Here is a 56066-nt window from a genome sequence, read left to right on the forward strand (position 1 = left end):
TGCCAGCCGCGACCCTCGCGCCTACCGCGTCCCGGCTCCAGGGACGCCCTTCCTTTCGGGCCTCAGCGTGGCAGTGGTCGGCAGCGACGTTCTTCGACGCGAGGCCGCAGGCTACCTGGATGCGCTGCCCGGGGCATGGCAGGCCGTCCAGGTGCATGAACTGGCCGAATGGGCAGAGAAGGTCCGCGCCCGTTCCGGCGAGCCCGTGCTGCTGGCTCTGTACGAAACGCCGGCCCACACGGAGCTGTTGTCGATCAACGATGCGTGTGAAGAACAGCGCATCCCGTGGTTGTCCTTCAGGTTCGAGCTCGGTCACGGGCTGCTGGGGCCGGGTATCTGGCCGGGACAAGGTCCTGATGTGCGGGATCTGATCGACCGGCGGCGGGCGGCGGCCGTGTACGAGGATGCGTTCGAGGCCATCGCGGCTCACCGGGAGTCAGCTCTTCCGCAGCTCACGCGGAGTGAGCTGCACTGGATGCTCTCCATGGTCGTTGCACGACTGGAACGCTGGACGGCTGGCTCCATGCGACAAGACCTGTATGAGAGTGAGCTGGAGATGAACCCTCTCTATCTCACCACCGAGCATCACCCGGTCATTCGGATGCCGCACCGCAAATACACGCATACCGAATACCTGCCACCGCGAAAGCCTCTCGTGGACCGGCACACCGGAATCATTACCCGCGTGAAATTCCGAGACAGCCGGCACCACTTTCCCGGCAAGCTTCATTCCTGCGCGGTTGATGTTGCAGACATGAGGAGAGTTCTCCGCTGGGCCAATGATCGGCAGGCGTTCGGCACCTCTTGGGAAACCGCAGCCCACGCCCGCACATCCGCCATCGGCGAGGCGGTTGAACGATACTGCGGAAACTGGATAAAACCCGGAACTGACATCCAATATGGATCTTATGCAGCACTCAGGAAGAAAGGGCTTAACCTGCTCCACCCTAAGTCTCTGGTACTGTACTCGCCGCGCCAGTACTCGACCAAAGGGTTTCCTTTCACGGAATTCACGGAGCAGTCCGAGTGCGCGTGGGTCAAAGGATTCTCACATACAGCGCAGCGCGACATCTGGGTGCCAGCCTTCAGTGTCTACGTGATGTGGCACGAGTACCCGGAGAGGCGAGAAGCGCTGTTCGGCTACCCGAATCTGGCAGGTATCGCCGCGGGAGACTCATACGACTACGCACTCACGTCCGGTCTCGAGGAAATCGTCGAGCGCGATGCCTCGATGGTGTGGTGGGCGAACGCCCAACCATTGAACCGGCTGCCCTACCTCCACGAGCTCCGCGAACTGATTCAGGATCAGGCGCACGACCTGTCCCCGACCTTCGTCAACATCGACAACGAGTTCGACGTCCCAGTGGTCGCTGCGCTGCTGACGAGCGAGAGGACTGGCGCCCTCACGATCGGCTTCGCCGCCCGGGAGTCCGGGATCGCCGCGGCGGAGAAGGCGCTGGCTGAGGCGTGCACGCTGCAGGGCAACAGCGAGTACCTCCTCTCGCAGGAAGCAACGGACAAGCTCTCAAAGCTCGGCCTGCAAAATACCCGCAACCTGAAACCGCACCGTGAAGACCGGCTCTACATGGACTCGTACCGCCCGGACTTCCACGATGTCGTCGACCTGCAGTGCCAGGGACAGATCAACCTCGATCCGCGGGCACGGGAGCGCATGGCTCCGTGGACGGCCGACCTGCCCGAGGGCAAGTGGGAGGCGGTGCCTTCCCTTCCCCGGCGCTCCTTCGACCTTTACCACGAGCGTCTGGCCCGTGAGGGCTTTGAAGTCATCAGCGTTGACCTGACGACGAACGACGTGGCGGCCTCCGGGTTTCATGTCGCCAGGGTCATCGTGCCCGGGCTGGTCCCCAACTTCCCTGCCGCTTTCCCCTTCTTCGGTAACGACCGCATTCGCAACGCGGCCGTGAAGCTGGGCTGGCGGGACCAGCCTCTGGACGAATCGGACCTCAACGTCTTCCCCCTGCCGCACGTGTAAGGAGCCGCGCCCATGAGTCACGTGGCTGGGCGGACCGACGTTCGATTCAGAGCGGTCGCCGACAGCGTCGTAGATACCCGGCTACCCAACGGGATCAGGGTCGGCATCGTGCAAGATCCCTTGCGGAGCTGCGCTTCCCTGTGCATCACTCATGGTGGGGGGCACCGCGCTGAGCCATGGGACAAGCCCGGCATCGCACACCTCGTCGAGCACCTGGCGCTCGACGTCTCGGACTCATCGCCAACCGGGCATCTGCATCGCGTGCAGGCACTGGGCGGCGTCGTCAACGCCTACACCGGACGCGACTACACGCAGTTCTTCTCGTCGTTCCCCATTCACGCCTTACCGGCCATATGCGATGCGGAGGCCGCCCGGCTTGCTGATCCGACGACCACTCCCGCCAATACAGAGCGGCAGCTGCGGATCATCCGTCAGGAGGTCCTGTCTCGCTTGCGTGGCAACGGTGGCTTCCCGGACATCTACATGCCGGCCGAGCTGTACGCGAACCCGGCGAATGCGCACTCCGGCTTCCTGGACAACCAGGACCTCCAGGAAGTGGCCAACGAGGAACTGACCTCGTACCTGAGGGCAACAACCGCACCGAAGAACACGACGGTCACTCTCGTCACCCCTCAGCGAATTGAGCAGGCGCTCGCCTGTCTCGAAGCCTTCGGGGCCATAGTCGAGCGCTCTCCACTCCGTCTGCCGCGCCTGCAAGAGCCCGGCCAGGGAACCGCACGCACCACCGGGGTGACAAGGGACGGTGTAACCGCCGTGGAAGCCGCGTTCGGATTCCGGCTCGTCAGCCCCGGCAAAGCTCCTGCGCGCTTCCTCTCACACGTCGTCCTGGCGGATATGTTGATCTCGCTCCTAGTCCAGGACGCAAGTCTCGGGCTGCGCCGCAATGACATCCGCACCAGTCTGACCGGACTCAACGCCTTCTCGGAGCGAACCCCGGTGACGTCCTGGTTGAGCGTCCGCCTCCGACATCCAGATCATCGGCAGCGCTGCTCAGCAGTACTCGAAGGCATCCTGGCCGCAGTAGCCAACGACCCGGACCAGGCACTCTGGAGCCAAGCAAAACGAGACACGCTGTCTCTGCATCGCAGGGTCATCGATTCAGGGCTACGCCAGGCCCGCCTGCTGGGATGGCTGCTGACCCTGCACGACTGGCCGGATGGGTTCACTGCGCTGTCTCAGCTGATCAGCGAAGTCAGCCTCAAGGACATCGCCATTGCGGCAGAGGAACTCGCCGAGCAGCCCTTCACCCAACTCGTGCTGACGGGCCAGGATGCCAATGCTTGATCCGCGGGACTACACCTACCTCGTCAGCGAGATGACCGTCACCGAGAGCGACGGCCTCACGCTGGTGACGCTTCCCCGGCCTGTCGGCGACATGGCCTACTTCAGATGGCGGTGGGTCTGCCCGCCCATTGCCGACGTGCAGATCGCCAAGTCTGTGGAGTTGGCCCTGGACGAGGCAGTGCGTGGACGGATGGTGGGGGGCGACCCCAACGTGCCTACGGGGAAGGTCAAATTCCAGGTTCTGATTGACGCCGTCGTAGCCACCGGGCGGTGTGCCCCGGCCGGACTCGCCACGCTGCTGTCCGCGTTGGCTTCCTGCGTTGCCAGGACAATGATTCCCTCGCCCCCTGTCACGCCTCTCCTCGTAGCGCCGGCGGAACGGGCACGCCGACATGTCCAGGTACAAGCGGCGGGGCTGTTGTCGTGCCCTCCGACGCTCGCTGAAAGCCCTCCTGCCTGGCACGGGCAGGCTCTCAGTCCCAGCCGCTCGACCCTATGTATCGTCGGAGATTTCGGCTCGCAGGCGCTCCAAACCACCCTCTCGGTGCTGCAGGGGAGCCCACCTCAGCCGCCCACGGCCGAAGACCTTGTACCGCAGGAACCGCCCCAGCCGACCTTCACGGTGATTGAGGCAGCAGACAGCCGCGTTGCCGATGTGGTCATGGGGCAACGGGTCCCTCCCCGGGGCACTCCCCTGGGCGCAGCGGCCGACCTCGCGCTCACTGCACTCGCCGGTGCACATCGCTCAGACCTGAACGTGACACTGCGAGAGGACCACCGGCTCACCTATGGCGTCCAGTCCTCCGTGACCACCCTTGCCGGCACGTCCATGTACACCCTGCGGTACTCGGTGCCGACAGCACAGGCGCAACAGGCGCTGACGCTGACCCGAACGGCGATCGAGTCGCTCCGGAAGCACGGAGTGAGTCCGCAGAGACTGTCCGACCTCCAGACGCTTCGGACCGGAGCGCTCGTGGTGTCGCTCGATACCAGCGAGGGACTGTGTGCGTGCCTCGCGTCCCTTCATCTCCCAGGAAATCAAGGGGACTTGATCGAGTACCTCCGCAGCTACCAGAGTGTCACCACAGACGATCTTGCGGCCGCATTCGATGCCTCCTTCGATCCGGAGCGCATGCACGTGGCCGTAGCGACGTACCGACGCACCGCTCTCGACTGGAGAACGCATGGCTAATCTCATATCGGTGGCTTATCACTCCCGTGGTGGCAACACCCGCCGACTAGCGGAGGCCATTGGGGCTGGCGCCGCCGAGCAGGGAGCCCGAAGTCATCTGGTCGATGTTGAGCAGATCACCGACGAAGACTGGGCCATCCTTGCGCGCTCGGACGGAATCTTCTTCGGCTCACCCACCCACATCGGAGGGCCGTCCGCAACCTTCGTAGCCTTCGCCGAAGAAACCAGCCGATTCCAGCCGTCCGCAGCCTGGGCCGACAAACTGGCCGCCGGCTTCACGACGTCGGCGGCCATGGAGGGCGGCAAGCTGGGGGCACTCCAGTTCATGCTCGCCCTGGCCACCCAGCACGGCATGCTCTGGGTTGGTCAAGCACTGCGGGCCGGATGGAACACCAGTAAGGGCTCACCAGCAGACTTGAACCGCCTCGGCTACCGGCTCGGGTCGGTGGCCCAGTGCAACGTGGACGAGAAGCCAGCGAACATGGAGGAATCCGACCTGCTCACGGCGGCAGAGCACGGCCGGCGTATGGCACGCCTCGCTCAGAAGATCATCGGCGAGCCAACCCTTGCGGAGGGATCCCGGTGAACGTCCCCGCGCTCCTCAATCGCCTCGGCTTCCCGGACACCCGAAACCGCAAGCGGCTTGTGGTCATTGCTGTGGTGGACAGCCTCGGCACGGGCATGTTCCTGCCGCTCACGGTCGTGTATTTCGTCACCGTCGCTCACATGGGTATCTCCGAAGTCGGACTTGCACTCTCAATCGGTGCGGTCATCGCGCTCTTGGGCGGGCCGCAGACCGGGACCCTGATCGACAGATACGGGCCCGGAAAGATTGCAGTCCTCAGCTGCACACTCCGCGGTCTGGGCTTCGCCGCCTACATGGGCGTCGATGCGGTGTGGCAGCTGGTCATCGTTTCGGCAATCGTGCGGTGGGCCGACAATGCCTTCTGGCCGGCCAACAGCGCCATGGTCATCGCCCTGTGCGGCCGCGAGCAGCGAGCCCGCTGGTACACCCTCGGCAGGACCGTTCGCAGCATCGGCCTGGGCGTGGGCGCCGCTCTCTCCGGCGTCCTCGTCGCCTATGGCAGCAGCGGCGCCAGGGTCGTCGTGCTGGCGAACGCGGCCACCTTCTTCATCGTCACCGCGATCCTTGCGACCTGGCGAGAAGCCTTCACCACCGCAACAGCGACCGAACCGGCGAAGCCCGGCGCCGAGACGACGAAGCAGACGGGCATGCGTGCCCTGCTCGCCGATCGAGCGTTCCTCCTGGTGGTACTGGCCAACACCCTCTTCGCCGTGACCACCCTCTCCCTCGCCGTACTGCTGCCGCTATACGCCGAGAGCCGCACACCTGAGGACCACTGGCTGCCAGGCGTACTGTTCGCGCTTAACTCCGCCTTCCTGATCATCGGACAGCCCTTCATGGTGAGGTACATAGAAAGGACTGGGGAGGTGCGAGTCATGCACACCGCATCCCTCTTCTGGGCGCTGTCCTTCGCGGCCTTCCTCGGAGCCTCGACGCTGGATTCCTTCGCGCTGATCGCGGCGTTCTTTGTCGCAGTGGCACTCTTCAGCACCGCCGAGCTGATCCATGCCCCCACCGGTGTCATCATCGTCACCAACCTTGCCAAGCCCAGCCTGTTGGGCCGCTACCTGAGCATGAACCAGATGTCCTGGAGCGTGGCCAATGTGATCACTCCGGCCATGTTGACCGCGCTGTTCTCGATCGACGACCGCCTGCCCTGGTCCATCTTGATCATCTTCTGTGCGGCGTCATCAACCTTGCTGCTTGCTGCGTCGGGACCTGTCGCGGAGCGTAAGGCGGCGGCTGCGGACCCGTCCTTAGCGAAGGCGTAGTCCTCGCATGGCTTGCCCTGGCGCCTATCCGTCTCAGAGGTGCCCTGGATGCCCCACCCAGGGCACATCCAGGGCACATGAGCCTGGGAAACGGCGTTGACCCGTGAGAACTACCAGGAGGAGTTTCCCCAGGTCAACGCGCATTCCCCTGCGAAACCCCAGGTCAGCGCCCTCCCGCCCCCAATCGCTGCACGAGTGGCAGGACTTCAGCCACCGGTTGCATGAGGCGGGGCATCAGCCTTATTGCCTTGTTTGGCCGTGACCTGGGATTTCTTGCGGATCGGGCGGGGTCTTCGGGCCTCGCCCTTTTTGGTGCCGGAGGGGGCCGTCAGGCGGCCAGGGCACTCGCTCGCCAAGGTGGCCGGCGCGATCGCGTCCGCGGGCGGCAGCGGACATGGCTCACCGGGCGTGCACCAGGCCGATCGGATCGGGTAGCCGGTCTGGGCTTCGATCGCCTCGGTGTTCAGGAAGCCGAGGCCCTGTGCGGTGGCGACGACCCGACGTCCCAGTTCCGTTCCTGCGCGGTGGTGATCAGCTTGCCGACATCACCGGCGATGCCGCACGCGCAGACGACGACGTACAGGAAGGGCTTCTTGTCCGGTTCCTTGGTCGTGGGCTCGGTCACGCGTGGGCTCCAGGGTGGTGGGCTTCTCGTTGGGCGGCCAGCTGGTCGGCCAGTGCATCGGGTCCGATCTTGCTCAGGGCCCATAGGCTGCTGGATCGGCGGGCCCACTGCCAGAGCGGGTCATCCACAGGGGTGTGGAAGGGCAGCACGAGAATGCCGTGGGTGTCGAAGGGACGGGCGTCGAGGTAGCGCAGACCACCGGTGCCGCACAGATAGTGGGTGCTGTCGGTGGCTGCCGCGAGGTCGGCGAGGCGCTCGGAGCGGCCTTGCCGGGTCGGGATCGCAGTGCTGTCCTGCACCTTCCCCGACCAGCGGAGAGCGCTGAGCAAGGCGATTGTCGAAGCCCTCGCGACGTCTGCCACACGGTCCGAGTCGTCGAGCGCGTCCAGGACATCGGCCACCGCGCCCCAGTAGGGACTGCGGCCGTAGTACTGGCGGACGAGAAGTTGCACCGTCCGGCGCGAGCGACGCGGATCAACGAGCCGCGCCTGGCTGATCAGCGTCGGGCGCCCGTGGGGAAGGTGCGTCGGGAGCGTGAGCCACTGCTGTCGGGATGGATCGTCCGCGACCCCGAGGTCGTGGCTGCCCAGGCCGATCGCCGCCGAGCAGGGCCGCAGCTCGTGGCCCATCTGGTGGTAATTCCAGATCAGCGTCGCGTCGTGGAACTGCTCGTCGGTGATCTGGCGCTGCTGGTGCTCCGGCACTGGCACTCCCTCGCCCGCGAGGTCTACGAGCGCTTCCGTGACGCCTTCGTCGCCCGCACCAGGCTGCTGCGCATCGGGGACCGCTGGATGAGCGCACGGATGTCGGCCCCATGATCACCCAGGAGGCCGCGGCCGCCACGCGGGCCAAGGTCGACACGGCGGTGGCCGAGGGCGCGGTGCTGCTGTGCGGCAACCACTCCACCGGCGCCCTGTACGCGCCGACCGTCCTGGAAGACGTCCCGGCGACCTGCTCGATCTGGCAGGAGGAGGTGTTCGCCCCGGTCGTCGTGCTGCTGCCGTTCACGTCCTTCGACGACGGCATCGAGCAGGCCAACGCGATCGACTACAGCCTCCACACGGGCATCTCCACCTCGCGCCTGGACCGTGCCCTGAACGCGGCCCGGCTGCTCGAAGCAGGCGGAGTCATGATCAACGACTCGTCCGACTACCGCTTCGACGCCATGCCGTTCGGCGGGTTCAAGTACGGCAGCATGGGCCGCGAGGGCGTGCGCTTCACCTTCGAGGAGATGACCCAGCCCAAGGTCGTCTGCGTCAACCACATCACCAACGCGGTGCGTTGACCGCCTTCCGCCCCGAGCGAGACTCTCTGAGCGGCCGGGAGCAGGTCCTCGGGCTGCTCACTCCGCTGCCGCCGGCCCGTGTTCTCCTCGCGTGCGGTTGACCACCCTGGACAAGGTGAACGTGGTCCTGGCGGTAGACGAATCCAAGCGCGGATACGACGTCGCCGGTGTCACCGCCTGCGCGGACGATGGTGTAGTCGGCGATGTGTCCCTCGCGCTCAAGCCGTTCGATGCGCTGGCGCACGGCGTTGCAGGGACAGCAGCACTCTGGCGGCCAGTTCGGAGTGCGAGACGCGGCCGTTGCGGGTCAGCTCGGCGATGATCTTCTCGTCGATGGCGTCCACAGCGGACCGTCTCCTTCGCGAATCGTGCGAGGTTGCGAACCCTCACGGCAAGCGGGGGTGCCGCAGACCGTGAGGCGGCGCGGCGGCGACAGCCGACCACTCCGACGGCGGCCCAGCACCGCGCGCCACTTTATGCCGTTGTCGACCGGATGGCGGATATGCAGTGGGCATCTCACTGGACCGGGCCCGGCGGCCACAGACACGCCGCCGGCCCAGGCCCGCCCCGAAGATCCAAGGGTCAGGCTCACACAGGCACTGAAGTAGCGGTGTGATACCGTAACAACGGTTACGTAACAGCAGTTACGCGAAGGAGGGGTGCCGGATGCCACGGCAGGTCGACCACGAAGAGCGGCGGGAGGCGATCTCCCAGGCTGTGTGGCGGGTCGTCTCGAACAGTGGCCTGGAGGGGCTGACCCTGCGCGCGGTCGCGACCGCTGCGGGCTGCACCACGGGGATGGTCACCCACTACTTCGCCGGGAAGAAGGAACTGCTGGCCCACGCCCGCACCGAGATGCACCGCCGGATGGCGGCGCGGATCGAAACCCTTCCCACCGGCGAGAGTGCCCGGGACGCCCTGTACGTGGTGGCCGAGCAGGCCCTGCCGCTGGACGACGAGCGGCACCTGGAGGCCGTCGTCTGGTCCCAGTTCCTCCTCAGCACCCGCAACGACCCCGCCCTGCTCGCCGAGCACACCCGCAGCCACGCCTCCTGGATCGACCGCCTCACCGCCCTGGTGCAGGCCGCCTGCCCGGACCGCCCGGAACCAGCGGAGCTCGACACCCGGGTGCGCAGCCTCGTGGCGTGTCTCGACGGCCTCGCGCTGAACGCCGTGACCGACCCGGACGCCTATCCCCCCGCCCTCCAGCGACGCGTCCTGGAGACCCAGCTCGACTTGATCCTCGAAGGGAACCGCACACCGTGACCTCCCCCGACCCGATCATCACCGCCGTCGCGGCCGACGACCCGAGGATCCGACGGCTGGTGCGCGACCTCGACGCCGACCTCGCGGCCCGCTATCCCGACGAGTCCTGCACCGGCGGCGCCCACATCGACCCCGGCATCCGCTTCCTGCTCGCCGAAGTCGACGGCCGACCGGTCGGCTGCTGCGCCGTACAGCCCTTCCCGTCCCTGGACACGGCCGCCGAACTGAAGCGCATGTACGTCGCACCACAGGTCCGCGGCCGGGGAATCGCCGCTCGCCTCCTGGCCGAGGCCGAGCGCACTGCCACCGCCCTCGGCCACTCGGCGATACGCCTGGAGACGGCCGTCCACCAGCCCGAGGCCATCGCGCTGTACACCCGCGCCGGCTACACGCAGATCCCCAACTACCCGCCCTACCAGCACAAGACACTCAGCCGCTGCTACGCCAAGCCCCTGCCGCTGCCCGAGGCGGGGCCCGAGGACAGGGAAGAACTGGTGGCCTTCCTCACGGACCAGGGCCTCTCGCCCCAGGACGTCCTCGCGCCCGGCACCCGGTACTGGCTCACCAGGGACGCGGCCGGGCCGGCCATGGCCATGGGCCTGGAACGGCAGGGCCACCGCGTGCTGCTGCGCAGCGTCGCGGTCCGCCCCGATCTCCGGGGCTGCGGAGCTGCCCGGCGGCTGGTCGAAAGCGCCCTCGCGGAGGCCGCCGCGCAGGGCGGACGTACGGCGTACCTGTTCTCCACGGGCGCTGGGCCCTGGTGGGAGCGGCTCGGCTTTCGCTCCGTTCCCGTCGACGAAGCCGCCGAGGCCCTGTCCGACGCGCCACAGGTCCGCCAGTACCGGGAGACCGGAGAGCTGGCCGGGGAAGCCGCATGGCGGCGAGACCTCATCGACATCGGGACGGGTCACCTCCCACCCACGTACGCGGACCGCTCCACGGCCGACGCCCCGCACACAGTCGCGGCCAGCCGCAGATGAGAGAAACCGTTTCCGGGCTGCCGCGGCCTTTTTGGTGGTTGTGGACGAGCACTCTGATCATTCGCCTCGGCTCCTTCGTCGCCCCGTTCCTGGTCTTGTATCTGACCGCGGAACGCGGCTACACGGCGAGCTTCGCGGGTTTCGTCGCGGCGCTCTTCGGAGCAGGCGGCGCGGTGGCCTCGCTGGTGGCCGGAGTGCTGGCCGACCGAGTGGGGCGGCGTGCCACGCTGCTGATCACGCAGGTGGCGGCGGCCGGGCTGACCGCAGCCCTGGGCTTCGCGTCCACGCCCTTGCTGATCGCGGCGCTCGCGTGCGCGGCCGGCGCGGCGAGCAGCGCCTCCCGCCCCGTGGTGCAGACCGTCATGTCCGATGTGGTCTCCCCCAAGGACCGGGTACGGGCGTTCTCGCTGTACTACTGGGCCGTCAACATCGGCTTCGGCATCGCCGCGGCGAGTGCCGGATTCCTCTCCTCCTACGGATACCGGTGGCTGTTCCTCACCGAGGCGGCAGCGACGCTGCTCTCCGCGCTCGTGCTCGCCGCCAGGCTTCCGGAGACCAAGACCCGCTCGGTGGACGCCGGGGAAGAAGCCGTCGAGGAGAGAGGAACCGGATTCCGGACGGTGCTGCGGGACAGACCGTTCCTGGTGGCCGTCGGCCTGTCCTTCCTTCTGATCATGGTGTTCCAGCAGGCGGCTGTCGGACTGCCGGTGGCCATGGACGGCAGCGGTCTCACCCCGGCCCAGTACGGCCTGGTGATGAGCCTGAACGGCATCCTCATCGTCGTCCTGCAACTGCCGCTCGGCCGCCGACTCGAACGGCTGGAGCCGGGCCGTCCGCTCGTCATCGCCTCCTTGCTGTGCGCAGGCGGCTTCGGCCTCAACACGCTCGCCGGCGGCGCCGCCGTATACGCCGTCGCCGTGGTCGTGTGGACCCTCGGCGAAATCGTGCACTCACCGGTGAACATGGGCCTGATCGCACGGCTCTCCCCAAGCACCGCCCGAGGCCGCTACCAGGGCGTCCACGCACTGTCCTGGGCCACCGCAACCATGGCCGCGCCCCTGTGCGCCGGCGTCGTCATCGACCGCTTCGGCGCCGATGCCCTGTGGGCCGCCTGCACGGTTCTCGGATGCTGCGCCGCCGTCGGTTACTGGGCTCTGCTGCTGCGCAAGCAGGATCGCCGACGCACACCGACCACTGGTCACCACGGCCGTACGACCCGGCGGACCGCATGGCGAGCGCACCATGCTCCATCGCCGCACACCCAGCCCACGCCCAACACCTCGCCCTCGGAGAACTGACCCGATGAGCCGCAACCCGAACCCCGACGACCACTCGGCCGCACCGCGGGCGGACGACCCGGCACCGGGCGGCGCACGGGCGGGCCGCCGAAGATGGGTACGGCGCCTGAGGCGCGTGGCGCTGGGCCTTGTGGTGCCGGCGGTGGTGGTCGGGGCGGTCGGCGCGACGTACGAGGGGCTGGCCGAACGCGAGGACGAGCAGCGGTATCCGGCACCGGGGCGGCTGGTCGATGTCGGTGGGTACCGGCTCCACCTCCACTGCACAGGCACCGGCGGGCGCACCGTGGTGCTCGAAGCAGGCCTGGGAGAATCGTCGGCTGGGTGGGCGACCGTCCAGGAGCAGTTGTCCGACGGCGGGCGTGTCTGCAGCTACGACCGCGCGGGCTACGCGTGGAGCGAGCCCGGACCGAGCCCTCGTACAGCAGGCCGGGAAGCCGAGGAGTTGCACCGCCTGCTCGAGAGGGCCGGTGAGCCGGGGCCGTACGTCCTGGTCGCGCACTCCTACGGCGGACATGTCGTGCGGCTGTTCACCGACCGCTGGCCCCACCTCACCGCCGGGCTGGTGCTCCTGGACGTCAGCGACGAGAACGCCATCACCGCGCTGAAGACCGCCAAACCACTGCTCACCGCGCAGTTCACGCTCGAGAGCTGGGCAGCCCGTCTCGGCGCGGTGCGGCTGTTCGGGGGCGCTCTGATTCCTGACAACGCCCCGCCGCAGGCGCGCCGGGACAGGCCTGTTGTCTACGGGCCCGGTTCCCTGACTGCGGCCGGTGCCGAGGCTGCCGCCAGCGTGGACAGCGCCCGTGAGGTGCAGGCGACCGTCCGCCCCGGAGCCTGGGGCGACAAGCCGGTCCTGGTCATCGCCGCGGCCGGACAGCCGCCGGGAGCGATCGAGGCACAGCGTCGGCTCGCCGCCCTGTCAAGCCGCGGCCGGCTGCTCGTCGCCGACAGCACCGACCACTACGTCCATTACGCTCAACCAGATCTTGTTGTCCGCAGCGTGCGCCAGATCCGGGAGACAAGATGACAGGTGTACCGCCGGTTTCGGGCTTGGCGGTGGAGCAGAGCTGTCTCCTCACCGGCCGCCTGGGCGCCGCCCGCGCTCTGGGCCGACTGCTGGGTGTCCGCGGCACTGGAAGCGTCGGAGCCGGAGTCGGAACCGCCGCAGGCGACGAGCGCGAACATCAGCGCGGCGGCGGGAGCGGCCAGCACGGCACGACGAGGCAGAGCACGCATCGGGGTGTCTCCAAACACTGGGGAATCACTTGCGGGTTCGGAGGCCGGTGCACCGGACCTCCGGGGGATGCCAACGACCCTAGGAACCCGCGGTCGAGAGACAGCCCAGCAGACGGAGAGCGGGAGACCAGCAGATTGCCAATCTTCCGCCACACCACCCGCCGGCCTCAGGAAGTCTCCGTCGGATCGGATCGGCTGTGGGCTCAGCGGTAGTTGAGCTCGGCGAGTTCGGTGGCGAGCTTCTTGGGCAGGGCGGTGTGGCCGAGCAGGGAAAGCGCGATGGTGCGGGCGCCGCGTGGCCAGATCGCCCCGACGCCGGCCGCCGCCCTGGGCCCGGAATCTGCCCGACGCCGGCCGCCGCCCTGGGCCCGGAAACCGCCCGACGCCGGGCCGGACTGGTCTCCGCCCAGCTCCTCGGCCTCGGACTGATCCGCTACCTGCTGCGTCTCCCGGCGGTGACCGCCCTCACCCGGGGCGAGACAGAAGACGGCCTCGCCCCGGCCATCGAGGCCCTCCTCGCGGCGAAGTAGGCGCCGGCGGGCTCACCTGGCGAGTTCGGCCGGTACGTCCAGCCGCGTCAGCTTCCGCGGGTTCCTCATCAGGAAGACGCGGGTGACTCGGCCGTTCTCCACCACGAGGCTCACCGCGGTCGGCTCGCCGTCGACCTCGAACCGGCCCGCGGGCGCGCCGTTGAGCCACACGGTCGTCGTCTCGAACGCGGCCGTCACCCGGTCGGCGCGCGCGAGCACCGCCGCCACCGTCGCGGCCCCGTGGATCGGTGTCAGAGCGGCAGCCGCGAACCCGCCGCCGTCCGCGACCAGCACCACGTCCGGCGCCATGATGTCCAGCAGCTCCCGCACCTGCCCGGTGCGCAGGGCGGCCAGGAACCGTTCCACCACGGCCTGTTGCTCCGTCCGGCTCACCCGCATCCGGGGCCGCCGGGCCGCCACATGGTCGCGGGCCCGCCGCGCGATCTGCCGCACCGCGGCCGCGGACTTCCCGACGGCCGCGGCGATCTCGCCGTACGACAGGTCGAAGACCTCACGGAGCACGAACACCGCACGCTCCGTCGGCCCGAGCGTTTCGAGCACGGTCAGCAGCGCGATCGAGACGCTCTCCGCGAGTTCGACGTCCTCGGCGACATCAGGGCTGGTCAACAGGGGTTCCGGCAGCCACTCGCCGACGTAGTCCTCGCGGCTGCGCGCCACCGTCCGCAGTCGGTTGAGCGCCTGCCGGGTGACGATCCGCACGAGGTACGCCCGCGGATCCCGTACCCCCGCGCGGTCGACGTCGGCCCACCGCAGCCAGGACTCCTGCAGCACGTCCTCCGCGTCGGCCACCGAACCGAGCATCTCGTAGGCGACCGTGAACAGCAGCCGGCGATGGACGACGAAGGGATCCTCGCCGGTCATACCGCCGACGCCCCGCCCGGCGTCACTCCGGACGCCACGCCGGAGGGCGCGGGAGAGCGCGTGGCCAGCGGGATCTCGCACGCGGCGGAGAAGCCCTGCGACGTGACGCCGTTCGCCACGTTGGCCCTGGTCGCCAGGTTGACGTACGCGACGAACGCGGTGAGCTCGACCATCGCCGCCGCGCCGAGCCGCTCCAGCAGGCTCGCGTGCTGTTCGTCGGTGACGGTCGGCGGCGTGTTCGTCATGGCCTCGGCGTACGCCATCACGTCCCGTTCCAGCGGCGTGAACACCTCCGACTCCCGCCAGCGCGGCACCTGGCTCGCCTTGGCCAGGTCCAGGTTCTCGTTCCGCGCCTGGAAGTAGCCGACGTCGAGGCACCAGCTGCAGCCGACCTGTGTCGCGACGGCCATGTGCGCGAACGACTTGAGGCTCGCGTCGGCCGCGCCCCACGCGCCCACCTTGCCCCCGAACTGCAAGCTGTCCTGAGCGACTTGGGGGCTGTGCCACAACACCTCGACGTTCTCGGGCACGGCGCCGAGCTGCTTGATCATGTTTTCCTCGAGCTCGACGGGGAGCTCGGCCTTCGGGACGCGGAGCGCCATGGTGTCCTCCTGGGTTGTCGGTCCGTCCGACATGAAGACACCGGCGGCCCCTCGAATGTGACGACACTCCGCCTGTCCCCGAAGAAGCGACACGCAGACGCCACGGTCCCGCCGGGCGCGGACCGAGCGGGCGGATAACCTCGTGCCGAAATAAGGGGGAAAACGGGGAAATCGCCTGCCGAGTCGACGAGTCCAGGAGGACCCCATCGCCGGGACGAAGCCAGACGCGCCCACCGCGCCCGCGCGGGGCAGCCAGCCGCCGGAAGCCGACCTGCTGGGGACCATGCTGCGGCAGCCCGAATACCGCAGGGCCCTGGTCTTCTGCGGTCTGATCGGTGTTCCGGTGGCGCTGATCGCCTTCTGGTTCCTCGTGACGGTCAACCGGCTGGAACGGCTGATCTGGACGGACTGGCCCAAGGACCTGGGCTGGAAGCAGGCGCCGTGGTGGTGGGGGTTCCCGCTGCTGCTGGTGGCCGGTGTGGTCGTGGGGCTGGTGGTGGCGCGGCTGCCCGGGCGCGGCGGGCACCTTCCCGTCGGCGGTCTGCACTCGGGCGGGGCCACGAAGGAGGCGCTGCCCGGGGTGCTCATCGCCGCCCTGGCCGGTCTGCCGCTCGGCGCCGTGCTCGGTCCGGAAGCGCCGCTGATCGCCCTGGGCGGCGGTCTGGCCCTGCTCTTCGCGAGCTTCGTACGAGCGCCGCGGACGGAGGCGGGCACGGCGTTGCTCGGCGCGGCCGGCGCCGCCGCGGCGATCTCGGCGCTCTTCGGGAACCCGCTGGTGGGCGCGGTGCTCCTGATGGAGGTGGCCGGGGTGGGCGGGCCGCAACTGTTCGCGGTGATGCTGCCCGTGCTGCTGTCCAGCGGGGTCGGCGACCTGGTCTTCACCGGGTTCGTCCACTGGACCGGTCTGCAGGCCGGGAGCCTGGACATCGGGCTGCCCAAGCCGCCGCCGCTCGACTGGGCGGACGTCCTGTGGGTCCTGCTGATCGCGCCCGCGCTCGCTTTCCTGATCCACTGGATCTTCGTGGTCGGCAGATACACGGCCCGCTTCGTGACGTCCTGGACGGTACGGAACACCACCCTGTGCGCGCTCGGCGTGGCGTGCTGCACCGCCCTCTACGCCGTTTCCACGGGCCGCACCCCCGCCGAGGCCGCGCTGTCCGGGGAGAGCACGCTGGCGAAGCTGGCGCAGGACGCGCACGCCTGGTCCGTGGGCGCGCTCGTCGCGGTGCTGGTGTTCAAGGGGCTCGCCTACGCGCTCTGTCTGGGCAGCCTGCGCGGCGGTCCCGTGTTCCCCGCGCTGTTCCTGGGCGGGGCGGCCGGAACCCTGCTGGCACCGCTGCCGGGCTTCGGTCTGGTGCCGGCGATGGCCGCCGGGATGGCGGCGTCCGTGACGGCGGCCCTGCGGCTGCCCGTCAGCAGCGCGGTGCTGGTCGTCCTGCTGCTGGGCAACGTGGACACGGTGGCGCTCGTCGTGCTCGCGGCGGTGGTGTCCTTCGCCCTGACCCAGTTGCTGCCACAGCGCCCGGCCGTGCCCGCGTTCAGCGGGCCGCCAACCGGTCGAGCGCCTCGTCGAGGGTCGTCGCGGCCATGATGAGCGACAGATGAGTGAAGGGTCCCGACCCCTGTCACGCGTGCACGCGTTCAGGCGTGCACGCGTTCAGGCGTGCACGCGTTCAGGCGGCTTCGGCGGGGACCCGGCCCGCCGCGATGGCGTCGAGGAGAGCCTGGTGGTCCTTCTCGTTCTGGTCCGCGTACAGCTCGGCGAAGGTCGCCAGCGCGCGGTCGAATACATCGGCGCGGCCCAGGTAGGCGGCGATGGCGATACGGTCGCCCGACCGGGCGTGGGCGCGGGCCAGCGTGGCGCCGCACAGCTGCCCGAACAGGGCCATCCGCTTGGGCGACATGTTCTCGGCGACAGCGATGCCCTTCCAGTCCCTGAGCTGACGGACATAGAAGTCCCGGCGGCGTCCGTCGATGCCCGTGGCGCGCTCCCAGCCGAGGAAGATGTCGCTGGTGGCCTGCATCAGCCGCTGTCCGGCGACGACCCGCTCGCCCTGGGTGCGGAATCCGCCGGCGCCGACGTAGGGCGCGAGCACCGACTCGTCGGCCTCCTTCGCCTGGAGGAACAGCGGGTCCTCGTCGTCCTTGCCGAGCAGCAGGATGATCCAGCAGCGGGTTCCGACGCTGCCCACGCCGACCACCTTGCGGGCGATGTCGGCGACGCGGTAGCTCTCCAGCAGGAACCGGCGGTCGGTCTGGAGGGACTGGCCGTACCGCTCGACGAGCCTGCTGATCTCCGTCTCCAGCGTGTGGCCCTCGGTCTTCGGCAGCAGGTTCTCGAGCCGGATCAGGAGCGGGGGGTCGTTGGCGATTCTGCGCTTGCCGTCGACCACATGGGTGAGCTTGTCGAAGACCTGGAGCGTGTCGTGCGCCTGCGCCTTCTCCCGGGTCTCCGCCCAGCGTTCGCGGGTCTTGGCGTCGAGGTCCACGTCGAACTGCTGTTGCAGTTCGTCCGCCTCGAAGCGGGTGTACCAGACGTCGAGATTGCCCCGGTCCGCGAACTCCCGCATCCGTTCGCGGTACGACCGTACGGCGGCCCGCACCACGGACGCCCGTTCCTTGGAGCTGAACCCGTTGGCGCGGCCTGCGATGACCAGGCTGGCCGCGAGCCGCTTGACGTCCCACTCCCACGGGCCGGGCAGGGTCTCGTCGAAGTCGTTGATGTCGAACATCAGCCGGCGTTCCGGGGAGGCCAGCAGCCGGAAGTTCAGCATGTGCGCATCACCGCAGCACTGGACCCTGATGCCGGTGCGGGGCGTCTCGGCGAGGTCCGCGGCCATGATGGCGGCGGCTCCCCGGTAGAAGCGGAACGGTGACTCGCTCATCCGCCCGTAGCGGATCGGGACGAGTTCCGGGACCCGCTTCGCCGACTGCGCGTCGATGATGTCCACCGGGTCGGTGCGCTTCGGCGGCGGAGTGAACTCGGCGTGCGCGGACCGGGGTACGGCGGCCCGGGCGACTCTGCCGCGCTCGGCGCGTTCCTTCGGGGTGCGGTGGCGCAGTTCGTGGCCGGTGGGGTTGTTGTCACTCATTGCAGACGCTCCACGATGTGGTCGCCGACGCGCAGGGCGTCGGCGTTGGCCGTCAGCGACGGGGTGACGACGTCGTAGCGCCGCGCTTCGGACATGCCGGGTCGTCCTGCCGGGTCGTCCTGCCGGGTCGTCCTGCCGGAGGAACTGGACCGTCCTGTCGGAGGAATTGGTCGCCCGCTATCCGTCTTCCAACGTATCGCCGGTGGATGGGCGCGGCGACTCGGGTCCGCCCAGCCGCCGGGCCACCGCGGGTTCGCGGGCGATCACCGCACCGGCGGTGATGCAGAGGGTCACGACCGCGCACAGCGCGATGAGCCACGACAGCAGGGTGAAGACGGCGCCCAGCGAACCGTACTTGTCGAAGCTGTGGTTGAGGGCCCGCGGTACGTACAGGTGCGCGACCGAGGTGAGGACGCTCAGGGCCCCGCCCGCCAGGAGCGCGCCCGGCAACAGCGCCAACCAGGGCAGCCGGGCGATGAGCAGCAGGTGCTGTGTCCACCACCACATGAGGGTCTCGGCGACCAGCAGCAGCGGCAGGCCCAGCCACAGCCCGAGACCGAAGCCGCCCCGCAGGGCGCCCTGCACCGAGATCATGACCAGCCATGCGGCAAGCCACGCGATCCAGCGCCAGGCGGCCATCCGCGCGCCCGTCCTGGGCAGGCTCCAGGCGCGCTCACAGAGCCGCTGCATGGCACGGCTGCACGCGGTGGCCGAGATCAGCACCATCAGCCCGCCGACGACACCGGTGGTCTGACTCAGTTCGGACGTGCCGCCCGTCAGGACCTGCTCCAGCTGGGCCTTCGCGCTTCCGGTCAGTCCGAAGACGTCGGTCACGGAGCTGACAAGCTGGTCGCGCAGCGCCTGCGGGGCGACGGACGCCACCACGAAGAGCAGCGGTACGGCGGTGAGAAACGTCTGGGCGGCCAGGCGGGTCGCGGAGTCCAGCACGTTCACCGAGATCAGATGCTCCATGAGATGTGTGATCACCGGAAACCGTGTCTCGGCCCGGACCCGCAGTCCGGCCGCCCGGGCCCCGACCGCCGCGCCCCGCGCACGCCACCGCTCCCGGCGGGACCGGGGCGCCGGACGGTCCCGTGGGGGCTGCCCCGCAGGTTGCATACTGCCAGCGTGCCCCGGACCACGCCCTCCCGGCCTGCGGCGGGAGCGCTACGGGGGCCGAACGGGTGAGAACGGCAGTGCTGCCGCCCGCCCGCCTCGCCCAGGTGACCACGGGCACCGCCGGACCGTGCCGGTGTCACGCGGGACCGGTGTCCAGGAACTCGCGCAGCGCGAAGGCGACCAGCACGATCACCGCCGTCCAGAGCACCACCGCCATGGTCGGATAGCTCCACGTGAACAGGACGACCGCGGCCACGGCCAGGATCACCGCCCCGATCCAGCCCTTGAAGCGGTGCACGAACCCGCCCACCGCGCCCAGGCGCAGCCCCGCCGAGGTCGCCACCTCGCGCCCCGCTCCGATGCCCTTGGTGCAGAAGTGCCGGGTGAACACGGCGGGCCGGGAGGGGCCGACAAGGAACGCGCCGAGGGCCGTGACCACGGCCAGCGCCCCGACCGCCCGGATGCTGGAGCGCAGGAAGCGCACCAGCGCGTCGTAGACGGAGCCCGCGGCATCCGAGTTCGTCCCCGGTGGCAGGTGGTCCAGATACACGGCGCGGAACACGGCGAGCACCACGCCCAGGAGCACCATGGCGAGGAACACCCCGATGGCGGCCCCGATCAGCGCCCGCCGCCGGTGGGTGGCCAGGAACACTCCCCCGGCGGCGATCAGCACCGCGATGATCGGCAGCCAGTCGCCGATGATCTGGAGCACCCTCAGATACGACTTGATCTTGCCGATGTCCTTGCCCTCGACGACGACGAAGTCCGTGTGCACGTCGGGGATCTTCGCCGCCACCGCGAGTCCCGCATCGACGAGCCGCTGCTTCACCTGCGCCACGATGGGCGCGACGTCGATGGCGACCTGGTTGTTCTTCACCTGTACCGCGCCGCCGCCCGAGCCGGTCAGCGCCTTGTCGACGGCACTGTGGGCCAGGCGGTTGGCGTTCGTCCAGGCCGTCTCGAACGCAGAACTGGAGACGACCCTCATCACGGTGTGGCTCACCAGTTCCTTCAGACCGCTGTTGATGGGGCCGCTCAGGTTGTCGATGAGGCTCGCGGCCTTCGGCGGCACGCCCTTCTGCGACGCGGCCCGGCTCAGCTCCGCGACCAGGGCGTCCACGTCGATCTGCTGGAGTACGACGTTGGTGACGCGGGTGGTGACGGCCTGCTGGACGTCGGGGTCGGAGGCCAGCGGCGCCACGGTGGCGACGTAGCGGTCGGTGTCGCGGATGATGCTGTTCGCCCAGACCGCGACCACGGCGAGCAGCGCCAGCAGCGACGCCAGGATGATCAGCAGGACCGATCCCAGCGCTCGCAGTCGGTGTTTCGGTTCGTGCCGGGCGCGCTCCAACTCGCTGAGGCGGCGATGCAGTTCGTCCAGCTCCCGGTCCTTCTGGGCCAGCCGGGGTTCCTCGGCGGAGCCCTCGGAGGGGCCCTCGGGCCGTGGCGGGGGTGTATCGCTGCCAGTCATGCCTTCGAGGAGATCGCCGAGAGGGCGGTCCGGCGAGCCGGGAGGATCCGGTCAGGTGATCGCGCACCGGGTGCGACGGCCCATACCGGGTGATGCAATGGCAGTCAGGGGCCGCCACACGAGCACCAGAGGTGAAACCGTGAGCGAGCAGAGCGAGCAACTCGAAGAGATGGGACCCGTCGACTACGTGGTGGTGGAGTTCCCCGGCAACCGGATGACGGGCGAGGGCTTTCCACTTCTGGTCGATCTGGTGGACCGCGGCCTCATCCGGATCCTGGACCTGATGTTCATCAGGAAGGAGGAGGACGGCTCGGTGACCGCCCTGGAGATCGCAGATCTCACCGGTGACGGCAAGCTCGACCTCGCCGTCTTCGAAGGCGCCCATTCCGGTCTGCTCGGCCAGGACGACCTGGAGGAGGCCGCCGCGGCCGTCGAGCCGGGCAACTCCGCCGGGCTGCTGATCTACGAGAACGTGTGGGCGGCGCCTTTCGCGGCCGCTCTGCGGCGCGGCGGCGCCGAGCTGGTCGCCTCCGGACGGCTGCCCGTGCAGGCGATCCTCTCCTCGCTGGAAGCGGCCGAGGCCGCCTCCTGAGGTGACGGCCGGGGACGGGCGGCCCGACGGCCGGGCGACGGCCGCGCGCTCAGCCGCCTCCGCCGACGACGGAGTAGCTCAGCCACGGGGACTGGCCGGGCGTGTACTGCACGGACAGCTGCGTCCCGAGATAGAAGCTCTCTCCGCCGACCCGGCCGCTCTGGTCGTCGCCGGCTTCGGTCAGCACGCAGTCCGCGTTGGCGTAGAGCCGGATGTCGTCGACCGTGTAGTTCCACACGTTGTGGGCGCCGCCCGGCAGGAGGTGGCAGCCCTCGTCAGGCGGGCTCTGGAGCTTCACCACCCGCTTCGCCGTGGTGGTGTACTCGATCGTGCCCATGGCGGATTGCTCCGCACAGCCCGCGACGGCGAGCAGGAGAGCTACGGCTCCGGCCCGACGGCCGGCCCGGCTACGACAGATCATGGTGACGAGTCCTCGTCTGTGCGGGAGGCCAGCGGGAAACCTGAGGCCTCTTCGACCCAGCCTGCCGTGACCTGCGGCCCCCGGCACCCGGGGCAGGACCGGTCGGCTGAATCTCGGACGGCGTCCCGGAATCGCGGCCGCCCTCACACGGTGGTCCAATGGAATTACCTACGGACGAGAGAGGCTGGGCCATGCCAGGTCTTCTTCGCGGAGTCGCCCGCACCGCGGTCGTCGCGGGTACGGCGACCGCCGTCTCCAACCGTGTGTCGCGCCGTCAGCAGGGACGCTGGGCGGCCCAGGAGGGCTACCGGGAACCCCCGCGGCAGTCCTACGAGCAGCCGCAGCAGGCCGCGCCGTCGCAGGCCGACGACATGAACAGCAAGCTCGACCAGCTCAAGGAGCTCGGCGAGCTCAAGAAGCAAGGGGTGCTCACCGAGGCCGAGTTCGCGGAGCAGAAGCGCAGGCTGCTCGGCTGAGCCGGGTCGGGCTCCGTCGCCCGGACAACTGCCCTGGAGCAGGCCGTGGTTGGCCGACACCGAAGGCATGCCAGGATGATGATCCGACAGTCACTCATCACGGTTCATCCGGCGGCAGGACACGAAGTCCAGGACGGAGCCAGGCAGATGGCCTCTCCCCTCAGCGGCGACGGCAACAGCAGCGGCGACGGCGTCTCCCTGAAGATCGACACGAGCAAGCCGCACCCGGCCCGGATGTACGACTACTTCCTCGGCGGCAAGGACAACTACGAGGTCGACCAGGAGGCCGCCGAGCGGTTCATCAAGGCGGCGCCGGAGGTCCGGCTCGCCGTCCGGGCGAACCGGACCTTCATGCACCGTGCCGTGCGGCACGTCGTCGCCGAGGGCGGCGTCCGGCAGATCCTCGACATCGGCACGGGCCTGCCGACCGAGCCCAACGTGCACCAGATCGCGCGCGCCATCGCCCCCGAGACCCGCGTGGCCTACGTCGACAACGACCCGATCGTCAGCGCCCACTCACGGACCCTGCTGGACGACGACGACCACACCTCCGTCGTCCTGGCCGACCTGCGCGACCCCCGGGCCATCCTCGACCACCCCGACGTGCGCAGGGTCATCGACTTCGACGAGCCGGTGGCGCTGCTGCTGGTGGCCATCCTGCACTTCATCACCGAGGAGGAGGATCCGGCCGCCATCGTCGCCGCCTTCCTCGACGCGCTGCCGGCCGGCTCCTACCTCGTCCTGTCCCACGCGACGGTCGACATCCACGACAACGACCGCGAGGACGCGGTGAAGGTCTACAACAACGCCACCGCCACCATGAACCCCCGCGACCACGGCCGCGTCCTGGAGTTCTTCGGCGGCCTCACCCTCGCCGACCCGGGTCTGGTCCTGGTCCCGCACTGGCGCCCCGACGAGCCCCCGCAGCAGGACGCCCCGCCGATCGGCATCTACGGCGGAGTCGCCCGCAAGGACGGCTGAGGTCCGGCGAACGGTTCGCGCCGGCGAACGGTTCTGTCCGGGGAACGGCTCACCGCAGCGGCATCGTGTCCAGGAGCTCGTGGGCCAGGTGCCGCGCGGGGGCCGTGGTCTGGTCCGCGACCTTGCGGAAGGTCTCCTGGGCGGGCCGGGCCGGCCAGTCCGGAGGCAGATGGCGGGCCGGGAGACGGGGGTCCGTGCGGATCGTCCAGAGCCATTCGCTGACCAGCCGCAGCCGGGCCCCGATCGGATCGTCGCCGGGCCCGGCGTTCAGATGGGCCGTCCAGCGCTTGTCGAAGGAGACATAGCGCGCGGCGACGCTCTCCAGGTCCCAGGTCTCGCGGATCATGAGGCCGATGTCGGTGGCCGCGTCGGCGGACGCGTGGAAGATCTTGACGTGCGCGGTCAGACCGAGTTCTGCGACGACGGCGGCCACGTCCACCCTCCCCGGCGCGATCCACAGCCCGCTGTACAGCGCGCCGAACCCCGACCAGACGAGCCGGGAGCGCAGATCGTGGCGTTCGCGCTGACGGGACTCCGGGAGGGAGAAGCCCAGCAGCGTCCAGTCGCCGTCCCAGTCGTCGTTGACCGCGCCCTCGCGCCAGATACGGACCCTGCCGTCCTGCAGGACGCGCGTCGCCTGCTCGGTCAGGCCGAAGTACATCCTGCGGCCCTCCCGCTGCCGCCGCAGCAGACCCCGGCTGACCATACGGGTCAGCGTAGAGCGTACGGCCTGCTCACCGACGCCGACGCGGCCGAGGACGTCGATGATGCTGCCCGAGTAGACGCACAACTCGCCTTCCTCCAGGACGTGGTTGCCGAAGAAGGCGAGCATGAGCGACTGCGGCCGCAGTTGCGGGGCGCCGTCGAAGCTGTCCGTGTCCGAGATGTCGTCGTCCTCCACGGGGGAAAGGGTACGACCGCCCGTCGGCGGGTGCGGTGGGCGGTCGTACGGCATCACTGGTGGTCGGCGGGGTGGGCGGGGTGGGCGAGCGGCAGGGCGGCCGGCGAGGGGGTAAGGGTGCGGGTGGGCGTCGTCACGCGGAGATCTCCTGGGTGTGGGGGACCTCGGAGTCCTCGGCGGCGCCCGTCAGGGACTCCCGGCTGGTCTCGCGGACGAACAGGACGGTCACGGCGGTGATCGCCGCGCCGCCGCACAGCAGCAGGGCGACGGGGGTGCTGTTGCCGCTGCCCGCCACCAGGCTTCCGGCGATCATCGGGGAGAAGCCGGCGCCGATGAGGGTGGCGCCCTGGTAGCCGAGGGAGGCGCCGGTGTAGCGGACCTTGGTGCCGAACATCTCGGTGAGCAGGGCGCCCAGCGGGCCGTACATCGTGGACTGGGCGATGCCGTGGCCGAGGACGACGGCGAGGATCAGCAGTCCCGGCGACTTCGAGTCGACCAGTGCCATCACCGGGAAGGCGAGCGCGGCCGAGGCGAGGGCGCCGACGAGGACGACCGGGCGGCGGCCGACACGGTCGGAGAGCGTGGAGGCGCAGGGCAGCACGACGAGGGCGACGGAGGCGGACACCGTGAGCGCGGTGAGCACCTGCGGGCGGGCGTAGCCGATGCCCGTGGCGTAGGCGATCAGATAGCTGGTCAGCAGCGACTGGGCGGTGAACGCGCCGATGCCGACGCAGCAGGCCAGCAGCACGGGGCGGGGGCGGCGCAGCACGTCGAGGATCGGCAGCCGTGACTCGGCGCGCTCCTTCTTCACCTCGGCGAACAGCGGGCTCTCGACGACCTTCAGACGGACGAAGAGCCCGACGCCCAGCAGCACCACGCTCAGCAGAAACGGCACCCGCCAGCCCCAGGCAGCGAACTCGTCCTTGGGGAGGGTGACGACGAGTGTGACGACGGCCGTGGAGAGCAGGGAGCCGAGCGGGGCGCCCATCTGGGTGAAGCTGGACCACAGTCCGCGCCGCCGCTCTCCCGCGTGCTCGACGACCATCAGGGTCGCGCCGCCCCACTCGCCGCCGATGGCGACGCCCTGCACGACGCGCAGGGCGATCAGCAGCACCGGCGCCCACACGCCGATCGTGTCGTAGGTGGGCAGCAGGCCGACGAGAAAGCTCGCGCCGCCCATCAGACCCATGGTGAGCAGCAGCATCGACTTGCGGCCGAGCCGGTCGCCGAAGTGCCCGAAGAGGATGCCGCCGAGCGGACGGGCGACATAGCCGGCGGCGAAGGTGCCGAACGCGGCGATGGTGCCGACGGCCGGGTCGGCGCCGGGGAAGAACAGCTCGCCGAAGACGAGGGCGGCGACGGTTCCGTAGACGAGGAAGTCGTAGAACTCCACGGCGGTGCCGAGCAGCCCGGAGGCGGCGACGACACGTAACTGCCGGGTGCGTTCGGCGTCCGTGGACGGGGACGGGGGCGGGGAGGAGGACGGGGACGGTGATGCGATGGGGGACGGGGACATCGCGATCTCCCTTGAGCGGGGGGAAGGACACCGCGAAGTTAGGCCCTTACCTGACCACCGTCAATAAAGTGCACAACATTGGCTCGGTCGGGTGGCGGGATGACAGGTTCCGCCCCGGTCGTCTCGGGCCGTTGAGTACAGTTCCGACCTCAGCAGCCGAAGGTGACGGCGCGTGACGAAGAACCCGGGGGTGGCGGTGGGCCGTGAGCTGGACGCGGGGCAGGCGGGAACGGGAAAGGGCTCCGACGAGGTCGCCGTGCTGGACCAGATACCCGACGGACCGCGCCGCGCACTGGTCGCGCAGCTGCGCGCGCTGCGGGAGGCGTCCGGCCTGACCGTCCCGGAGCTGGTGCAACGGCTCGAACAGCGGGGCGTCGCCCTCACCGCCTCACGGTTGTCGAACTTCCTCAGCGGCCACGAAGTACCCAGCCGCGCACAGGTCACGGCATTGCACAGGGTGTGCGAGGCCGCCGCCGGGACCGAGCGCGACCCGGACGCGGTCCAGGAGACCCGCCGCCTGCTGTACGCCGTGCTCGACGCCGAGCGCACCACGAAGCCGTTACGGGCACGGGAGTTCGACCTCGAGGAACTGCGGGAGCAACTGGAACGGGTCCGGGTGCACACCGCCACCGAACTCGGCGTACTGCGCGACGAGTTGGACCGGGAGCGGGCCCTGCGTCGGCAGGCCGAGGACCAGCTGACCGTGCTGATCGCGGCCGCCGACGACCACGCCAGGGAGATCGGTGAGACCACCGCCGAGCGGGATGTGGCCCGGGGGCGGATCGCCGAGCTGGAGGACCAGATCCGCCAGCACGAGGCGCTGTTGCGCCTGCACGAGAAGGAGGCCCGGCACCTGCGGGCCATGGCGCAGGAGACCGCGCAGGAGATCGCGCGCTACGACAGCCCGGTCCTGAAGACACCCTCCCCGGAGACGACGGCGAACGCGACGGACGTCCCGAACACGCCGAACGCCCCGAACATGAGGGACGCGAGGGGCGGGCTGGAAGTGCAGGAAGTCGACGTCCTGAAGGTCGTCGCGGCGGTGGAGCGACTGCGCGACGAGGACCGCGACCATGAGGCGGACCAGGTGCTGAGCGACATCTGCGAGGCGGAGCCCGACCTGCTTCCCGTGCTCTGGCAGGCGTTTCGTGCGGGTCATCGACGCCTCGACGCCGAACGGCTGCTCGTCGAGGCGGCACAGTGCTGCAACGGGATCACGCTCTACCGCCTGTGGCGCACGAGAACGTTCCTCGGAACCCGGCACGTGGGCCTGTTCCCCCTGCACACCGACCACCTGATGACCGCCATCGGCAACCATGCGCCCCTCGACGTGCTGGAGCGGTTCATCAAGGCGTGCCGGGAGCGCGACGATCAGCAGGGGCTGCGGCTGCTGGCCCTGAACTGCACCCCGCTCCCGGTCGGCGAAGTGCTGAAACTCCGTGAGGTCGGCCTGCCGACACGGCCGTTCCTCTTCTGGCCCTGGCAGGCCCTGCTGAAGGCGGTCGCACGGACCACCGCCTTCAGCAGAACACGGTGACTCAGGCGACGAGGGCGGTGGGGGCAGCGTGGGCGGCGTGGGAGGTGGGGCCGGCGAGGGCGCCGGGTTCGGCCGCCTCCTCCTCCAGCAGGTCCACCAGCGCGGCCCGCGCCCGCGCCACGCGCGAGCGGACCGTGCCGACCGGACAGTCGCTCACCCGGGCCGCCTCCGCGTAGGGCAGGCCGGCCAGTTGCGTGAGGACGAACGCCTCCCGCCGCTCGGCCGGGAGCGAGGCCAGCAGGTCCAGCAGGACGACGCCGTCGTCGAAGCCGGGCAGGTCGCGCGGCTGGGCGCGCTCCGCGGCGAGCTGCCAGTCCGGTACGTCGGACAGCCGGGGCCGGGCGGCGGCGTACCGGTAGCTGTCGACCACCGCCCGCCGGGCGATGGACAGCAGCCAGGACCGGGCCGAGGAACGGCCCTCGAACCGGTGCAGGCTGCCGAGGGCGCGCAGGAAGGTGTCCTGCGCGAGGTCGTCGACCGCCTGGGGATCGGCGCATAGATGGGCGACGTAGCGCACGACGTCGCGGTGCAGAGCGCGGACGAATCGCTCGACCGCGTCCGCGTCACCGGCCCGGGCGGCGAGCGCCCACGCGGTTATCGACTCGTCGAGCGCGGCCTGGGAAATCTGGGGCGCCTGGGGTGCCTTTTGGGCAGACGTGATCACCTGGTGTCCTTCTCGGATCATCCATGAGGGCAAAAGGGCATGGGGCATGAGGGCATGAAGGAGAGACGGCCCGAGGCGCGGGTGAGCAGCCTCGGGTCGGATCGCCTGCTGTCGGCCTGGTCAGGTCAGACGGCGACAGCGGCCCTCAGGGGCGGGCCCCTCGTGGTGATCGCATGGGTGAGAAGGAGAAGCCGCGGCGCCCGGTCCGAGCGGCGGCGGCCGATCCGGACGCGCGGACGGTCCGGTACGGCGGGCAGAGCGAGCAGCAGTCGCAGCGGCGCGGCCAGCCATCCGGCGACCGCACGCAGAATCCGGAACGCGGCCTTCTCGCCGTAGGCCAGCCACAGCCCGCACAGCAGCGCGGCGAGGAGGTGGGCGGCGAGCATCCCGAACGAGGACGAGCCACCGTCACCGGCGCCTTGCCCCAAGTGGCCCATGTGATCCATGTGGCCCACGTGGTCCATGTGGCTCATGTGATCCATGCGGCTCATGTCCATGGAGCCCATGGAGCCCATCGGATCCATGGAGCCCATGCGCATCGAGCCCATGTCCATGGCCGCCAGGCCGGCAGCCGTCGGCTCCGAGCCGGTCAGTGAGAACGCCGAGTGCAGGGCCGTCTGCGCGGCGACGACGACCGTCACGATCAACGGCAGTCCGCGCTCCCTGCCCGCGAGGGACCAGCCGGCGATCCCGGTGACGGCCGCGCCCAGGGCCAGCGCCCACGCGGGCACTTCGGACCCGGACATCATCACGTGGCCCAGGGCGGCGAGCAGCACGCAGACGGCCGCGAACAGCGCGGCCCGTAACGTGCGAGAACACCACCCAGCGGTCATGGCGCCTCATCCTCGCATCCGGACACCGGTCGTCGTACGGGGGTACGGATTTCCACCCACCACCCTGCTCAACCCCCGGCCTGTGATCCACACCATATGCCGACTCACCGCGACACCGCTGCTGCTGCCTCCGCTTCCACTGCCGGTGCCGCCTGTCGCTGCCGGTGCCGGTGCCGGTGTCGCTGCCGGTGTCGCTCGGAGGCATGTGTGCTCAGGCGGGCCCTCGCATACGCGCGCGTTCGTCGCCTCGGCCGCCGTCCGGTAGTCCGCCGCCCGCCGTGAAGCCGATCACCGAGCCGCCGCCCGCGCGGTGGAAGGCGAAGGGGGCGCCGCCGTGTGCCAGGGCCACCTCGCGCACGATCGACAGACCGAGACCGGATCCGGGCAGGGAGCGGGCTTCGGCGGCGCGGTAGAAGCGGTCGAAGACGCGGGTCAGGTCGGCCTCGGCGATGCCGGGACCGCGGTCGAGGACCTCGACGCGGACGACACCCGGCCGGGCGGGCCCGGTGACGGCGATCTCGACCGGCGCGGTGCCCTCGCGGTCGAACTTGGTCGCGTTCTCCACGAGGTTGGACAGCGCCCGCTGGAGCATGCCCGGCCGCCCGTAGGTGCTGGTCTCGCCGCTCGCCCGGATCAGGATCTGCCGCCCGGTGCGCCGCCGGGCGAGACCCGCGACCTCCTCGGCGATGTCGGCGAGGTCCACCCTCCGCGGCGGCTCGCTGTCGGACTGGCCGGCCGCGAGGTCGACGAGCTCGTTGACCAGGTCGGTCAGCTCCCGGGCCTCCTGGGTCAGGTCGGCCACCAGTTCGTCACGGGTGTCCGGCGGCAGCTCGTCGATGCGGCGCAGCAGCGAGATGTTCGTCCGCAACGATGTCAGCGGCGTCCGCAGCTCGTGTCCCGCGTCCTGGACGAGCCGCCGCTGGTCCTCCTCCGACTGGGCGAGCCGGCCCAGCATCCGGTCGAAGGCGCGGCCGAGCCGGCCCACCTCGTCGTAACCGGTGACCGGCACCTGCACGCCGAGCCGGCGCGTGCGGGCGACGTCCTCGGCTGCCGTGGTGAGGATGACCAGGCGGTGGGTGATGCGCCGGGCCAGCCACCAGCCGAACAGGCCCGCGGCCGTCACGACCGCGATCATCAGGATCAGGGTGCGCTGCTGGAGCGCCCGCAGCAGATCCTCGGTGTCGCTGAACTCCTGCGCCACCTGCACCGCGCCCCGCCCGCCGCCCAGGGACACCGTCGCGATGCGGTAGACGTCGCTGCCGACGTCCACGTCCTTGTGCTCGGCCATCCGCCCGGCCGTCACGGCGACCGCGATCGTACGGTCGACGGACACGACCGGCAGTCCGGGGCTGCCGCCGTCGACCACCGACCCGTCCGGGCCCAGCACCTGCACGTCCGTCCGGGCCGGCCGCACGATGTCGTGGCCCGGCTCGGCCGAGGAGAAGTCCTCCGGGGTCATCGGGCGGTCGCGCACCTCGTCCCGCAGGTCCTGCACGACCTCGTCGAACACCGACTCCTGGTCGACCCGGACCAGCCGGGCGGCCGCCGAGTACGACAGGACGCCGACAAGGACGGTGACGGCGGCGGTCACGGCCGCGAAGGACACGGCGAACGTCGTCCGCAGCGACACCAGCTTCGGCCGCGGCGTCGACAGCAGCCGCCGCAGCCGACGCAGCAGGCTCACCGTCGCCTCATCCTCGCCTCACCGCGTCCCACTCCCGTCCTCGTCGCTCTCAGTCCTCGCGCAGCACGTACCCGACCCCGCGCACGGTGTGGATCAGCTGCGGGGAGCCCGGCTGGTCGAGCTTACGGCGCAGGTAGCCGACGTAGACGGCGAGGTTCTTGGAACCGGGCCCGAAGTCGTAGCCCCAGATCCGGTCGTAGATCGTGGAGTGGTCCAGGACGATCCCCGCGTTGCGCACCAGCAGTTCCAGCAGTTCGAACTCGGTCCGGGTCAGCTCCAGCTCCCGCCCGCCCCGCCACGCCCGCCGCGCCTGCGGGTCCATGCGCAGCCCGGCCCCGTCCACATACCGCTCCGACACCGGCTTCGGGGCCTCCGGCACGGGGACGGCGGCCTCGGGGTTGGTCCGGCGCAGCAGCGCCCGCAGCCGGGCGAAGACCTCCTCGACGTCGAACGGCTTGACAACGTAGTCGTCGGCGCCCGCGTCCAGCCCGGCGATCCGGTCGGCGGTCTCCACCAGCGCGGTCAGCATCAGGATGGGCGTGCGGTCGCCCTCGGCGCGCAGCACCCGGCAGACCTGGAGGCCGTCGATCCCGGGCATCATGACGTCGAGGACGAGCACGTCCGGCGGGTTCTTGTGGGCGTGTGCCAGCGCCTCGACGCCGTCGGCGACCGCGGTGACCTGGTAGCCCTCCAGGGCCAGGGCGCGTTCCAGGGCGTGGCGGATGGCACGGTCGTCTTCGGCGAGCAGCAGGGTGGGAGGCACCGGTCCAGTTTGCCAAGCTTTCCGACCGGGACGACCTGATGATCTTCCTTCAGTAGGCCTTCTTACTGGCCTCTCACTCTGCCGCAGGCAACCGGCCGACGGTTCTCAGCCCGCGGGCCGCAGGGCCGCCAACTGCTCGGCGAAGGGGACGACCTCGAACTCGTCCTTCGCCCCTTTCGCCGGGCGGGCCGCCGACAGTCCCGTCATCAGCGCGGCCAGCTCGCCCGCCGCCCGCTCGATCCGCTCGGGCAGGCCCTCCGCACCCCAGTCCTCCGAGGCCGCGTAGACGGCGGTCGGGACGACGACGGCCCGCAGGTAGGCGAAGAGCGGCCGCAGGGCGTGCTCCAGCACCAGCGAGTGCCGCGCCGAACCGCCCGTCGCGGCGATCAGCACCGGCTTGCCCGCCAGCGCGTCCGGGTCGAGCACGTCGAAGAACGACTTGAACAGCCCGCTGTAGGAGGCGGAGAACACCGGCGTGACGACGATCAGACCGTCGGCCGCCGTCACCGCCTCCAGCGCGGCCGCCAGTTTCCGCCCGGGAAACCCGTTGGTGAAGTTGTGCGCGATCTCGACGGCGAGGTCGCGCAGCTCCACGACCTCGACTTCCGCCGCCGTCCGTCCGGCGGTCGCGGCGGCCAGCCGGTCCGCCAGCAGCCGGGTCGACGACGGGACGCTCAGCCCCGCCGACACGACGACGAGCTTCATGCCACGACCTCCTTCGCTGCCTTGCCTGCCTCGCCGTCCTTGCCCGCCTGGGCTTCCTGGGCTTCCTTCTCCGCCAGCAGGGACCGGTGGGTCGGCGCGTCCGGCACGTCGGCCGGCCGCCCGACGGCGAACTCCTTGCGCAGCACCGGCACGACCTCCTCGCCGAGCATGTCGAGCTGCTCCAGCACGGTCTTCAGCGGCAGCCCCGCGTGGTCCACGAGGAACAGCTGACGCTGGTAGTCGCCGGCGTACTCGCGGAACTTGAGCGTCTTCTCGATGACCTGTTCGGGTGTGCCGACGGTCAGCGGGGTCTGGTCGGTGAAGTCCTCCAGGGACGGCCCGTGCCCGTAGACCGGCGCGTTGTCGAAGTACGGCCGGAACTCGCGCACCGCGTCCTGCGAGTTCTTCCGCATGAACACCTGCCCGCCGAGCCCGACGATGGCCTGCTCGGGCGTGCCGTGCCCGTAGTGGGCGTACCGGGTGCGGTACAGCTCGACCATCTGCTTGGTGTGGTCGGCCGGCCAGAAGATGTTGTTGTGGAAGAAGCCGTCACCGTAGAAGGCGGCCTGCTCGGCGATCTCGGGCGAGCGGATGGAGCCGTGCCAGACGAACGGCGGTACGTCGTCCAGCGGCCTCGGCGTCGACGTGAACCCCTGCAGGGCGGTGCGGAACTTCCCCTCCCAGTTGACGACGTCCTCGCGCCACAGCCGGCGCAGTAGCGCGTAGTTCTCGATGGCGAGGTTGATGCCCTGCCGGATGTCCTGCCCGAACCACGGGTACACCGGGCCGGTGTTGCCGCGCCCCATCATCAGGTCGACGCGGCCGTCGGCCAGGTGCTGGAGCATCGCGAAGTCCTCGGCGATCTTCACCGGGTCGTTGGTGGTGATCAGCGTGGTGGAGGTGGAGAGGATCAGCTTCTCCGTCCGCGCGGCTATGTACCCGAGCATCGTCGTCGGGGACGAGGGCACGAACGGCGGATTGTGGTGCTCACCGGTGGCGAACACGTCGAGCCCGACTTCCTCGGCCTTGAGCGCGATGGCGACCATGGCCTTGATCCGCTCACGCTCGGTCGGCGTACGCCCCGTCGTCGGGTCCGGCGTGACATCGCCCACCGAGAAGATCCCGAACTGCATGGTCGCTCACCCTCCAAAGTTGTTGACGCTTCAACTATACCCCTGGAACGACCCTCTCACGTTTTCTATTCCGGCCCTTTCAGGCCGCTTCCCGCCCCTTGAGGCCGACCCTGCCGTCCCCGCCGTCCCCGCCGTCGTCAGTCGAACGGCAAGGCGTCCATGTACGAGTTGGTCGGCTTCCGCACCTTCACCACCGTGCGCGCGTCCACCGCGACCGCCGCCGACGACGTACCCAGCGTCCCGCCCACGTGCCAGACCCCGTCGACGGTCACCCAGGTGTCGACCTTCGGCGCGGTCACCCCGTACACCCGCACCTTCAGCGTCGTCGAGTCCGCCGCACAGCAGCTGATGATGATCCGGGTGAGATACCAGCCGTCCCCGTCGGCGGGCGTCACGAACCCCGTCATCCGGACCGTGCGCCCCTTGACCGCCCGGGAACGGTCCTGCTGCACCCGCTGGGTGAACTCGGTGAGCGTGATCGGAAGCGGCGAGGTCGCGGGCAGCGGATCGAAGCCGTCCTCCTGCACCGCGACGACCTTGGCGGGCTCCCGGGAGGCGGTGTACGACCCGAGGGCGGGCGGCGCGTAGAACAGCAGGCTCAACACCGGCAGGAACAGCAACCAGGCGACGCGCGGCACGCGCGAGTGATCGTGACCGTGATCGTGACCGTGGCCGTGGCCACCCCGGTCGCCGTGGCCACCCCGGTCGCCGTGGCCGTTCTCATGGCCGTGCGCGTCGCGCCCCGCTTCGGGCCCGTCGCCGTGCGCCTCCCTCGACGGCGAGGCCCACGCCTCCGCCACCCCCAACCCGATCAGCAGCACCCCCGACGCGACCAGCAGCCACCGCATCCCCTCCTTCACGAACCGCAGGTACTCGTCCGTGAAGAGCGAGGTGTGCAACAACCCCAGCCCACTCAGCACCAGCAGCCCCACCTGCACATACCGCTTCACAGCAGCACCCCTCCGATCACCGCGCTGCACACCACAGCGACCACGGCCGTGGCCGCCGAGAACCGCACCGCGAAGGCGCGCCCGAACGTCCCCGCCTGCAGAGCGATCAGCTTCAGGTCGACCATCGGCCCCACCACCATGAACGCCAGCCGCGCCACCGGGGAGAACCCGCTGAGCGAGGCCGCCACGAAAGCGTCCGCCTCACTGCACACCGCGAGCACGATCGCCAGCGCCGCCAGGAACAGCACCGACAGCCACGGCGAACCCGCGAACGTGTCCAGCACCGAACGCGGCACCGCCACGTTGAAGGTCGCCGCCGCCATCGCCCCGACCACCAGGAAGCCCCCCGCGTGCAGGAAGTCGTGCTGGAAACCGCGCCGGAACTCCGTGAACCGGCTGCGCCCCGGGACATGCCCCGTGTGCCGCACCCTCGGCTTCAGCCACTCCTCGCGCCCCAGCCAGAGCCACAGCCAGCCCATCACCGCGGCCGTGACCAGCGAGGCGAGCAGTCGGGCCAGCACCATCTCCGGACTGCCCGGGAAAGCGACGGCCGTCGCGGTCAGCACGACCGGGTTCACGGCCGGCGCCGACAGCAGGAACGCGAACGCCGCCGCCGGAGTCACCCCCCGCCCGATCAGACTGTTCGCCACCGGCACCGACGCGCACTCGCACCCCGGCAGCACCACCCCGGCCATCCCCGCCACCGGCACCGCCAGCGCCGCCCGCTTCGGCAACAGCCGACTGAACGCACTCGCCGGCACGAACGCGTTGATCGCCCCCGACAGCGCCGTTCCCAACAGCAGGAACGGCAGCGCCTGCACGGTCACCGCCAGACACACCGTCCGCCACGCCTGCACCGCCGGGTCGTCCAACGACCGCCCGACGACCACCAGCACCGCCCCCGGCACCACAGCCGCCCCCAGCAGCAACAACGGCCAGTGCCGAGGCAGCCCCCGCCCACCTTCGGCACCCTGCGCCCCCTCGACCGCCACCACCGCCGCAGGCCGCACCCGTATCTCTGTTTCCTGCATCCCCCTACACCCGACCTTCCCGCAACCGCGTGATCCGCTCCCCGTGGAACTCCACCGTTCGCCTCATATACCGCACGATCACCGCGAGTTCGGCGTCTGCCAGATCCTCGAACAAGGGCGAGCGGTCCCCGCCCAGCCGCTCCCACATCCGCCCGAACTCCACGATCCGCTCCGCCACCGGCGCCACCAGCACCCGCCGCCGGTCGGCCACGTCCCGCTCCCGGACCACGTACCCCGCCCTCTCCAGCCGGTCCACCAGCCGCGTCGCCGACCCCGTGGTCAGCCCCGTCAGCTCGGCCACCCGGCCCGTCGTCACCGGCTCCCGCTCCAGCGTCAACAGGTTCAGGCACTGCAGATCGGTCGGATGCAGCCCGAGCCGGTCGGCGAGCGCCTGATTGAACAAGGCGTACGACGCCACGTACCGGCGGGAGACCGTGGACAGTTCGTCCAGCAGCCTCGACCGCACGTTCTGGGACATCGCCCACCCCTTCGCCGGCGCCGTGTGCCGAGATCGTACTCAGGGACACCAAGGACATCAGAAGAAGTAGGCGTCCCCCGTGTCCAGCACCAGCACCTGCTGCCGGTCATTGGACCGGTTACGGTCCACCGCCCCACCACCCCACAGCGTGTCGACGGCCATCGTCACCTCCCTCGGCCGCCCCCGCAGCCACACCCGCAACACGATCTGCTCCCCCAGCCCGTCCGCGGCCAACGCCCCCGTCCGGCACACCACCTCCTGCCGACCCGTCCGCGCACACCCCGCCGACAACCGCTGCTCCCCCGCCGCCAACGGCACCGACCACCGCAACCGCACCGTCGCGTCGGCGACGTTCCCCGGACCGTGGTTGCGCGGAGTCAGCCGTACGTCGACCCGAGGGCCGTCCATCACAGCGAAGCCGTGATACGACAGATCCGCCTCGGTCTCCGCACCGCCCGCGATCGCATCGCCCGCCGCCCCCTCGGCCCGCGCGGGCGAGATCCCCACCCCCACCGCCAGTACGGCACCCCACACCGCGAGACCCCGCATCCTGCGCATGCCCATGCCACCACTCCTCACGCACCGTGCCGCAAGCGACGTATGCCCGGATGTATCCCACGCGGGGCGCCCCGCAGGCGCCCTCCAACAGGTGACAGCGGACCGCCGTGCGAAGCTGCGGCCATGCTCATCCTCCACTCGGCCGCCCTCTTCGTCGTCGCCGCGCTCTTCGAGACCGGCGGCGGGTAGCTGGTCTGGCAGGGCGTGCGCGAACACCGCGGCTGGCTGTGGGCGACCGGGGGCGTCCTCGCCCTCGGCGCGTACGGCTTCGTCGCCACGTTCCAGCCCGACGCCCACTTCGGCCGCATCCTCGCCGCGTACGGCGGGATCTTCGTGGCCGGGTCGATCCGGCGCCGAGAAACGGCGGCTGAGCAGGACGTGCTCAGGAGGACTTGGGAGGGCTCAGGAGGGCTCAGGAGGGCTCGTCGGGCAGCAGCCCCAGCTGCCCCATGAACTCCATCTCGTCGAAGTAGAGCCGGTACTCGACGATCCGTCCGTCCGCGTCGACGGTGGCGAGGTCCACCCCCCGAATCCTGACCTCCTTCTGCGTCGCCGGCAGCGACTCCCCGGTGGGCAGCTGGATCGGCCCCGTGTTACGGCCGCTGAAGAACCCTTCGTCGATGGCCGTGTTACCGATCTCGTAGGAGTGCACCGACTCGAACCTGCCGTCGGGAACCATCTCCGTCATCTGCCGCCAGTACTCGGCGATGTCGTCGCGCCCGTGGATCTCCCCCGCGTCGGGGGTGACGGCGACCGCGTCCTCCGCGTACAGCTCGGCGAAGCGCCCGGGTTCCGCGTGGGTGGTGACCGCCTCGGTGAGCCGGTCCATGACCTCTCGTGCCTGTCCCATGATCGACCTCCGCAGAGCAGGAGGATCACCTCTTCCATCGTCCCACCCCGCAAAACCGTCCGCCCATCGAAAAGGCAGGCGGTCCGCCTCCTGACGTCACCTACGCTTGGCGGCAGCCAGCCGTCCGAACCGCCCCGAGGAGCACCTCATGGCCACCGCCGCACCGTCCGCCGCGTCCCGCATCGCCGTCGTCACCGGTGCGAGCAGCGGAATCGGCGCCGCCACCGCCCGCCGGCTCGCCGCGGCCGGCTACCGGGTCGTCCTCACCGCCCGCCGCAAGGACCGCATCGAGGCACTCGCGGAGGAGATCAACGCAGCGGGCCGGTCGGCGACGGCGTACCAGCTGGACGTGACGGACCGTGCGGCGGTCGACGAGTTCGCGACGGCCTTCAAGACCATCGGCGTGCTGGTCAACAACGCGGGCGGCGCGCTCGGGGCCGACCCGGTGGCCACCGGCGACCCGGCCGACTGGCGCACGATGTACGAGACGAACGTCCTCGGCACCCTCAACGTCACCCAGGCCCTGCTCCCGAAGCTGGTGGCGAGCGGCGACGGCACCGTCGTCGTCATCTCCTCGACCGCCGGCCATGGCACGTACGAGGGCGGCGCGGGCTACGTCGCCGCCAAGCACGGCGCGCACGTCCTCGCCGAGACCCTCCGCCTGGAGATCGTCGGCCAGCCGGTCCGCGTCATCGAGATCGCCCCCGGCATGGTCAAGACCGACGAGTTCGCCCTCACCCGCTTCGGCGGCGACACGGAGAAGGCGACGAAGGTGTACGAGGGCGTGGCCGAACCCCTGACGGCCGACGACGTGGCGGACACGATCACCTGGGCGGTGACCCGCCCCAGCCACGTCAACGTCGACCTCCTCGTCCTGCGCCCCCGCGCCCAGGCGTCGAACACGAAGGTCCACCGGGAACTGTGATGCCCGACCAGGAGGAGAAGAACGAGGCCGACGACACCGACGGGGCGGGCGAGCGGGCGAAGTCGCTCGAACAGGCCCGCCTGATCCAGGAGACGAAGAACGAACGCCACATGTGGGTCTTCCTGGCGTACTTCCTCTTCGGTATCCACGTCATCGCCTTCGTGATGATCTACGCGGTCCGCCACGCGAAGTAGCGCTCTACGACCCCGTACAGGTCGGATCGTCCACGATCACCGCGTTGGCCGGGATGATGACGACCTCGTCCTCGTCCTCCGCCTGCACGAACTTCGTCGTGGCGTAGCCCCGCTTGCCCTTGCCCACGCACTTGGTGGCGAGGTTCCCGAACCCGTCGGGGAAGTTGTAGACCTCGGCCGGGGTGTTCTCCCCCGCCTTCCCCGCCACCGGGGCGTCGGCCTTGCCCCGTTCGTCGTAGTACTCCTGCGAACACCCGCCGAGCAGCAGAGCGAGCACAAGCGCGGTGCCGACGGCCGTCAGCCGCCGCACGTCTTGTCCTCGACGATCTGCACGTTGGACGGCCCGGTCGCGTTGGTCGTCACATACGCCCGGAACCCGTGCCCCACGCACTTGGTGGCGAGGTTCCCGAACCCGTCGGGCATGTTGAACACCTCGGCGGCAGTGTTGTCCCCCGCCTTCCCCTGCACCGGGGCGTCCCCCTTGCCCCGCTCGTCGTTGTACTCCTGCGAACAGCCGGCGAGAGCCCCCACCCCCACCAACACCAGCCCCACAAACCAGACCGACGCACGCATCCGCTGACAACGCCCCATCGAAGAACCCCCGTATCCCCGCACTCCTGTACGACTACTACTTTCAGGACAACGCCCACCCCCGCCCCGGTTCCCACTCCCCCATAAGGTCCTGTCCGTGGACAGACCAACGCCGAGTCGGCTGCTGAGCATTGAGCAAGCGAGCAGTGAGCAAGAGGCCCGAGCCGTAACGGCTTGGGCCTCTCGCCTATTTCAACCCTTCACGCACACGACCTGCTTCAGCTTCGCCACGACCTGCACCAGGTCCCGCTGCTGATCGATGACCTGCTCGATCGGCTTGTAGGCACCCGGGATCTCGTCCACGACGCCGGAGTCCTTACGGCACTCCACGCCCCGCGTCTGCTCCTCCAGGTCCGTCGTCGTGAAGCGACGCTTCGCCGCGTTGCGGCTCATCCGCCGACCGGCACCGTGCGACGCCGAGTTGAAGGCCTTCTCGTTGCCGAGACCCTTCACGATGTACGAGCCCGTGCCCATCGAACCCGGGATGATGCCGTACTCACCGGCCCTGGCGCTGATCGCCCCCTTACGGGTGACGAGCAGGTCCATGCCGTCGTAACGCTCTCGGTTCACGTAGTTGTGATGACAGCTCACCTCGGGCTCGAAGGTCACCCGGGCCTTCTTGAACTCCCTGCGGAGAACGTCCTTGAACAGACCCATCATGATCGATCGGTTGTACTTCGCGTACTCCTGAGCCCAGTAGAGATCATTCTGGTAGGCCGCCATCTGCGGAGTGTCCGCGACGAACACGGCAAGATCGCGATCGATCAGCCCTTGGTTGTGCGGAAGCTTCTGAGCCACGCCGATGTGATGCTCGGCCAGTTCCTTGCCAATGTTCCGGGAGCCGGAGTGGAGCATGAGCCAGACCGATCCGTCACCACTGATGCAAACTTCTGCGAAGTGATTTCCGGATCCGAGCGTCCCCATCTGCTTCATGGCGCGCTCGTGACGGAATTTGACCGCTTCAGCGACTCCTTCGAACCGCCCCCAGAAGTCGTCCCACCCCGCGGTGGCCATCCCATGGAACCGCCCCGGCTCGACGGGACTGTCGTGCATTCCCCGGCCCACCGGAATGGCCTGCTCGATCTTCGAGCGCAGCCGGGACAGGTCGCCGGGCAGGTCGTTCGCCGTCAATGACGTCTTGACCGCCGACATTCCGCAGCCGATGTCCACCCCCACCGCCGCAGGACACACAGCACCCTGCATCGCGATGACCGAGCCGACCGTCGCGCCCTTGCCGTAGTGGACGTCCGGCATGACCGCCAGGCCCTTGATCCACGGGAGGGTGGCGACGTTGCGGAGCTGCTGCAGTGCGCCCTCCTCGACCGACGTCGGGTCGGTCCACATGCGGATGGGTACCTTCGCGCCCGGCATTTCCACGTACGACATTTCGCCCTCATTCCCCCGGAAACAAACAGAAGCCATAGATCGCAAAACCAGGGCCAAGGTCAGTGAAAAGGGACGACGGACCGGCATCCACGGCGTTGCGTGCGATACACATTGTCTGCAGGGGCCACCCCCGCCCGGCAAGCGATTAACCAGCGGGGACACTGGGACACCCACCCCTCGGAGCCACCGCTCACCGCCGTTCACCGCCGTCCATCACCGTTCATCACCGTCGAGAGGAGCCGACCGTGCAGCGGAAGGCCTACGTACCCGGTGTCGTCGTGCTCCTCGCGGCGCTGCTGGCAGGCTGCACCGGCGGCTCGGACAAGGGCGGCTCGACGGACAACTCCAACCCGGGCCAGGCCGGCACGTCCGCCGCCGCCGCCCAGCCGGGCAAGTACGCCACGCTGCCGGAGGCCTGCGGCGTCGTCAGCCGGAACACGCTCGACTCCCTTCTCCCCGGCATCAAGCAGCTCACCGACGAGACCCGGCGCACGGCGGCCTACGCGGGCGAGGCGACGCTGACGTACGACACGGACCGCAAGGTGGGTTGCCGTTGGAAGGTGGAGTCCTCGGACGCGACCGACCATCTTTTCGTCGACTTCGAGCGCGTCGTCTCCTACGACAACGCCGTCAGCGACGACAGCCAGGCGGAGGCCCTCTTCGCGAAGAAGGTGACCGCCGCCGACCTTCCGGAGCCCCTCCCCTCCACGAGCGCGAACCCCTCCGCGACGGCCACCCTCTCCCCCTCCCCTGCTACCTCTGCCCCTGCTTCCCCCTCCCCCTCCGCCTCCCTCTCCGCCACCGGCTCCGCCTCCCCCTCCTCCACCGTCGCGGCCGTCGACGTCCAGCCCCGGCTCCTGGACGATCTGGGCGACGAGGCGTTCATCGACGACGTGCTCAACAGTTCCGGTTCGACGGCCAAGCAGCGCACGGTGACTGTGGCGTTCCGCACGTCGAACGTCATCGTGACGATCGAGTACGAGGAGCAGCCGGCGACCGTGGGCGTGGTCCCGGACAGCAAGGAAATGCAGGACAAGGCCCGGAAACTGGCCGCACAGCTGTCCGACTCCCTGGCCGGTTGAGGCCACTTCGGCCCTGTCCGCCTCGCCCTCGCAAAGGCTTTGAAGCGGAACCGCACAGAGTCTTCACCGCGTACCGTGGCCCCTCGGACCCGATCCGACCGCAGGAACCACGAGCGTCATGAGTGAAGGAACCATGCAGCGACGAGCCCAGCGTGACGGCCAGTTTGACCAGTGTGAGCAGCGTGACGAGCGCGTGGTGCGTGCCGGAGGGCTGAACCGCCTCCTGGCCGCCGCGGTGGCCGTCCCGGTGATGCTGATCGCCGCGGGCTGCTCCTCGGACTCCGGCTCCGACTCCGGCAAGGACGCGCAGGACACGAGCGCCACGACCGGCTCCGGTTCGGGTGACTCGGCGGCGAGTGCCGCGCCGACCGTGCAGGCGGCGGCGTACAAGACGCTGCCGCAGGCGTGTGCGGTGCTGTCGAAGAAGACGCTGACGGAGCTGGTGCCGAAGGGGTCGGCCAAGGGCAAGGAGGGGACGTCCAGCGACACGGGTGCGCGGGCGAGCTGTTCCTGGTCGAGTCTGGCCAACAACGGTGTGAAGGGCTCGCAGTTCCGGTGGCTGAACGTGTCCCTGTTGCGTTTCGAGTCGGATGCGACGACCGGCGACGGCGCGTCGCAGGCGAAGACGTACTACGCGAAGCAGGTCAAGGACGCGCAGGTGGTGTCGGGCGCGAAGAACACGAAGGCGACGCCGGTGGCCGGCACGGGCGACGAGGCGACGCTGGTGCGCTACGACCTGAAGAAGTCGGAAGGCGCTTTCAAGCAGCAGACGGTTGTGGCGCGCGTCGAGAACGTCGTCGTCACGCTGGACTACAACGGGGCCGGTCTGGCGGGTGACAAGACGCCGAGCGCGGACACGTTGACGAAGTCGGCGGAGAAGGCGGTGAAGGAGGCGGTGGCCGCGGTGCAGTCGGCCAACGGCGAGGGTGGCGGCGGGAGTTCGGGCGCGTCGCCGTCGGGCCCGGCCGCCCCGTCCCCCTCCGCTGCGGGTTCGAAGGCGGCCTCTCCGACAGCGAAGGCGTCGCCGTCCGCGGCTCCGTCCACGTCGGCGTCGGCGGCGGCGTCGAAGGCGGCCGCGGCGGCTCCGAAGGCGGCCGCTTCGGCGAAGAGCTGACGGACCGGCAACGCGTGCGCCGCACACATGTGCCACCCTGTTGCGCGCAAGAACACGCAAGGGGAGGGGAGTACGGGTGTCCGCGCCAATACAGCTGACCCGGATGCACCGCGTTCTCATCGGCGTGGTGGTGACCGGCGCCGTGATCATCGCCGGCATCGGCTTCGCCGGTTCGTACGCGGCGGTCCGTGAGCTGGCTCTGAAGAAGGGCTTCGGGAACTTCTCCTATGTGTTCCCGATCGGCATCGACGCGGGTATCTGCGTCCTGCTGGCCCTGGACCTGCTGCTGACGTGGATCCGCATCCCCTTCCCGCTGCTACGTCAGACGGCGTGGCTGCTGACGGCGGCGACGATCGCGTTCAACGGTGCCGCCGCGTGGCCGGACCCGCTGGGCACGGGCATGCACGCGGTGATCCCGGTCCTGTTCGTGGTCGCGGTGGAGGCGGCGCGGCATGCGATCGGCCGGATCGCGGACATCACGGCGGACAAGCACATGGAGGGCGTGCGCATCACGCGCTGGCTGCTCTCCCCGGTGCCGACGTTCCTCCTGTGGCGACGGATGAAGCTGTGGGAGCTGCGGTCCTACGACCAGGTGATCAAGCTGGAGCAGGAACGTCTCGTCTACCGGGCGCGGCTGCATTCCCGTTTCGGCCGGGCGTGGCGTCGTAAGGCTCCGGTGGAGTCCCTGATGCCTCTGCGCCTGGCCCGTTACGGTGTCCCGCTGGCGGAGACGGCCCCGGCGGGCCTGGCGGCGGCAGGCATAGAACCGGTCCTGCTGCCCCCGATGCCGGCGCAGACGCAGGCAGCCCAGCCCCAGCCCCAGACGCAGCTGCAGACACAGGCACTGGCATCCCAGCAGGGGCCGCAGGGGCTGCAGGAGCTGGCGGCGGCCCCGGCGCAGCAACAACAACCGCAGCCGCAGCCGCAGGCACAGCCGCCCGTGCCGCCCGAGGAGGACCAGAGTCCCTGGTTCCAGTCGCCGCACGAGGTGCAGTACCAGGGCGGCTACGACCCCACGTACGACCCCTCGGAGCAGTACGCCCAGTGGTATGCGGAGCAGCAGCAGGCCGAGCAGTACACGGACCAGTACCAGGAGGAGCCCCCGGCTCAGGAGCCCTCTCCGGAGGAGACGGGTTCGTTCCCCATCCCGGTGGTGCCGGGCCGCAGCCGCGAGCTCGGTGAGGGCGGCGGTTCTCCGGAGCCGACCGAGGAGGACTACTACATGGTCTTCAAGAAGTCGATCGACGGCAGCTACCCCACGTCGGGTCAGCTGCGGGACGACGTGGAAGCGACGTTCGGCGTAACGATTCCGCAGCGTGAGGCCGACCGCATGGTCAACCGCTTCACCAACCGCCACACGGCGGAGCTGCAGGAAGACCACATCGCCTGAGACAGGAAGAAGGGGCCCTCAGAACGAGGGCCCCTTCTCCACTGCCGCTTACTCCCCGAGCAGGGCCCGCACCCGCTCCTGTCCGACCGCGAGCAGCAGCGTGGGCAGCCGCGGTCCCGTGTCACGCCCCACCAGCAGGTGGTAGAGCAGCGCGAAGAACGTCCGTTGGGCGGTCTTGATCTCCGGCGGGAGTTCCTTGGGGGTGGCGTCGGCGGGGAACCCGGCCTGCACCTTGGGCACGCCGTAGACGAGGTGGGTGAGGCCGTCCAGCGACCAGTTCTCGGCGAGGCCGTCGAGCAGCAGCCGCAGCGACTGCTGGGAGGCCTCGTCGAGGGACTTCAGCAGTTCGGCGTCGGGCTCCTCGCGCACGATGGTGCGCTGGTCGGCGGGGACGTGGTTGTTGATCCACGCCTCGGCCTTGTCGTACCGCGGCCGGGCCTCGTCGAGCGAGCCGATCGGGTTCTCGGGGTCGAGCTCGCTGAGGATCCGCAGCGCCTGGTCCTGGTGCCCGGCGGTGATGTCGGCGACGGAGGCCAGCGTCCGGTACGGCAGCGGTCGCGCCGTGCGCGGCAGGTCGCCGCCAGCCGTGCGCACCGCACGCGAGTGCGCGGCGACGTCGGCCGGCAGGGCGGAGCCGTCGGCGACCTTGCCGTCGAGCTTGTCCCACTCGTCGTAGAGGCGCTGGATCTCCTGGTCGAAGGCGATCTTGAAGGACTGGTTGGGGCGGCGGCGGGCGTACAGCCAGCGCAGGAGCTGCGGCTCCATGATCTTCAGGGCGTCGCCGGGGGTGGGCACGCCACCGCGAGAGGACGACATCTTCGCCATGCCGCTGATCCCCACGAAGGCGTACATGGGTCCGATGGGCTGCTTGCCGCCGAAGATCCCGACGATCTGCCCGCCGACCTGGAACGAGGAGCCGGGGGACGAGTGGTCGACGCCGGAGGGCTCGAACACGACGCCCTCGTAGGCCCAGCGCATGGGCCAGTCGACCTTCCAGACCAGCTTGCCGCGGTTGAACTCGTTGAGCCGGACGGTCTCGGAGAAGCCGCACGCGGTGCAGGAGTACGTGAGCTCGGTCGTGTCGTCGTCATAGGAGGTGACCGTGGTGAGGTCCTTGTCGCAGTTGCCGCAGTACGGCTTGTACGGGAAGTACCCCACGGACCCGGCCCCGGACGAGCCGTCGTCCTCGGCGGCCGCGCCGGACCCCTCGGCGGCCTCCAGCTCGGCCTCGTCGACGGGCTTCTGCTGCTTCTGCTTCGCCGGGGCCTTCTTGGTGCGGTACTGGTCGAGGATCGCGTCGATCTCGGCGCGGTGCCTGATGGCGTGCAGGATCTGCTCGCGGTAGACGCCGGCGGTGTACTGGGCGGTCTGGCTGATCCCGTCGAACTCCACGCCGAGCTCGGCGAGCGCCTCGATCATGGCGGCCTTGAAGTGCTCGGCCCAGTTCGGGTACGTCGAGCCGGCGGGGGCCGGGACGGAGGTCAGCGGCTTGCCGATGTGCTCGGCCCACGACTCGTCGACGCCCGCGATGCCGGCCGGGACCTTCCGGTAGCGGTCGTAGTCGTCCCAGGAGATCAGGTGGCGGACCTGGTACCCGCGGCGGCGGATCTCGTCGGCGACGAGGTGCGGGGTCATGACCTCACGCAGGTTGCCCAGGTGGATCGGCCCGGAGGGGGAGAGCCCGGAGGCTACGACGACGACCGGAGCGGTAGCGACTGATGTCACTGTGCCGGGGGCTCGGCGTTCCGACTCCTCGATGACCTCATCCGCGAAACGGGAGACCCAGTCGGTGGTCTCGGTGCTCTGAGCCACGATCGGCACGTCCTCTTGTTCTGAGTTGCTCGGAAGGCTTGCTGACGGGCTCATTCTCCCAGACGGCCCCGCGCCCGGGAAAACCGCTTTACCCCCCATGGGATACTGGCCGTGTCTATCCATCCCCACCAGGAGAACGGCACCCACTCCCATGGCCCCGGTCACGTCTCTCACCGCTTCGGTCCACCAGCGTCTCGCGACGGCCCTTACGGCAGCCCTGCCGGAGGCCGGCACCGCGGACCCGCTGCTGCGACGAAGCGACAGGGCGGACTTCCAGGCCAACGGCATCCTGGCCCTCGCGAAGAAGGCGAAGGCCAACCCGCGGGAGCTGGCGACGCAGGTGGTAGCGCAGGTCGTGACCGGTGACGTGATCAAGGAGATCGAGGTCTCCGGCCCCGGCTTCCTGAACGTGACGATCACCGACCGGGCGATCACCGAGAACCTGGCTGCGCGGTACGCGGACGCGGACCGCCTGGGCGTCCCACAGGCCGAGCACCCCGGCACCACCGTCATCGACTACGCCCAGCCGAACGTGGCGAAGGAGATGCACGTCGGTCACCTGCGGTCGGCGGTCATCGGCGACGCGGTGGTGCAGATCCTGGAGTTCACGGGCGAGACGGTCGTGCGCCGTCACCACATCGGCGACTGGGGCACCCAGTTCGGCATGCTCATCCAGTACCTGGACGAGCACCCGCACGAGCTGGACCACAAGGAGTCCCAGGTCAGCGGTGAGGAGGCGATGTCGAACCTCGACCGCCTCTACAAGACGGCCCGCAAGCTGTTCGACTCCGACGAGGAGTTCAAGACGCGGGCCCGTCGCCGGGTGGTCGACCTCCAGGCGGGCGACCCGCACACGCTCGCGATCTGGCAGAAGTTCGTCGACGAGTCGAAGATCTACTTCTTCTCGGTCTTCGAGAAGCTGGACATGGAGGTCCGGGACCCGGACATCGTCGGCGAGTCGGGTTACAACGACATGCTGGCGGAGACCTGCCGGCTCCTGGAGGAGTCGGGCGTGGCGGTCCGCTCGGAGGGCGCGCTCTGCGTCTTCTTCGAGGACGTCAAGGGCCCGGACGGCAACCCGGTCCCGCTGATCGTGCAGAAGTCGGACGGCGGCTACGGCTACGCGGCGACGGACCTGTCGGCGATCCGTGACCGTGTCTTCAACATCAAGGCGGACACGCTGCTCTATGTCGTGGACGCCCGTCAGTCGCTGCACTTCAGGATGGTCTTCGAGACGGCGCGCAGGGCGGGCTGGCTGAACGAGGACGTCAAGGCGCACCAGTTGGCGTTCGGCACGGTCCTGGGCAAGGACGGCAAGCCGTTCAAGACCCGTGAGGGCGAGACGGTGAAGCTGGTCGACCTCCTCGACGAGGCGGTGGACCGGGCGACGGCCGTCGTCGGCGAGAAGCGCGAGAAGGTCGGGCTGACGGACGAGGAGGTCGTCGAGAACGGCCGGTACGTGGGCATCGGCGCGGTGAAGTACGCCGACCTGTCGACGTCCGCGGTCCGCGACTACAAGTTCGACCTGGACCAGATGGTCTCGCTGAACGGCGACACGTCGGTGTACCTCCAGTACGCGTACGCCCGTATCCAGTCGATCCTGCGCAAGGCGGGCGAGGCCCGCCCGGCCGCCCACCCGGAGCTTGAACTGGCCCCGGCGGAGCGGGCGTTGGGCCTGCATCTGGACCAGTTCGGCGAGCTGCTGGCGGAGGTCGCGGCGGAGTACGCGCCGCACAAGCTGGCGGCGTACCTCTACCAGCTGGCCTCGCACCTGACGACGTTCTACGACCAGTGCCACGTGCTGTCGCCGGACAACGCGCCGGAGGTCGTCGAGAACCGGCTGTTCCTGGTCGACCTGACGGGCCGCACGCTGCACCTGGGCATGGCCCTGCTGGGCATCCGGACGCCCGAAAAGCTCTGAGTCTGAGCGCCTGAAGCGAACGCCACGGCCCGTCCTCTCCCCCGTGAGAGGACGGGCCGTGGCGTTCGCTCAGCTCGGTTCAGCTCAGCTGCAGTTCACCCACGTGTTGGACTTGATGTAGTGGCTCTCGGGGGTGCTCGTCTTGTAGCCCTTGTAGACGAGCGAGCTGGAGCCGCCGTAGTCCCTCTCCGAGTACCACTTGAGGTCACAGGAGTTGCCGTGGTTGTACCAGGACTTGAAGCTCTGGAAGACCGAGTACTGGGTCAGGTCACGGTTCGTCCCCGAGATCTTCTGCATGTGGCCGGTGTAGTTCTGCCCGGCCCAGACGCAGAACCAGCCCGCCGGACAGTCCGACGACGCCGACGGCGCGGCCTGGGCCGCACCCGCGCTTCCGGCCAGCAGACCACCGGTCATCAGGACACCACTGGCCAGGGCGGCGAACTTCTTGGTCATACGCATGCTGTTACCCCCTTCGTCGGAACCGCTTTCCTCGCCCTGACGTTCCCCCGGGCGAGCGGCTCGCTGTCTGAGACATGAGTGGGCCGACCGCACCGGCCGGCTCGCAAACAAGAGTGGGGGCGGGGAGCAGGGGCCGCCACGGCCGCCGCGGAAGTGACGGCTTCTTGGGACGTCCCACCCGCTGACCTGCGTGGATGCCATCCGTCGGGACGCTGCGGCGGGACGGCTGTGGCAGACCATGTGCAGACGGTGTGCCGCTCATGCAGAATGCGACGCAGCGGGGGGCCGCTGACCACGGTCCATGACCGCATATGGGGGGAACATGGCGCGTCGCAAAGCGCTGTCCGCCGAACTCGATCCGCGTGTACGGCAGTTGGTGACGGAGTTACGCGGGCTGACGGATCGCGGCGAGCTGAGCATGCGCCAACTGGCGGCCAAGACGGGGTACAGCCAGAAGTCGTGGGAACGGTATCTGGGCGGCCGGTCGCTGCCGCCCCGGGACGCCGTGGAGAAACTGGCCCGGATCGGCGGCGTCGACCCCGTGCGGCTGCTCGCGTTGCACGAGGTCGCGGCCGAGACATGGGGCGCCGCACAGGTGACGACCACGTCGGCGCCGGCGGCGCGGGCTGCTTCGGCGGCGCGGGCTGCTTCGGCGGAGCAGGCTGTGGGTGCGGAGGAGGGGGCCGTCAGCGTGCCGCCTCCCGGGCGTTCGCTGCACATCGCGCTCGTCGCGGGAGTGCTGGCCCTGGTCCTGGCCGTCTCCACCGCGGTCCTTCTGATCATGCGGCTCGACGACGGCGGCGACCACGCGATCGCTCCCCCGGGCCCGTCCACCGCCGGGGCGTCGTCGTCCGCTCCCACGTACAGCTGCCGCGTCGAGAAGGTCGGCGGGCTCTGGTACGCGGGCAACAGCCGCACCCAGGACGCCGAGATCGCCACCGGCAACAGCGGTCCCGACGTGGCCGAGGCGCAGTGCCTGCTGCGCCGGGCGGGCATCTCGCCGGGGGGCATCGACGGCATGTTCGGTCCGCTGACCCGGCGAGCGGTCATGACCCTGCAGAAGCGGTCGGGTCTGGAGGACGACGGCATCGTCGGACCGCTCACGTGGAAGGCGCTCCGCGGATGACCAGGCCCGAGCCGTCACCGGAGAGCGCCCGGCTGGCCACCGGGCTGAGGGAGTTGAAGGAGCGCACGGGTCTGAGCCTGGCCGGGCTCGCGGCGAAGACCACGTTCAGCAAGTCGTCCTGGGAGCGCTATCTCAACGGCAGGACGCTGCCGCCGCGCCCGGCGGTCCAGGAGCTGTGCAGGTTGGCCGGTGAACCGCCCGGCCGCTACCTGGCACTGCGGGACCTCGCGCAGTCGGAGTGGAGCGACGCCCCGAAGGAGCCGACGCCGACGACCACGCAGACCACGCCGACCGCGCCGACGGAACCCTCCCCGCCCCCGACGCCGACCCCGACTCCAGCTCCCGGAGGCTCCACGGACGCCGTCGGTCGCCGGGGAGCGACGGCCGTGGCGGTCCTGGTGTCGGTGTCCGCCCTGGTGTTCGGGGCGGTCGTACTGACCCTTCTCCTCCTCCCGCACGGGAGTGAGGGGGCACGACCGTCGGCATCGTCGTCGGCGTCCCCGTCCGTGACCGGGCCGCGCTGCCGGGACGCCGGCTGCGAGGGCAAGGACCCGCTGGTCATGCAGTGCGGCCCCGCGCCCGAGACCCTGGCCGAGCACGTCACCGCCACCGGAGCCTCGGTACAGCTGCGGTACAGCGAGATGTGCGGGGCCACGTGGGTACGGATGTGGGGCACGCGGATCGGCGACGAGGTCGAACTACGCGGCCACCTCGCCCGGGTGAGGAACCGCATCGAGGCGGACACCTACGTCCACACACTCATGGCGACGACCCGCGCGGGAACGGTCATCCGGGCCTGCTTCCTCCCCGCGGCGGGCGGCAAGAGGGAATGCTTCCAGGCCACGGTGGACCGGGTCACGTCGGAACCGACTCCTGGCACGCACGCGTCCCCCGAGGTGCCGGCATCAGGAACACGGGCGCAGGGAGGAACAGTTGGGCGGCCAGGACGACCCGTCGGTCGGTGAGGCGCTGATCGGCTTCCTGCTGATCGGCGGGGCGGGCGTGCTCATCCCGGCCGCCGTCGTGCTGCCGCTGATCGGCCTGGGCATCTGGCTGACGCATCGCCTGCGCGCGAGAAAGTCCCGCTGACCGCCGGCCTCCCGTCCGGCACCCGTTTTCCCTGGAGCGGTCCCTCGAACTCGCACCACACCACCTTCCCGAGCTCGCAATCGCGTCGATCGAGCAGGGCAGGCGGGCTCTGCAGCGGGACTTGGCGGCCCACCCTGCTCAGCCGGTCCGCAGCGTCGCAGCGGCCTTGTACGTGCGCAGCACCGGCGCGGTCTCGATCCGCGCGATCGCGTCCAACGCCACCTTCCGGGTCAGGTAGTGGTGCAGTTCCTCGGCGTCCCGGCACAGCGCGTGCGCGACCAGGTTCGTCGGACCGGTCGTCGCCGCGACCACCGCCAGTTCCTCGTGCCCGGCCAGCGCGGTGGCGACGTCGTCCAGGTGCGCGGGCGCTACCTGCATCCACAGTAGCGCTGAGACAGTGACACCCAGCAGCGCCGGGTCGACGTCCACGTCGAAGAACAACGCGCCGCGCACACGCAGTTCGGCAAGCCTGCGGGCCACCGTGGACGCGGTCGAGCCGGTCGCGGCGGCAAGGTCGGCATAACTGATGCGGGCGTCGTCGCGCAGCGCGTCCAGCAGCAGCCGATCGGCGTCAGTGAGCAGGTACGCGGGCGCGCCTGGTTCCGGCCCGGCTGCTGCCGCCGCCGACTCGCCGTGGGCCGCCGCGGTGGTGTGCGCGCGGGCGGTGTCCGGTCCGGGGCCTGCGCCGCTCTCGGCGCGCAGCCGCGCCTGCTGTGCGGCGTCGAGGACGTCGACACGGCCGCGCCACGCGGTCGGCCCTCCGAGGTAGGTGTGCAGCAAGTAGTGCGCTGAGACCGCGGTGATCCCCGCGGTGCGCGGGATGTCGCGCAGCAGCAGCGCGTGGGCGTCCGGGCCCGCGGGCGTGGTGTGGATGATCGCCACGATTTCGGTGCCGCCGGAGGTCAGCCGCACCCACGACGTGTCTGGGCGGCGCGCGAGCGCGACTGCGATGTCGTGCGCGGTACGCGTCGCGGCGGTCAGCCGCACGAACCACTGGTGGGTGCCGGAGCTGCGCGGCGCGGGCAGCGCGACCACGCGCAGGCCCGCCTGCGCGTACAGGCGGCGATAGCGGCGCACCACGGTCTGCGTGGAGGAGCCGAGTACCTCGGCGACGAGCGTGAACGGGGCCCGCGCATCCACCTGCAGGGCGTGGATCAGGCCGCGGTCCAGATCATCCAGTTCGAGCATATCCACCAAATTAGCGTGGCTTGATGGAAGTAATCACCCATCCCTGGCTCAAAAATGGAAGCCCGGGCGGGTGGGGCGGCACGGTGGTCACCAGCCGCCTCACCGGGGCGGGCCGCCGTCCCGGACACTGCAGGGGGAGAGAGCATGTCCCGCGCCACACACCGCAACACACCCGCCGCCCCGCGCCGGAATCCGCGCCAGGATCCGGGCCCGGACGTGGACCCGCGCCACGCACCGGCCTCCTCCGGGTCCCTGGCCGCGACGGAGCCTGAGCCCGAGTCTGTACCTGGGTCAGTGGTGTCGGAGCCCGCGTACCGGTGGCGGTGGCTCGCTCTGGCCGCGGTGCTGGTCGCCGAGGCCATGAACCTCCTCGACGCGACGATCGTCCAGGTCGCCGGACCCGTCATCCACACCGACCTCGGCGGCGCGAGCGCCGCCATCCCGTGGTTCAGCGCCTCCTATACGCTCGCGTTCGCGCTCGGGCTGCTGACCGGTGCCCGGCTGGGCGACATCGCCGGCCGCCGCCGTGTCTTCCGTATCGGCGTCGCCGCGTTCGCCGCCACCTCGCTGGCGTGCGCCCTCGCTCCGACCCCCGAGGCGCTGATCGGGCTGCGCGCGCTGCAGGGCGCCGCCGCGGCGCTGATCATCCCGCAGACGTTCGGGCTGATCCGCGCGATGTTCGACGGCGACGAACTACCCAAGGCACTCGGCGCCATCGGTCCGGTCATGGGCCTGTCCGCGGTGCTGGGGCCGGTGCTCGGCGGAGTCCTGACGCACGCCGACGTGTTCGGGTCGTCGTGGCGCGCGGTCTTCCTCGTCAACCTTCCCCTCGCCGCCGCCGTGCTGGCGATCGCGCCGCGGCTGCGCGATGACCGCGCCCCGTCCCGCCCGCGCCTGGACCCGGCCGGGACCGTGCTGGCGATGACCGGCACTGCCCTGGTGGTGTGCCCGCTGGCCACCGGCACCCCCGGCCCGGTGGCGTGGGCGACCGCTGCGGCAGGCACCGCCGTCCTCGCGTTGTTCGTCGCCCACCAGCGCCGCGCCGCCCGCCTGGGCCGGAACCCGTTGATCGAACCGGCGCTGCTGCGCGGCCGCGCGTTCCCGGCGGCGCTGGCCACCTCAACGCTGTTCTTCGCCTCGATGAACGCCGTCATGATCACTGTGGTGCTGCACCTGGAACTGGGCCTCGACCGCGGCCCGCTCACCGCGGGCCTGACCCTGCTGCCGTGGTCGACCGGACTGGCCGCCGGGTCATGGGCCGCGGGCGCCTACCTGGTCCCGCGCCACGGAACCCGCGTCATGCACGCCGGTATCGCCACCCTCGCCACCGGTCTGGCCGCGGCCGTCCTCGCCTACCGGGCAAGCGCCCCCGACGCGTACCCCTCAGCCCTGCCGTTCGCGCTCGCCGTCGCGGGCCTGGGCACCGGCCTGTTCACGCCACCGTTCTTCACCACCGCGCTGGACGGCGTCGGACCGCAGGAGACCGGCTCCGCCGCGGGGCTCCTCAACGCCGTCCAGCAACTCGGCGGCACGCTCGGCGTCGCGGTCGCCGGCGGCATCTACCTTGCCGGCGCGGACGCGCCGCACGCCGCCGCGCAGGCGGCCCTGGCCACCGCCGGGGCGCTCCTGGCCGCGACCGCGATCGCCGCCGTCGCGATGACCTCCCACCGCACCACCGCCCCCGAGGCCCCGGCAGCGGCCCCGGCAGCGGCAGCGGCAGCGGCAGCGGCAGCGGCAGCGGCCGAGTCTGCGACACCGCCGACGCACACCTGAGGGACACGTGGCTATACGCTCCAACTGAGTGACGCCGGTGTCATGTTGCAGGCGAAGGTGCGACAACTGGCGGGTTGAGGCGGGCGAAGCCTTCCTGACGCTGATAAGGGAAGTACGGGTAGGGCGCCGTCTTGCCGCTCGCCGCATCGAGTTTCGCCGTCTGGTCGGGCGTGAGCGTCCAACCGACGGCACCGAGATTCTGGCGAAGCTGGCTCTCGTCGCGGGCACCGATGATGACGGAGGAGACGGTCGGTCGCTGCAGCAGCCAGTTGATGGCGATCTGCGGAATGCCTTTGCCGGTCTCCTGCGCGATCTCATCGAGGGCGTCGACCACGCGGTAGAGGTGTTCGTCCTCGACCGGCGGGCCGTAGTCCGCGGTGTGGTGCAGTCGGCTGTTGGCCGGCAGTGGCTGGCCGCGGCGGACTTTGCCGGTGAGCCGTCCCCAGCCGAGCGGGCTCCAGACGAGGGCCCCGAGGCCCTGATCGAGCCCGAGGGGCATCAGTTCCCATTCGTAGTCGCGGCCGATGAGTGAGTAGTAGACCTGATGTGCGACATAGCGCGGGTGGCCGTACCTCTCCGCGCTCGCGAGGGACTTCATCGCCTGCCAGCCGGAGAAGTTGGAGATTCCGAGGTAGCGGACCTTCCCTGCTCGTACGAGATCGTCGAGGGTGGACAGGACCTCCTCGATGGGCGCGCCTGCGTCAAAGGCGTGCAGTTGGAACAGGTCGATGTAGTCGGTGCCGAGCCGGCGCAGGGCGTCCTCACAGGCGGCGATCAGGCGCGAACGAGAGGAGCCCGCATCGCCCGGGCCGTCGCCCATCGGCAGGCCGGTCTTGGTGGACACGATCACCCGGTCCCTGCGGCCTTTGATCGCTTCGCCCAGCACCTCCTCGGAGGCCCCGCCGGAATAGACGTCGGCGGTGTCGAACATCGTGATCCCGGCGTCGAGGCAGATGTCCACGAGACGGCGGGCTTCTTGCGCATCGGTGTTGCCCCAGGCACCGAACAGCGGCCCTTGGCCGCCGAAGGTGCCGGCGCCGAAGCTCAGTGCGGGGACCTTGAGGCCGGATGCGCCCAGCCGCCGGTATTCCATGGCTGTTCCTCTCGTCGCCTGACCTGGCTAATGGTTCTGCAGTTCCGTTAATGTAGGTCTCAACGTAGCAGGTGCAGGTAATTAATGACACTGGAGTCCCGTTATGGCGTTTGAGGGTGCGGATCCGGGGACCGTCCGTCCAGGTGGGCGCACGGCGCGGGTGCGGTCGGCGGTGCTGAAGGCGGCTGGGGACGCCTTGGCGGAGCACGGCTTTGCCCACCTGGACCTCGCCGACATCGCGCGCCGCGCCGAGGTGGGCAAGACCACCGTCTACCGCCGCTGGGGAACAGTGACCGGCCTGGTGGCCGATCTGCTGCTGGACATGGCCGATCAGTCACTGCCGCGTACCGAGACCGGCTCGCTGCTCGGTGATCTCAAGGCCAACGCCCGGCTCGTGCAGCGCACTCTGACCGACCCGCGGCAAGGAGCGCTGTTCAAGGCAGTGATCGCCGCCGCCACCTGCGAGGCGAAGACAGCCGAGGCCCTGCACCGCTTCTACGACATCCGCGTCAAGGAGTGGGCACCCTGCGTCCAACAGGCCATCGACCGGGGTGAAGTGCCCGAGGGCACCGATGTCCACGAGGTGATCCGTGCTGTCTCCGCCCCCCTCTACTACCGCCTGCTGACAAGCAGCGACCGCCTCGACGAAGCCGCCGCAGACCGAGCCGCCGAGGCCGCAGTGGCTGCGGCGCGTGCGGGAGCGTACCGGCGGGGCGACGAAGGCCGTGCGTGACGGCTTCCCGCATCCGTCGCCGAGCGCGGGTCACCGTGCGTGACCGATCCTGCTCACGATCTTTTCCGGGCGTCCGAGCAGTGTTCTTGACCCTCACACCGTGTCAGGCGGTCAACTCGGAGACATCATGTTCACCATCGGAGACTTCGCCCGGCACGGTCGCGTCTCGGTCCGGATGCTGCGTCATTACGACGCGACCGGCCTGCTGCGCCCGGCCCACGTCGACCCGGCCACCGGCTACCGCTACTACACGGCCGCCCAGCTGGCCCGCCTCAACCGCGTCATCGCGCTCAAGGACCTCGGCTTCACCCTCCAGCAGGTCCAGACGATCCTGGACGAGAAGGTGACCACCGAGGAGCTGCGCGCCATGCTGCGGCTGCGGCGCGCCGAGCTGGAGGCGGCGATGACGGCCGCGGCGGCCCGGCTGGCCCAGGTCGAGGCGAGGCTCCGCTCGATTGAGAGCGAGGGGCAGATGCCCAGCAACGATGTCGTACTGAAGAGCCTGCCGAGCGTGCGGCTGGCCGAACTGACCGCAGTGGCACCGGACTTCGAGACCATCGGCCCGGTTATCCAGCCGCTTTACGACGAGCTGTTCCGGCGTCTGGAGGCGGCAGGTATCGCCCCATCCGGGCCCGGGGTCGCCTACTACGAGGACGCGCCGGACGGCGGGATCCTCATCCACGCGGGTGTCGAGGTCTCCGCGCCCCTCAGTGAGGACGACGGGCTGCAGATCGTGGACCTGCCGCCCGTCGAGCAGGCGGCGACCGTCATGCACCGCGGCTCGATGGAGACCGTTCTGCCCACCGTCCAGACCCTCGGCCGCTGGATCGACGCCAACGGCTACCGCTCGGTCGGCTACCCCCGAGAAATCAACCTGGAATGCCCCGACAACCACGACGAGTGGGTCACCGAACTCCAGGAACCGGTGAACAAGGCCTGACAAGAGAAGGGCCGGCCAGGCTCTCCAGGTTTGGCTGGCCCGCCCCGCTGGATGACACCCAGCGGGGCGGGCCTCTGGGCTCAGCGGCGGCTCGCCCGGTTCGTCCATCGCTCCGTCCGCCACCCATTCGGCGAACCGACGAAGGACCAGCGAACGATGCGGCGCTGTCAGCACGGACGTGCTGATCGCGTGCTCCCACGTCGTCGCGAAGCACAGCACGTTCCCGTCGAGCGAGAGCATGCGGAACTCGGGGCGGCACGGCGCGCTGCCGAGCAGCAGGGCGTTGATCACCAGCTCGCTCACGCAGAGCAGCACGTCGTCGGCGCGCGGGCTCCCGGCGAGTCCCCACCCGGCGAGACGGGTTGCGACCGGGTCAAGGGCAGGCACACAGGGGGTCTCGAAGACGGCCCCGTCTTCCACGTGGACCCCGCCGACTGGGCCGCC

General features: G+C 69.9%; 57 protein-coding genes and 2 pseudogenes (1 of these 59 cut by a window edge). 30 read left to right on the forward strand and 29 right to left on the reverse strand.

Annotated elements, in window-relative coordinates; all coding sequences use genetic code 11:
- The 5 genes in view from B5557_RS18895 to B5557_RS18915 are tightly spaced (at most 12 nt apart) and all read left to right on the forward strand, a layout consistent with a single transcriptional unit that may run on beyond the window.
- Positions 1-1993, forward strand: partial view of a YcaO-like family protein gene (locus tag B5557_RS18895; protein ID WP_079660575.1) — the 3' portion only. 260 nt of this gene lie to the left of the window's left edge; only the last 1993 of its 2253 coding nucleotides appear in the window; its start codon lies off the left edge, out of view; its stop codon occupies positions 1991-1993.
- A 12-nt stretch (positions 1994-2005) separates the two neighbouring features.
- Positions 2006-3298, forward strand: a complete 1293-nt coding sequence (locus B5557_RS18900) for a M16 family metallopeptidase (protein ID WP_079660576.1) — start codon at positions 2006-2008, stop codon at positions 3296-3298.
- Positions 3291-4490: a M16 family metallopeptidase gene (locus B5557_RS18905; RefSeq protein ID WP_159424395.1), complete on the forward strand. Its 1200-nt coding sequence runs from the start codon at positions 3291-3293 to the stop codon at positions 4488-4490. The genes B5557_RS18900 and B5557_RS18905 overlap by 8 nt, the downstream gene beginning before the upstream one ends.
- Positions 4483-5076 carry a flavodoxin family protein gene (locus B5557_RS18910; RefSeq protein ID WP_079660578.1) on the forward strand — a complete coding sequence of 198 codons (594 nt, stop codon included), beginning with the start codon at positions 4483-4485 and terminating at the stop codon, positions 5074-5076. Before B5557_RS18905 ends, B5557_RS18910 begins: the two co-directional genes overlap by 8 nt.
- The gene (locus tag B5557_RS18915) at positions 5073-6347 is read left to right on the forward strand and encodes an MFS transporter (protein WP_079660579.1); all 1275 of its coding nucleotides are present in this window, start codon (positions 5073-5075) and stop codon (positions 6345-6347) included. Before B5557_RS18910 ends, B5557_RS18915 begins: the two co-directional genes overlap by 4 nt.
- Positions 6348-6703: 356 nt before the next feature.
- Here the strand turns inward: B5557_RS18915 and B5557_RS18920 are convergent.
- Together B5557_RS18920 and B5557_RS18925 are read right to left on the reverse strand one after the other, a co-directional pair.
- Positions 6704-6972 (reverse strand): annotated as a pseudogene (locus B5557_RS18920) (flavoprotein); the annotation flags it as partial.
- Positions 6969-7676: a WbqC family protein gene (locus B5557_RS18925; RefSeq protein ID WP_231976401.1), complete on the reverse strand. Its 708-nt coding sequence runs from the start codon at positions 7674-7676 to the stop codon at positions 6969-6971. The gene B5557_RS18925 and the pseudogene B5557_RS18920, both read right to left, overlap by 4 nt.
- Here B5557_RS18925 and B5557_RS45205 point away from each other — a divergent pair.
- A complete protein-coding gene (locus B5557_RS45205; protein WP_231976402.1) occupies positions 7632-7790 on the forward strand; it encodes a hypothetical protein in 159 nt (52 codons plus the stop codon). The two genes, B5557_RS18925 and B5557_RS45205, sit on opposite strands and share 45 nt — an antisense overlap.
- Positions 7787-8257, forward strand: coding sequence for an aldehyde dehydrogenase family protein (locus B5557_RS18930; protein WP_231976403.1), 471 nt, complete (start codon positions 7787-7789; stop codon positions 8255-8257). The genes B5557_RS45205 and B5557_RS18930 overlap by 4 nt, the downstream gene beginning before the upstream one ends.
- Before the next feature lie 218 nt (positions 8258-8475).
- Here B5557_RS18930 and B5557_RS45210 read toward each other — a convergent pair whose 3' ends face one another.
- Positions 8476-8601, reverse strand: a complete 126-nt coding sequence (locus B5557_RS45210; RefSeq protein ID WP_231976404.1) for an AsnC family transcriptional regulator — start codon at positions 8599-8601, stop codon at positions 8476-8478.
- Between the two features lie 322 nt (positions 8602-8923).
- Between B5557_RS45210 and B5557_RS18940 the strand changes: the two genes are divergently transcribed.
- The 5 genes from B5557_RS18940 to B5557_RS18960 all read left to right on the forward strand — a co-directional run bounded on the left by B5557_RS18940 (position 8924) and on the right by B5557_RS18960 (position 13567).
- Positions 8924-9523 carry a TetR/AcrR family transcriptional regulator gene (locus B5557_RS18940; protein WP_079660581.1) on the forward strand — a complete coding sequence of 200 codons (600 nt, stop codon included), beginning with the start codon at positions 8924-8926 and terminating at the stop codon, positions 9521-9523.
- Positions 9520-10503, forward strand: coding sequence for a GNAT family N-acetyltransferase (locus B5557_RS18945; RefSeq protein WP_079660582.1), 984 nt, complete (start codon positions 9520-9522; stop codon positions 10501-10503). The genes B5557_RS18940 and B5557_RS18945 overlap by 4 nt, the downstream gene beginning before the upstream one ends.
- On the forward strand, positions 10500-11801 hold the full coding sequence (locus B5557_RS18950) for an MDR family MFS transporter (RefSeq protein ID WP_231976405.1): 1302 nt from the start codon (positions 10500-10502) through the stop codon (positions 11799-11801). Before B5557_RS18945 ends, B5557_RS18950 begins: the two co-directional genes overlap by 4 nt.
- Positions 11802-11805: 4 nt before the next feature.
- Complete coding sequence (locus tag B5557_RS18955; RefSeq protein WP_099936181.1) at positions 11806-12828, forward strand: alpha/beta fold hydrolase; 1023 nt, start codon at positions 11806-11808, stop codon at positions 12826-12828.
- 466 nt (positions 12829-13294) lie between these two features.
- On the forward strand, positions 13295-13567 hold the full coding sequence (locus B5557_RS18960) for a TetR/AcrR family transcriptional regulator (protein WP_231976406.1): 273 nt from the start codon (positions 13295-13297) through the stop codon (positions 13565-13567).
- Positions 13568-13579: 12 nt separating this feature from the next.
- Here B5557_RS18960 and B5557_RS18965 read toward each other — a convergent pair whose 3' ends face one another.
- Both B5557_RS18965 and B5557_RS18970 read right to left on the reverse strand, forming a co-directional pair.
- On the reverse strand, positions 13580-14449 hold the full coding sequence (locus B5557_RS18965) for an RNA polymerase sigma-70 factor (protein WP_079660585.1): 870 nt from the start codon (positions 14447-14449) through the stop codon (positions 13580-13582).
- Entirely contained in the window at positions 14446-15051 is a 606-nt protein-coding gene (locus B5557_RS18970) for a carboxymuconolactone decarboxylase family protein (RefSeq protein WP_079660586.1), read from the reverse strand. The genes B5557_RS18965 and B5557_RS18970 overlap by 4 nt, the downstream gene beginning before the upstream one ends.
- 283 nt (positions 15052-15334) lie before the next feature.
- Between B5557_RS18970 and B5557_RS18975 the strand changes: the two genes are divergently transcribed.
- Positions 15335-16642 (forward strand): chloride channel protein, encoded by a 1308-nt coding sequence (locus B5557_RS18975; RefSeq protein ID WP_107472608.1) that lies wholly within the window; start codon positions 15335-15337, stop codon positions 16640-16642.
- 82 nt (positions 16643-16724) lie between these two features.
- Here the strand turns inward: B5557_RS18975 and B5557_RS18980 are convergent, their stop codons facing one another.
- From B5557_RS18980 to B5557_RS18990, 3 genes are all read right to left on the reverse strand, one after another.
- Positions 16725-18143 carry a DUF2252 domain-containing protein gene (locus B5557_RS18980; RefSeq protein WP_079660588.1) on the reverse strand — a complete coding sequence of 473 codons (1419 nt, stop codon included), beginning with the start codon at positions 18141-18143 and terminating at the stop codon, positions 16725-16727.
- A 177-nt stretch (positions 18144-18320) separates the two neighbouring features.
- Positions 18321-19115: a YhjD/YihY/BrkB family envelope integrity protein gene (locus tag B5557_RS18985; RefSeq protein WP_231976407.1), complete on the reverse strand. Its 795-nt coding sequence runs from the start codon at positions 19113-19115 to the stop codon at positions 18321-18323.
- Positions 19116-19398: 283 nt separating this feature from the next.
- Positions 19399-20733, reverse strand: coding sequence for a hypothetical protein (locus B5557_RS18990; protein ID WP_231976408.1), 1335 nt, complete (start codon positions 20731-20733; stop codon positions 19399-19401).
- Positions 20734-20902: 169 nt separating this feature from the next.
- Between B5557_RS18990 and B5557_RS18995 the strand changes: the two genes are divergently transcribed.
- Positions 20903-21325, forward strand: a complete 423-nt coding sequence (locus tag B5557_RS18995; RefSeq protein WP_079664872.1) for a DUF6325 family protein — start codon at positions 20903-20905, stop codon at positions 21323-21325.
- Between the two features lie 49 nt (positions 21326-21374).
- Here B5557_RS18995 and B5557_RS19000 read toward each other — a convergent pair whose 3' ends face one another.
- Entirely contained in the window at positions 21375-21746 is a 372-nt protein-coding gene (locus B5557_RS19000) for a hypothetical protein (RefSeq protein WP_143688194.1), read from the reverse strand.
- Positions 21747-21937: 191 nt separating this feature from the next.
- Here B5557_RS19000 and B5557_RS19005 point away from each other — a divergent pair, with 191 nt between their 5' ends.
- Positions 21938-22222 (forward strand): SHOCT domain-containing protein, encoded by a 285-nt coding sequence (locus B5557_RS19005; RefSeq protein ID WP_079660591.1) that lies wholly within the window; start codon positions 21938-21940, stop codon positions 22220-22222.
- 147 nt (positions 22223-22369) lie between these two features.
- On the forward strand, positions 22370-23203 hold the full coding sequence (locus tag B5557_RS19010; RefSeq protein ID WP_079660592.1) for an SAM-dependent methyltransferase: 834 nt from the start codon (positions 22370-22372) through the stop codon (positions 23201-23203).
- Positions 23204-23252: 49 nt separating this feature from the next.
- On the opposite strand, the gene B5557_RS19015 is transcribed toward B5557_RS19010, so the two are convergent.
- Both B5557_RS19015 and B5557_RS19020 read right to left on the reverse strand, forming a co-directional pair.
- Positions 23253-24104, reverse strand: coding sequence for a PaaX family transcriptional regulator (locus B5557_RS19015; RefSeq protein WP_079660593.1), 852 nt, complete (start codon positions 24102-24104; stop codon positions 23253-23255).
- Between the two features lie 133 nt (positions 24105-24237).
- Positions 24238-25620, reverse strand: coding sequence for an MFS transporter (locus tag B5557_RS19020; protein ID WP_079660594.1), 1383 nt, complete (start codon positions 25618-25620; stop codon positions 24238-24240).
- 172 nt (positions 25621-25792) lie between these two features.
- Between B5557_RS19020 and B5557_RS19025 the strand changes: the two genes are divergently transcribed.
- On the forward strand, positions 25793-27157 hold the full coding sequence (locus tag B5557_RS19025; protein ID WP_079660595.1) for a helix-turn-helix domain-containing protein: 1365 nt from the start codon (positions 25793-25795) through the stop codon (positions 27155-27157).
- 1 nt (position 27158) lies between these two features.
- Here the strand turns inward: B5557_RS19025 and B5557_RS19030 are convergent, their stop codons facing one another.
- From B5557_RS19030 to B5557_RS19075, 10 genes are all read right to left on the reverse strand, one after another.
- Positions 27159-27821 (reverse strand): sigma-70 family RNA polymerase sigma factor, encoded by a 663-nt coding sequence (locus tag B5557_RS19030; protein ID WP_079660596.1) that lies wholly within the window; start codon positions 27819-27821, stop codon positions 27159-27161.
- Between the two features lie 125 nt (positions 27822-27946).
- Entirely contained in the window at positions 27947-28654 is a 708-nt protein-coding gene (locus tag B5557_RS19035; RefSeq protein ID WP_079660597.1) for a hypothetical protein, read from the reverse strand.
- Between the two features lie 211 nt (positions 28655-28865).
- Entirely contained in the window at positions 28866-30329 is a 1464-nt protein-coding gene (locus B5557_RS19040; protein ID WP_079664874.1) for a sensor histidine kinase, read from the reverse strand.
- Positions 30330-30387: 58 nt separating this feature from the next.
- Positions 30388-31089, reverse strand: a complete 702-nt coding sequence (locus B5557_RS19045) for a response regulator transcription factor (RefSeq protein ID WP_079664875.1) — start codon at positions 31087-31089, stop codon at positions 30388-30390.
- 117 nt (positions 31090-31206) lie between these two features.
- Positions 31207-31806 carry an FMN reductase gene (locus B5557_RS19050; RefSeq protein ID WP_079660598.1) on the reverse strand — a complete coding sequence of 200 codons (600 nt, stop codon included), beginning with the start codon at positions 31804-31806 and terminating at the stop codon, positions 31207-31209.
- The gene (locus tag B5557_RS19055) at positions 31803-32939 is read right to left on the reverse strand and encodes an LLM class flavin-dependent oxidoreductase (protein WP_079660599.1); all 1137 of its coding nucleotides are present in this window, start codon (positions 32937-32939) and stop codon (positions 31803-31805) included. Before B5557_RS19055 ends, B5557_RS19050 begins: the two co-directional genes overlap by 4 nt.
- 137 nt (positions 32940-33076) lie before the next feature.
- Positions 33077-33889 (reverse strand): TIGR03943 family putative permease subunit, encoded by an 813-nt coding sequence (locus tag B5557_RS19060; RefSeq protein ID WP_079660600.1) that lies wholly within the window; start codon positions 33887-33889, stop codon positions 33077-33079.
- Entirely contained in the window at positions 33886-34920 is a 1035-nt protein-coding gene (locus B5557_RS19065) for a permease (RefSeq protein WP_079660601.1), read from the reverse strand. Before B5557_RS19065 ends, B5557_RS19060 begins: the two co-directional genes overlap by 4 nt.
- Positions 34921-34924: 4 nt before the next feature.
- A complete protein-coding gene (locus B5557_RS19070; protein ID WP_079660602.1) occupies positions 34925-35398 on the reverse strand; it encodes a MarR family winged helix-turn-helix transcriptional regulator in 474 nt (157 codons plus the stop codon).
- 57 nt (positions 35399-35455) lie between these two features.
- Entirely contained in the window at positions 35456-35956 is a 501-nt protein-coding gene (locus B5557_RS19075; RefSeq protein ID WP_079664876.1) for a hypothetical protein, read from the reverse strand.
- Between the two features lie 123 nt (positions 35957-36079).
- Between B5557_RS19075 and B5557_RS19080 the strand changes: the two are divergent.
- A pseudogene (locus B5557_RS19080) lies at positions 36080-36409 on the forward strand (YnfA family protein).
- Here B5557_RS19080 and B5557_RS19085 read toward each other — a convergent pair.
- Entirely contained in the window at positions 36369-36806 is a 438-nt protein-coding gene (locus B5557_RS19085) for an ester cyclase (RefSeq protein ID WP_079660603.1), read from the reverse strand. The pseudogene B5557_RS19080 and the gene B5557_RS19085 sit on opposite strands and share 41 nt — an antisense overlap.
- Positions 36807-36954: 148 nt before the next feature.
- Between B5557_RS19085 and B5557_RS19090 the strand changes: the two genes are divergently transcribed.
- The gene (locus tag B5557_RS19090) at positions 36955-37731 is read left to right on the forward strand and encodes an SDR family NAD(P)-dependent oxidoreductase (protein ID WP_079660604.1); all 777 of its coding nucleotides are present in this window, start codon (positions 36955-36957) and stop codon (positions 37729-37731) included.
- Positions 37731-37925, forward strand: a complete 195-nt coding sequence (locus B5557_RS19095; protein ID WP_079660605.1) for a hypothetical protein — start codon at positions 37731-37733, stop codon at positions 37923-37925. The genes B5557_RS19090 and B5557_RS19095 overlap by 1 nt, the downstream gene beginning before the upstream one ends.
- A gap of 4 nt (positions 37926-37929) precedes the next feature.
- On the opposite strand, the gene B5557_RS19100 is transcribed toward B5557_RS19095, so the two are convergent.
- From B5557_RS19100 to B5557_RS19110, 3 genes are all read right to left on the reverse strand, one after another.
- Positions 37930-38235 (reverse strand): hypothetical protein, encoded by a 306-nt coding sequence (locus B5557_RS19100; RefSeq protein WP_079660606.1) that lies wholly within the window; start codon positions 38233-38235, stop codon positions 37930-37932.
- On the reverse strand, positions 38223-38498 hold the full coding sequence (locus B5557_RS19105) for a hypothetical protein (RefSeq protein ID WP_143688195.1): 276 nt from the start codon (positions 38496-38498) through the stop codon (positions 38223-38225). Before B5557_RS19105 ends, B5557_RS19100 begins: the two co-directional genes overlap by 13 nt.
- A gap of 210 nt (positions 38499-38708) precedes the next feature.
- Positions 38709-39902 (reverse strand): RtcB family protein, encoded by a 1194-nt coding sequence (locus tag B5557_RS19110; protein ID WP_079660608.1) that lies wholly within the window; start codon positions 39900-39902, stop codon positions 38709-38711.
- A 245-nt stretch (positions 39903-40147) separates the two neighbouring features.
- Between B5557_RS19110 and B5557_RS44500 the strand changes: the two genes are divergently transcribed.
- The 3 genes from B5557_RS44500 (at position 40148) to B5557_RS19125 (ending at position 43488) form a co-directional block, all read left to right on the forward strand.
- Positions 40148-40984, forward strand: a complete 837-nt coding sequence (locus tag B5557_RS44500; RefSeq protein WP_079660609.1) for a hypothetical protein — start codon at positions 40148-40150, stop codon at positions 40982-40984.
- 118 nt (positions 40985-41102) lie between these two features.
- Positions 41103-42098: a DUF3558 domain-containing protein gene (locus tag B5557_RS19120; protein WP_107472609.1), complete on the forward strand. Its 996-nt coding sequence runs from the start codon at positions 41103-41105 to the stop codon at positions 42096-42098.
- Between the two features lie 76 nt (positions 42099-42174).
- A complete protein-coding gene (locus B5557_RS19125) occupies positions 42175-43488 on the forward strand; it encodes a DUF2637 domain-containing protein (protein ID WP_079660611.1) in 1314 nt (437 codons plus the stop codon).
- Positions 43489-43536: 48 nt separating this feature from the next.
- On the opposite strand, the gene lysS is transcribed toward B5557_RS19125, so the two are convergent.
- Complete coding sequence (gene lysS / locus B5557_RS19130) at positions 43537-45309, reverse strand: lysine--tRNA ligase (RefSeq protein ID WP_079660612.1); 1773 nt, start codon at positions 45307-45309, stop codon at positions 43537-43539.
- A gap of 142 nt (positions 45310-45451) precedes the next feature.
- Here lysS and argS point away from each other — a divergent pair, with 142 nt between their 5' ends.
- Positions 45452-47221 carry an arginine--tRNA ligase gene (gene argS / locus B5557_RS19135; RefSeq protein ID WP_079660613.1) on the forward strand — a complete coding sequence of 590 codons (1770 nt, stop codon included), beginning with the start codon at positions 45452-45454 and terminating at the stop codon, positions 47219-47221.
- An 84-nt stretch (positions 47222-47305) separates the two neighbouring features.
- Here the strand turns inward: argS and B5557_RS19140 are convergent, their stop codons facing one another.
- Positions 47306-47680, reverse strand: coding sequence for a peptidase inhibitor family I36 protein (locus B5557_RS19140; protein WP_079660614.1), 375 nt, complete (start codon positions 47678-47680; stop codon positions 47306-47308).
- A 322-nt stretch (positions 47681-48002) separates the two neighbouring features.
- Here B5557_RS19140 and B5557_RS19145 point away from each other — a divergent pair, with 322 nt between their 5' ends.
- The 3 genes from B5557_RS19145 to B5557_RS43745 are packed head-to-tail and all read left to right on the forward strand — an operon-like array spanning position 48003 to position 49895.
- Positions 48003-48806: a peptidoglycan-binding protein gene (locus B5557_RS19145; RefSeq protein ID WP_079660615.1), complete on the forward strand. Its 804-nt coding sequence runs from the start codon at positions 48003-48005 to the stop codon at positions 48804-48806.
- Positions 48803-49771 (forward strand): helix-turn-helix domain-containing protein, encoded by a 969-nt coding sequence (locus tag B5557_RS19150; protein ID WP_079660616.1) that lies wholly within the window; start codon positions 48803-48805, stop codon positions 49769-49771. The genes B5557_RS19145 and B5557_RS19150 overlap by 4 nt, the downstream gene beginning before the upstream one ends.
- Entirely contained in the window at positions 49740-49895 is a 156-nt protein-coding gene (locus B5557_RS43745; RefSeq protein WP_159424397.1) for a hypothetical protein, read from the forward strand. The genes B5557_RS19150 and B5557_RS43745 overlap by 32 nt, the downstream gene beginning before the upstream one ends.
- 138 nt (positions 49896-50033) lie before the next feature.
- Here B5557_RS43745 and B5557_RS19155 read toward each other — a convergent pair whose 3' ends face one another.
- Positions 50034-51083: an Lrp/AsnC family transcriptional regulator gene (locus B5557_RS19155; RefSeq protein WP_079660617.1), complete on the reverse strand. Its 1050-nt coding sequence runs from the start codon at positions 51081-51083 to the stop codon at positions 50034-50036.
- A 144-nt stretch (positions 51084-51227) separates the two neighbouring features.
- On the opposite strand from B5557_RS19155, the gene B5557_RS19160 reads away from it, so the two are divergent.
- Positions 51228-52856 (forward strand): MFS transporter, encoded by a 1629-nt coding sequence (locus B5557_RS19160; protein ID WP_079660618.1) that lies wholly within the window; start codon positions 51228-51230, stop codon positions 52854-52856.
- A gap of 40 nt (positions 52857-52896) precedes the next feature.
- Here B5557_RS19160 and B5557_RS19165 read toward each other — a convergent pair whose 3' ends face one another.
- Entirely contained in the window at positions 52897-53949 is a 1053-nt protein-coding gene (locus B5557_RS19165; protein ID WP_079660619.1) for an aldo/keto reductase, read from the reverse strand.
- A gap of 103 nt (positions 53950-54052) precedes the next feature.
- Between B5557_RS19165 and B5557_RS19170 the strand changes: the two genes are divergently transcribed.
- A complete protein-coding gene (locus B5557_RS19170; RefSeq protein ID WP_079660620.1) occupies positions 54053-54682 on the forward strand; it encodes a TetR/AcrR family transcriptional regulator in 630 nt (209 codons plus the stop codon).
- A 127-nt stretch (positions 54683-54809) separates the two neighbouring features.
- The gene (locus B5557_RS19175) at positions 54810-55622 is read left to right on the forward strand and encodes a MerR family transcriptional regulator (protein WP_079660621.1); all 813 of its coding nucleotides are present in this window, start codon (positions 54810-54812) and stop codon (positions 55620-55622) included.
- Positions 55623-56066 lie beyond the last annotated feature (444 nt).

It is taken from the genome of Streptomyces sp. 3214.6 (assembly GCF_900129855.1).
GTDB lineage: Bacteria > Actinomycetota > Actinomycetes > Streptomycetales > Streptomycetaceae > Streptomyces > Streptomyces soliscabiei.

Coding starts and splice junctions, on each gene's coding strand:
- B5557_RS18900 (WP_079660576.1), top strand. CDS start 2,006: ATGAGTCACGTGGCTGGGCGGACCGACGTTCGATTCAGAGCGGTCGCC.
- B5557_RS18905 (WP_159424395.1), top strand. CDS start 3,291: ATGCTTGATCCGCGGGACTACACCTACCTCGTCAGCGAGATGACCGTC.
- B5557_RS18910 (WP_079660578.1), top strand. CDS start 4,483: ATGGCTAATCTCATATCGGTGGCTTATCACTCCCGTGGTGGCAACACC.
- B5557_RS18930 (WP_231976403.1), top strand. CDS start 7,787: ATGATCACCCAGGAGGCCGCGGCCGCCACGCGGGCCAAGGTCGACACG.
- B5557_RS18940 (WP_079660581.1), top strand. CDS start 8,924: ATGCCACGGCAGGTCGACCACGAAGAGCGGCGGGAGGCGATCTCCCAG.
- B5557_RS18950 (WP_231976405.1), top strand. CDS start 10,500: ATGAGAGAAACCGTTTCCGGGCTGCCGCGGCCTTTTTGGTGGTTGTGG.
- B5557_RS18955 (WP_099936181.1), top strand. CDS start 11,806: ATGAGCCGCAACCCGAACCCCGACGACCACTCGGCCGCACCGCGGGCG.
- B5557_RS18965 (WP_079660585.1), bottom strand. CDS start 14,449: ATGACCGGCGAGGATCCCTTCGTCGTCCATCGCCGGCTGCTGTTCACG.
- B5557_RS18970 (WP_079660586.1), bottom strand. CDS start 15,051: ATGGCGCTCCGCGTCCCGAAGGCCGAGCTCCCCGTCGAGCTCGAGGAA.
- B5557_RS18975 (WP_107472608.1), top strand. CDS start 15,335: ATGCTGCGGCAGCCCGAATACCGCAGGGCCCTGGTCTTCTGCGGTCTG.
- B5557_RS18980 (WP_079660588.1), bottom strand. CDS start 18,143: ATGAGTGACAACAACCCCACCGGCCACGAACTGCGCCACCGCACCCCG.
- B5557_RS18985 (WP_231976407.1), bottom strand. CDS start 19,115: ATGGAGCATCTGATCTCGGTGAACGTGCTGGACTCCGCGACCCGCCTG.
- B5557_RS18990 (WP_231976408.1), bottom strand. CDS start 20,733: ATGACTGGCAGCGATACACCCCCGCCACGGCCCGAGGGCCCCTCCGAG.
- B5557_RS18995 (WP_079664872.1), top strand. CDS start 20,903: ATGGGACCCGTCGACTACGTGGTGGTGGAGTTCCCCGGCAACCGGATG.
- B5557_RS19000 (WP_143688194.1), bottom strand. CDS start 21,746: ATGATCTGTCGTAGCCGGGCCGGCCGTCGGGCCGGAGCCGTAGCTCTC.
- B5557_RS19005 (WP_079660591.1), top strand. CDS start 21,938: ATGCCAGGTCTTCTTCGCGGAGTCGCCCGCACCGCGGTCGTCGCGGGT.
- B5557_RS19010 (WP_079660592.1), top strand. CDS start 22,370: ATGGCCTCTCCCCTCAGCGGCGACGGCAACAGCAGCGGCGACGGCGTC.
- B5557_RS19020 (WP_079660594.1), bottom strand. CDS start 25,620: ATGTCCCCGTCCCCCATCGCATCACCGTCCCCGTCCTCCTCCCCGCCC.
- B5557_RS19035 (WP_079660597.1), bottom strand. CDS start 28,654: ATGACCGCTGGGTGGTGTTCTCGCACGTTACGGGCCGCGCTGTTCGCG.
- B5557_RS19050 (WP_079660598.1), bottom strand. CDS start 31,806: ATGAAGCTCGTCGTCGTGTCGGCGGGGCTGAGCGTCCCGTCGTCGACC.
- B5557_RS19055 (WP_079660599.1), bottom strand. CDS start 32,939: ATGCAGTTCGGGATCTTCTCGGTGGGCGATGTCACGCCGGACCCGACG.
- B5557_RS19065 (WP_079660601.1), bottom strand. CDS start 34,920: ATGCAGGAAACAGAGATACGGGTGCGGCCTGCGGCGGTGGTGGCGGTC.
- B5557_RS19070 (WP_079660602.1), bottom strand. CDS start 35,398: ATGTCCCAGAACGTGCGGTCGAGGCTGCTGGACGAACTGTCCACGGTC.
- B5557_RS19075 (WP_079664876.1), bottom strand. CDS start 35,956: ATGCGCAGGATGCGGGGTCTCGCGGTGTGGGGTGCCGTACTGGCGGTG.
- B5557_RS19085 (WP_079660603.1), bottom strand. CDS start 36,806: ATGGGACAGGCACGAGAGGTCATGGACCGGCTCACCGAGGCGGTCACC.
- B5557_RS19090 (WP_079660604.1), top strand. CDS start 36,955: ATGGCCACCGCCGCACCGTCCGCCGCGTCCCGCATCGCCGTCGTCACC.
- B5557_RS19095 (WP_079660605.1), top strand. CDS start 37,731: ATGCCCGACCAGGAGGAGAAGAACGAGGCCGACGACACCGACGGGGCG.
- B5557_RS19105 (WP_143688195.1), bottom strand. CDS start 38,498: ATGCGTGCGTCGGTCTGGTTTGTGGGGCTGGTGTTGGTGGGGGTGGGG.
- B5557_RS19110 (WP_079660608.1), bottom strand. CDS start 39,902: ATGTCGTACGTGGAAATGCCGGGCGCGAAGGTACCCATCCGCATGTGG.
- B5557_RS19120 (WP_107472609.1), top strand. CDS start 41,103: ATGAGTGAAGGAACCATGCAGCGACGAGCCCAGCGTGACGGCCAGTTT.
- argS (WP_079660613.1), top strand. CDS start 45,452: ATGGCCCCGGTCACGTCTCTCACCGCTTCGGTCCACCAGCGTCTCGCG.
- B5557_RS19140 (WP_079660614.1), bottom strand. CDS start 47,680: ATGCGTATGACCAAGAAGTTCGCCGCCCTGGCCAGTGGTGTCCTGATG.
- B5557_RS19145 (WP_079660615.1), top strand. CDS start 48,003: ATGGCGCGTCGCAAAGCGCTGTCCGCCGAACTCGATCCGCGTGTACGG.
- B5557_RS19150 (WP_079660616.1), top strand. CDS start 48,803: ATGACCAGGCCCGAGCCGTCACCGGAGAGCGCCCGGCTGGCCACCGGG.
- B5557_RS19155 (WP_079660617.1), bottom strand. CDS start 51,083: ATGCTCGAACTGGATGATCTGGACCGCGGCCTGATCCACGCCCTGCAG.
- B5557_RS19160 (WP_079660618.1), top strand. CDS start 51,228: ATGTCCCGCGCCACACACCGCAACACACCCGCCGCCCCGCGCCGGAAT.
- B5557_RS19165 (WP_079660619.1), bottom strand. CDS start 53,949: ATGGAATACCGGCGGCTGGGCGCATCCGGCCTCAAGGTCCCCGCACTG.
- B5557_RS19170 (WP_079660620.1), top strand. CDS start 54,053: ATGGCGTTTGAGGGTGCGGATCCGGGGACCGTCCGTCCAGGTGGGCGC.
- B5557_RS19175 (WP_079660621.1), top strand. CDS start 54,810: ATGTTCACCATCGGAGACTTCGCCCGGCACGGTCGCGTCTCGGTCCGG.